Origin of the sequence: Salegentibacter sp. 24 (assembly GCF_004362395.1) — a bacterium.
Classification (GTDB): Bacteria; Bacteroidota; Bacteroidia; order Flavobacteriales; family Flavobacteriaceae; genus Salegentibacter.
In genome coordinates, this window is the sequence record NZ_SNWE01000025.1 from 1 (window position 1) to 57,671 (window position 57,671).

Genomic DNA, 57,671 nt, shown 5'->3' on the forward strand with positions numbered 1-57,671 from the left:
CAAACAATTTTACCAAATTACTGTATTAAGTATTCCTTTAATTCAGAGTAATCGGAAATTTCAATGGATTTTTTTTGTCTGTTCATAGCGTCTTTTATCGAAACCGGAATTTCTACCTTAGCTCCAATGACTCCTTCTACGGTTTCCAGGAATTTAACCGGGTGTGCGGTTTCCAGAAAGACACCATAGTACTCAGGATTCTCGGATAGAAATTCCTGAAGCCCCAGGTACCCAACTGCACCGTGGGGATCCATGACATAATTATGTTTGTCTTTAACCTCTTTGATGGCATTTCTTGTTTGGTTATCTGAATAACTAAAAGAAGAGAGTTGCTTTGATAAGGGCTTAAATTCATGATTAAAGAGTTCCAGAATACGTATAAAATTACTTGGGTTTCCAACATCCATAGCGTTAGATATGGTGGGAACACTGGGTTCAGGGTGATATTTCCGGGATTCCAAATAACGGGTAACTACATTGTTTTCATTATTGGAAGCAATAAAATGAGCTATAGGTAAACCCATCTTTTTTGCCAGCATACCCGCACAAATATTTCCAAAATTCCCGCTAGGCACGGAAAAAGCAAGCATATCTTTTTCAGCCAATTCTTTATAAGCAAAAAAATAATAGAACATTTGGGGTAACCACCGGGCTACGTTAATGGAATTTGCAGAAGTAAGTTGGCGTTTTTCACTAATTTCTGAATCAGAAAATGCTTTTTTGACCATGTCCTGGCAATCGTCAAAATTACCATTCACCTCCAGGGCCGTAATATTCTGGCCAAGGGTAGTAAGCTGTTTTTCCTGGATTTCACTTACTTTCCCTTTAGGATAAAGGATAACTACATCTATCCCTTCAACACCTAAAAATCCATTGGCTACCGCACCACCGGTATCTCCCGAGGTAGCTACCAGGACCGTGATTTTTCCAAGAGCGCCTTTTTTTACAAAATGTCCCAGGCAACCGGCCATAAATCCAGCACCAACATCTTTAAATGCCAACGTGGGCCCGTGAAATAGTTCCAAAGTTCCAATTTTATCAGAAATTGGAACTACAGGAAAATCAAAATCCAGGGTTTTTTTAAGGATTTGCTGGAGGCTGTCATCATCGATTTCATCATCAATAAATTGCTTTATAGCCTCGTAAGCGATTTCCTCCTTAGAAAGCTTATCCAGGTTTTGAAAAAATTCCTTCGGTAATGCCCCTATTTTTTCAGGAAAATATAATGCTTTTCCCGGAGCAAGGCCGCGAACAACGGCTTCTTCAAAGGAAACCTTGTGATTCTTATCGTTTAAACTAAAATATTTCATGTGTTTATATTTTGGCACAAATAGAGAAATGCAATACGAGAATTTAATTATTTCCGATATTATTCCTGTGTTTGTGTTCAGCCCTATGCTGGTTTTATTACGCTAATATTTTTATCCCTTCGGAATTGATTTTAGATAAATGCAGGTCAAAATCTATATTTTTATCCTGATAAAATTCCTGGAATTCCGCCTTCACCTTTTTCGCAACGATATCACCTTTACACATAGCAAAAACCGAGGGTCCAGATCCTGAGATCCCGAACCCCAGGGCTCCGCTTGTTAAAGCCAAGGCTTTAAGATCGTCAAAAAAAGGAATTAGGATAGAGCGCACGGGCTCTATGATTTCATCTTTTAAACTTCGACCCAAAAGCTCATAATCCTCCGTGTAAAGAGCACTTACCAAAGCGGCTAGATTCCCCCATTGGCTAATTGCTTTTTTCAATTCCACATTTTGCCTGATTACCGACCTTGAATCCCGTGTTTTGAGCTCAATTAACGGATGTAATACCAATATTCGCAGTTCCCCTAGGCTTGGTAAACTTATAATTTCAAGGGGCTCATAGCTTTTAACCAGGCTAAACCCACCTAGAAGGGCAGGTGCCACATTATCGGCGTGGGCATTGCCACTGGCAAGGCGCTCCCCTTCCATGGCAAACTTTATCAATTGACTAGCCGAAAATGGCTCCCCTAGTAATTTATTGATCCCAAAAACAGCTCCTGCAGCACTGGCCGCACTACTTCCAATACCGCTCCCGGCTTTGATATTCTTTTTTATTTCAATATCAAAACCCTGGTTCTCATCCAGAGCAGCTAACATGGCTTTTGCCGAAACCCCAGCTACATTTTCATCAACTTCCATAGGTAGGTCCTGCCCGGTAATTTTAGTAATGCGAAGTTCCTTCTCTGAATTTTTTGCAATAATCATCTCATCGCCTACCCCGTCTAAACAACAACCAAGCACGTCGAATCCGCAGGAAAGGTTCGCTACAGTTGCTGGTGCAAACAGTTTTATTCTTTCCATAGCCTATTTTTTACCTATTCTAATAACATCTGCAAAAATTCCCGAAGCGGTCACCTCGGCTCCAGCGCCGGCACCTTTTACAATTAAGGGTTGTTCAGGATAACGCTCGGTAAAGAACAACACGATATTATCGCTTCCACTAAGGTTATAAAAGGGATGTTGTGCATCCACAGCCTGAAGTCCGACAACCGCTTTTCCATTTTCCAACTGTGCAACGTATTTTAGCTGGGCACCTTTACTTTCTGCAGTTTTATAAATTTCCTGAAACTTCGGTTCATCTTTCTTTAGTATTTCAAAAAAGTCCTCGTTAGTGGTAGTGGCTAAACTTTCTTTAGATAAGAAATCTTCACTCTCAATATCTTCCAGTTCCATTTCGTAACCGCTTTCACGGGCAAGGATCAGTATTTTGCGTGCCACATCTACCCCACTTAAATCTATTTTAGGATCAGGCTCAGTATAGCCTTCTTCCATGGCCATTTCTACGGTTTTATAAAAAGGATCCTCTCCCTTATAGGTATTGAATACAAAATTCAGACTCCCGGAGAGCACTGCCTGGATTTTCTTGATTCTATCCCCCGAAGCAATTAGGTTTTTAAGAGTGTCAATTATTGGAAGACCTGCCCCCACATTGGTTTCATATAAAAAGGAAGCCCCATATTCGCGGGCGAGGTTTTGTAGTTCCCGGTAATTCTCGAAACTATCTGCACAGGCAATTTTATTACAGGTCACCACGGATACCGAATTGGCCAGATATTCCTTATACCAGGCAGAAATTTCGGCACTTGCGGTGTTATCTACAAAAATGCTGTTTCGAAGGTTAAATGCATCAACCTTTTCAAAGAATACAGCTTTATCAGCTTTTTCCCCTTTTTCCAAAGCTTCTTCCCAGTTTTGAAGATCAATACCATTTTCATCAAAAAGCATCTTTCTTGAATTGGAAAGTCCGTGAACGCGAACCTTCAGCCTTAGTTTTTCTAGTAAGAACCTTTCCTGTTTTTTTAATTGGTTTAATAATTTGCTTCCCACATTTCCTACCCCGGTAATAAACAAATTGAGTTCCTTTGAAGGCACTTCAAAGAATTGCTCATGCAGGGTATTGAGTGCTTTTTTTACATCTTTTTTTGCGATTACAGCAGAAATATTTCGCTCTGAAGAGCCCTGCGCTATCGCCCGAATATTGATATTATTATTCCCAAGGGCACTAAACATTTTTCCGCTTAAACCGTGATGGCTTTTCATCCGATCCCCCACCAGAGCCACAATAGCCACATTATCTTCTATTTCAACAGGCTTTATTTTCTTATACTGTATTTCCACCTCAAAAGCTTCATCTAAAGCTTCTTTTGCCAGCTGAGCCTCATCATCTTTTACCGCGATACAAATACTGTGTTCTGAAGAGGCCTGGGTAATTAATACCACATTGATATTCTCCTGGAAAAGCACCTCAAAAAAACGCTTGGAAAATCCTGGAATGCCAACCATTCCACTACCTTCTATATTTAGCAATTTAATAGAATCAATATGTGTAATCCCGGTGACCCATCTAAAGTTCTTTTCTGAAGATTTCGAAATAAGGGTTCCTTCTTCATCGGGTTTGAAAGTATTCTTAATAAGGATATTAATTTGTTTATCCAGCAAAGGTTGAAGGGTAGGCGGGTATAATACCTTAGCTCCAAAATGTGACAGTTCCATGGCCTCCTGATAGGAAATATCCTTGAGTGGATAAGCGTGCGGAACAATTTGAGGATTTGCCGTATACATTCCATTTACGTCTGTGTAAATAAGCACTTCTTTCACGTCTAAAGCAGCCCCATACAAAGCAGCTGTAAAATCCGAACCACCTCTACCCAGGGTGCTGGGAACCCCTTGTTCGTTTCGAGAAACAAAACCGGGAGCTATAAAAAGGGAAGCATCTTTTTGTGTAAAATACTTCTCGATGTTTTTATTGGTTAGCTGATAATTCACCTGAACCTTTTCGTTGGTATTTTTACAAACTATCAGTTCACGTGAATCAACATACTGAGAATTTACTCCGAGATTTTTAAAATATTCAGCGATAATTAGAGAAGATAAAACCTCTCCGAAACCAGCGACCACATGGCGGGTTTTGTTGGAAAGTTCGTTTAGCAGGTAAACGCCTTCATATAAAGTTTCCAGGCGGTTTAATTCGGTTTTCACCTTACTTAGAATACCGCTTTGAGAGTTTACCGGGATCAATTCCCGAACCGCTTCCAAATGCCTCTTTTCATTTCTTACCAGAATATCTTTATAGGTTAGATCTTCCCGGGAAGCAAGATCCGCCATTTCCAGCAAATCATTGGTAACGCCACCGAATGCAGAAAAAACCACCAGGGTTCTATCTTCCTTTAAATGTTTCTGAACTGTTTTTGCTACGAGTTTTATACGCTCTGGAGATGCCAAAGAGGTACCTCCGAATTTTAGGACTTTCATAAGTCGATTGATTAGAATTAGAATGATTTGTTTTTAAAAAAACAGGTGTATACGGAAGTGCTATGTAGAATTATACCCCAAAAGGGGTAATACGAATAATAGTCATGCCAGATATGCCCAAGCCAAAAATACTTGTTAAAATACGCAAATTAATATTTTTTGTAATCCTCATTTTTGACCATATTCTGGTGATAAAAGTATATAATTTTGGGGGTAATAAAAACAAAAATAGGCCTTTCGGGGAATAATTATGAATTTCTTTTTTTTATATAAAAAAAATACCCGATTAATAATTTAACCGGGTATTTTTTATTTTTATTTCAATAATTACTTAAAGATCACTAATATAACTACCATAGAGATCTTTAAATTGTACCCCTTTGGCAAAACGGTGTTTGCTAAGCTTCTTATATTCCACCAATGCCCAAAGCAAAAATTCCATTAAAAAATACCTGTCCTTTTCTGAGATTTTAGGCTGGTACTTTTTAATTAATTCGTTCAAAGGTTTTACAGCATCCAGTTTCTCCTTGTATTGGGTATTGGAAAGATCATCGGGTAATTCAAAACCACTTTCTTCGAAAAACCATTCCACTAAATCATCATAAGGAGTGGTTTCACTGGGTTTTTGTAACTTTTCTATTTTCGGAAAATACAGTGGAAATAAGGTTTTTACAGCGTCCCCAATTAATTGAAGTGCCACACTTGCAGCGCCTTCCTCTTCTCCTTCGTAAACAAGTTCTACTTTTCCGGTAATGGAGGGAATTACACCGAGAAAATCACCAAAGCGTAACAATGTTTGATCGTCACCAGATTTCAGCAAACGCCTTTCCGCGGTACTTAAGAGGTTTTCGTAAGCAGTAATACTTAACCTTGCACTGATCCCGCTTTTTTCATCTATAAATTCACTTTCCCGGGCTTCAAAACTAATCTGTTCCAGTAAATCTTTGGCTAGTTCAGGCACGTGCACTAATTCGCTTTGCCTTTTATCGAGTTTAGCTTCCTGAGCGGTAATTGTTTTTGCTATATCAATACTATCGGGATAATGCGTCAGGATCTGGGAACCAATTCTATCCTTTAAAGGGGTGACTATACTTCCCCTGTTGGTATAATCTTCAGGATTTGCTGTAAATACAAATTGTAAGTCCAGGGGTAATCTTAATTTAAAACCCCGGATCTGAATATCACCTTCCTGAAGAATATTGAATAAGGCTACCTGTATTCGTGCCTGCAAGTCCGGAAGTTCATTGATCACAAAAATACTACGGTTAGCACGAGGGATCATTCCAAAATGAATAACGCGGTCATCGGCATAGCTCAATTTCAAATTTGCAGCCTTAATAGGATCTACATCCCCGATCAAATCGGCTACCGTTACATCTGGGGTAGCCAGCTTCTCAAAAAACCGTTCCTCGCGGTGCACCCAGTTTATTGGGGTATTGTCTCCTTTTTCTTTTAAAAGCTCTCTGGCATACCTGGAAATTGGATGTAGGGGATCGTCGTTGATTTCTGAACCCTGAACTACCGGCATATATTCATCTAGCAAATTTACCATTAAGCGCGCCAGGCGGGTTTTTGCCTGACCTCTTAAACCAAGTAAATTAATATTATGTCTGGATAAAATCGCACGTTCCAGTTCCGGAATCACACTATCTTCATAGCCATGAATTCCCGGAAAGCTAGGTTCATTCTTCTTGATTTTTTCAATCAAATTTTCCCTGAGCTCCTCTTTAATTCCCCGACTTTTATATCCGGATTTTTTAAGCTCACCCAGGGTTTTTATATTTTCTATATTCATATGTGTTTTATTTTATATTTATTACCAATCCTGGACTAATGCCAAAACGAATTGCTTAATTGTTTTAATTGCCCCTAATTCTTTTCTTCCTATTGGTTTCGTAGTCTTCAAAAATCATTTCCCCCAGGCCTTTTAGGCCGGTGTAAAAAGCTTTGCCCTGATTTGCATAGGTAAACTCTCTGACAAACTGCATCAAATAGGGGTCTTGCGCAATCATAAACGTAGTAATGGGGATATGTAATTTACGTGCCTGACGGGCCATGGTGTAGCATTTTCCCAAAATATAAGGATCCAGCCCCATGCTGTTTTTATAATATGAGCCGTCACGCTCTTTTAAACAGCTAGGTTTCCCATCGGTTATCATAAAAATCTGACGATTGGTACTTCGCTTTCTTCGAAGGATATCCATAGCAAGTTTTAAACCAGCCACAGTGTTGGTGTGATAAGGCCCTACTTTAAGATAAGGTAAATCAGCTATAGAAACCGGCCAGGCATCGTCACCAAATACAATAATATCCAGGCTATCTTTGGGATATCTTGTCGTAATTAGTTCTGCCAGGGCCATAGCGACTTTCTTTGCAGGTGTAATACGGTCTTCGCCATATAAAATCATGCTATGGCTAAGGTCTATCATTAGTACGGTGCTCATTCGGGATTTGTAATGAGTCTCCTCTACAACCAGATCATCCTCTGTCATATTAAAATTCCCTATGCCGTGATTGATTTGAGCATTTCGCAGGCTTTCGGTAACCGAAATTTTATCGGGAGAATCGCCGAACTGAAATGCTCTAAAATCTCCTGTATGTTCGTCTCCCCTGCCTACGTGATTTGTTCTGTGGCTTCCAGAAGCACTTTTTTTCAATTTTCCGAAGATTTGGTCCAAAGCCTGCTTTCTAATAGCTCGTTCGGTTTTGGCTGTAATGGCCATCCCGCCACCTTCCTCCTGGGTTTCTTCCTTGATGTACCCTTTCTTTTTAAGGTCTTCTACAAAATCATCCAACGTATAATCTTCTGTAGATAATTTGTATTCCTCATCGAGTTGTTTGAGCCAGTCCAAAGCTTCGTCCAAATCACCTGAAGTATGCGTAATGAGTTCCTTAAAAACCTCGAAAAGCCTGTCAAATGGTGATTTTTCTGGTTCTTCAAATTTATCAAAGAGAAATCCGCGACCTTGTCTGTAATCTTTCTTCTTCATAATCTAAAATTACGGTATTTTAAATAGAATTGGAAAATCTTTCCCTACAACAGGGATTAAACTTATGTTAATCTGTAAATTTGTTAGTGCACGCATTGAGTATATATATTGTTATTCTTTTCTTAAAAACTTCAGCAATTACTATGGAGTTTAGAGATTTGAAGAATATTAAATTTATATCAGAACAGATGAAAAAAATATTGTTAAGCTTTTTTTGTTTCAGTCTTGTTGTTACAACCTACGCTCAGGATTCTCCTTATACTACCAAGGCTTGGGAAGACGCTGCTTATATTACTGGCGCTATCGGATTAAACATTTTAGGTTTTACTTTTATCCAGAATAAAGAGGCGCTAACCGAGGCGGAAGTAGCTGAATTAGATAAAAATGATATTGCAGGAATTAATCGATGGGCTGCAGGAAACTATTCTGAAAAAGCGGATGCCGCCAGTTATATTCCCTTTTATGCGGCCCTGGGTATGCCCCTGGCCTTTTTACCGAGCCAGGCGGAAAGAAATAATTTTGGACAGATAAGCGTTCTTTTTGTGGAAACCATGGCTACTACAGGAGTATTTTACACGATGAGTGCGGGTCTAGTAGACAAAAGCAGGCCCTTGGTATACAACAAGGAGCTTCCCATATCGGAACGTACCGAAGCCGGGGCACAACGTTCTTTTATTGCAGGTCACACAGCAGTAGCTGCGGCCGGGAGTTTTTTTGCTGCTAAAATTTTCAATGATTTTCATCCCAATTCGAAAGCCGTGCCGTATGTATGGGGAGGTGCTGCAGGTTTTTCGGTATTGATGGGTTATTTAAGAACAAAAGCGGGTAAACACTTTTTAACCGATAATATAGCGGGAATGCTAGTAGGTGCTGCCAGTGGTATTTTAATACCTGAACTGCACAAAAAAGGAAATGAAAATATTGATGTTTACCCTACTGCTAATTTTAATATTAACGGTACAGGGATAAACACCAAAGGATTAGGGTTTTCCTATAAGTTTTAAGCCAATTCTCAATGGAGATTTTAGACATCATAATGCTTGTAGTCTGTGGGCTGTTTTTAATTCCAAGCCTTGCTTCCGCCACACGTTTTGACCAGTGGTGGATTCGTGGGTTCGATTTTCCACGTCTACAAATTTCCCTGTTTATTACTGTGGTAATTGTACTGGCAATCCTGGTTTTTGATTTTTCCAAATCAATTCATTTTTTTGCAGTAGGCTTACTTTTATTAAGCCTAATTTATCAGCTTCAAAAAATTTACCCCTATACCATACTGGCTAAAAAAGAGGTTATGAAATTTGAGGATGGTGATCCAACTGATAATATTTCTATTCTTGTTAGTAATGTGCTGACTACCAATAACAAGTATCATAAACTTCTTGAAATTATAAATAAAAGGCAGCCGGACCTTTTATTGACCCTGGAATCTGATAAGAAATGGGAAGAGGCATTAAAAGATATAGAAAAAGAATATAAGTATACCGTACAAGTTCCTCAGAATAATCTCTATGGAATGCATTTATATTCTAAACTGAAATTAGAAGAAACCGAGGTCAGGTATTTGGTAAGAAACGATATTCCTTCTATTCACGGTTTTGTAAGATTAGATGATAATACTAAAATAAGAATTCATTGCATGCATCCAAGACCTCCAAGCCCTTCTGAAGCAGATACTTCAACAAATCGTGATGCGGAGCTACTGATGCTGGGAAGAGATGTAAGAGAACAGGATGAAAGCGTTTTGGTTTTTGGCGATTTAAATGACGTAGCCTGGTCCAGAACTACAAGGTTATTCCAACAGATGAGTGGCTTGCTGGACCCAAGGATTGGGAGAGGTTTTTTTAATACTTTCCACGCAGATTATCGGTTTTTTAGGTGGCCGTTGGATCATGTTTTTCACAGCAATGATTTTACTTTAATAGAGATTGCCCGGGAAAAACACATAGGTTCTGATCACTTCCCGATGTATATTAAATTGAATTTTGAACGCAAAGCCGAAGAAGAACAAGAGAAACCAGAAGCGGAAGAAGAAGAAAAAGAATGGGCACAGGAAAAAATTGACGATGCCAGGCCCAGAGAAAAAGGGGTTTAGACACGCTCGAAAAAATGGCTTATTTCCGAGATTTCTTTAATTTTCTCACAATCCTGGGCTGAGATAGGTTTTTCAATAAAGTACCGTACGGTGCTATATTTTTTTGCTTTTTCCTTGTCTTTCCGGTCTATTGAAGAGGTTACCATAATCACATGGTAATTTGATTTTTTTTCGTGACTCTCGAGGCAATCTAGAAAATCCCATCCATCCATATGAGGCATATTGATATCTAAAAGAATAAGGTAATCTTTTTCTAGGTCAGATTGTCGGTCCTTGATAATATGCTCTAATGCTGCCTGGGCCAGATTAAAACTAATAGGGTGTGAAGCGATCTCGAAATTGGTTATCATTTTCTTCTGAATAAAAACCACAATTTGATCGTCATCTACGATTATTACTTCAAGCATTTTTAAAGATTTAGGTAGGGCACAAAAGCTTAAAATTCTTCTTCAGTTTTATTCGCAATTTTTCTGATTACCTTATCAAGCTCCTCAGACGAATTTAAGATATTATCTATAATTTCCTCAATATTATCGAGGTTATTTCTCTGATTTTTCAATAATTCAATCAAACCCATGATTCTTGCTAAAGGAGCCCTGACTACATGGTATTGGGTCCAGGCTATCTCCCTAAGCCTTTCGTTACTGCGTTCAATAGCGTTAATATACTTTCTTCGTTCAGTAATATCCTGCATAGAACCGATTATACGGGAAGGTTGATCATTGGCATCAGTAATTACATAACTACGGTCAAGGATGTATTTATAGTTTCCGTTGGCGCATTTGAACCGGTATTCTATATTCAGTAGTTTCTGGCCCCTTTCGTGAATACCTCTTGAGGCTTCTATTACCCGTTCCTTATCATCCGGATGAATTTTGTCCTGCCACCATTGTTTCGATGTTTCTATTTTATCTTTTGTATAGCCAAAAGTGTCATATATTGCATTGCTATATTGAAAAACATCATTCTTTATATTATAATCCGAAATTAAATCACTGGTGGCTTTGGCAACTATATCATAACGCTCCAGGCTTTCTCTTAATTGTTTTTCCTGAACCTTGAACTTGGTAATATCCCTGGAATTTGCCACCAATCCATTGACCGCGGGATCATCTCTTAAATCACTAATTATGGTTTCTAACCAGCGCCATCCTCCGTTACCGTCTCTATATCTATAAGAGGGTAATTGATATGCTTTTTTCTTTCCTAAATACTGAATTTTATTCTCAATTCTTTCGCGGTCTTCCCTATGTATAAAATCAAATACATTTCTACCCTCAATTCTTTCCGGGTTGACCCCTAAAATATTTTTAGCACTAGGACTTACATAGATATAATTAAAGTTTTCATCAAGGATACTAATAAGGTCACTTCCATCCTGGACTAGGGCCTTAAAACGCTGCTGACTATGCTTTAACCTTTCCTCGGCCTTTAATCTTTCCGTTATGTTGTGGGCTAAGGTAACCCTGGCCTGGCGTCCGCCAAATTGAATGGGATTACTTTGAACATCGATGTAAATACCTTGACCACTTTTGGTATGATGTTTTACTTTGACAGTAAAAAAATCGTGAAAATTTTCTTCTACTGTTTTTTCAATTCTATCTGGATCCTCGGCCCAAAGATCTCGGACGGTCATTTCCATAAACTCTTCCCGAGAATATCCATACAACTCTATTGCGGCCTGATTTACACTAAGGAATTCCAGACTATGCCTGTCTAAAACCCACATAGGGAGTGGACTAAAGTCAAAAAGAGTACGATATTTTTCTTCAGATTCATAAAGCTGCCGCTGTACTTTCTTTCGTTCCATACTATAATGGATACTTTTTGAAAGATTGGAAGCGCTGATTTCATCTTTAAGCAAATAATCGGATACCCCCCAGGATAGGGTTTTAACCCCGTATTCTTTATTGGTATAACCAGTAAGAACTATAACTGGTGCTCCATAAGATAAGGCCAGGATTTCCTTGACAAGAATTTCGGTATCGTTAATATCCGGAAGGGATAAATCGAGTAATATAGTATCAAAATTCGAAGGAACCTTCAGTAGACTTTTCGCCGATTTAAATGTTTCGGCGCGTTGTAATTCCAATGCATTATGTTCCTCGGAAAGATAATCTTCAATAAGAATAAAATCGCCCGGGTTATCTTCGATAACTAAAACCTTTAATTCCCCAGACCTTTTCTTCATTAAAAAAAATTTAAAGTAATTATCTCGAATTCTATAAGCTGAACAAATTACCTTTATAAAAGTTATAATATTTTAGCTTCAGCACCACCGAGAACTCGCCTTGTGAGTAAATATACTAAATTTGTTTTGGGATTGTAAAATAAAAGCTACTCCCTTTACCATAGACGGAATCCACCCATATTTTCCCGCCAAAACCTTCTACAATTTTTTTGCAGATGGCCAAACCTATCCCTGTTCCTTCATATTGATCCCGTTGATGCAGACGCTGAAAAATAATAAAAATCTTTTCTTTGAATTCTTCTTCAATACCTATCCCGTTATCTCTTATTTCAAACTCCCAGACATTTTCCTTTTCAAGAGCTGAAATGCGAATTTTTGGTAATCGCTCTTTTGAATAATACTTCAAAGCATTCCCGATTAAATTCGAAAATAATTGCTTTAAAAGTGGTTCTTCAATTTTCAATTTTGGAAGCCTATCAACCTGGATTTCTGCTTTCTTTTCTTCAATGCATCTTTTCTGAAGCGTTATCACTTCAGCAACCAGACTATCTAGCTCTACAGCAGTAAGTTTGTGTTCCACTCTACCCACTCTGGAATAATCCAGTAGATCTAAGATTATTTGCCGCATTCGTGTGGCACCATCGTGTGCAAAATAAATATACTGTTGGGCCTTATCGTCCAGTTTATGGTTATACTTTTTTTTAAGTTGGCTTAAAAAACTGGTCACCATTCTAAGAGGCTCCTGGAGATCATGGGAAGCGATATATGCAAATTGCTCCAGTTCTTTATTAGACAAAGCAAGTTCATCGGCATGCTTTTTCAATTCCCTGTTTAATTCTTCTAAAGCTTTCTCCTTTTGCTTAATTTCCGTTATATTCCTTGATATCCCTACCAGGCCTTTTTTATTATCCCCAAATTTAAACGGGACCTTGGTTAAGAGTGTATATTCTAAATCCCCATTAAAGTTTTTTACAATGTCTCCTCGATTGATTACGGGAATTCCCTGATTCATAACCTTGGTATTATCCTTCATAATTTCTGAGGCTTCTTCTTTTGGAAAAAAATCGGATGCAATTAATCCCAAACTTTTCTGTTCATTATCAACTCCCAGGTAATGCTTATAAAAACTATAATTAGTCAAAATGGTTTCGTGCTTTTCATTTACCACAAAAATATGGTCGGGAATATAATCTATGATGGCCCTAAACATATTACGTTCAGCCAGTAATTTTTGCTCAATATGTACTTGTTTGGTAATATCCTTTGCAATCCCGTATACCCCTGTTATTTCATTATTCACGTAAATTGGAAAATTAGTAACATCGAGAACCGTTTTTGTTCCTTTCAGACCTACGAAATTAGTCTTGTAACGTTGTACTTCGCCAGATACAGCTTTGAGCGAATGAGTGATAACCCGTTCCCTGTCTTCAGAAGGAATTAAAGGTAAAAAATTAATTTCCTGCGCACTTTCTCTCGAGCCTTCAACAAGCTTCAAAGCACCTTCATTAAGATCTATGAAATTTCCTTTCAAATCAAAAGAATAAACAGCATCAGGATTATAATCAAATAAAGATTGAAAAGCCTGCATGTTGTTTTCGGCAATTAACTCCTGTCTTTTTCTTTCTGAAATATCGACTATGGCAGTACTGGTTCGTTTCTCACCCTTGTGGTTAGTATAAATAACAGAATGAACTTCACAGGGAAAAGTTTCACCATTCTTTTTTATACCAGTCAATTCTCGTCTTATCTCCCCGACTTCATTCCTTTGTTGTACCGCCTTCTCTAATTCAATGTTCTTTTCAATTATATCTTCCCTACTTAATTTCCTTAACTCTTCAAAGGTATACCCAAACAACTCGCATGCGGACTTATTGACATCTATAATCGGTCCCTTTGGATCCGATAAAAAAATTGCCAAGGAAGAATTATCAAGCATATTTTTAACTTGAACAATATGTTCTGGATATGCAGGTTCTATTCTATTAGTTAATTTCAGAGATATAGAAAAGGATTCAATATTTCCATCAATATCCACACAGGGACTACCAAATATATCTAGATCTTCTGCATCTGTAAAAGAAATGTTACTATGAAAAATTCCATTATTCTTTTTAAAATCACTTTTAATTTTTTTTGCAATCTTTCCTGGAAAAACACTAGATAAGCATAAATCTACTTTTAGTGAATTATTAAAATAATTCTTTACAAAATTTTCAGAAGCTGGGTTCCAGGAGATAACTTCAGCATTTTCATTTATTTTTAAAACAGGTGTATATATTTGCTTCATCGGGGCGAAGTTTGCTAGAATGATGCTTTACAAAATTGATTTTGAAATAGAGAGTCCTGCACCAAAATTAGGACCATCAATTTCGCTAAAATCAGCTCCCAGTTGAAGATTTAAGTTTACTACATTTTGCAAAAGATTTAGATCAAAATAAGTGGAGATTATGTGGTAACCATCTACATTTCCGCTTCCCTTTCCGCCGTAATTTTGTCTAAAACTTCCCAGAAATCGATACGGAACTTTCTTAAAAGCCATTCCCGTTAAACCTATATGGTGTGCAATTAATTTGTTGTTGGCAATTCTGAAACGATCAGGGCCCAGTGTGATGAATGGTAGCCCGATCACACGGTTTTCATAAGTCCAGCCAGAGCGGTATAAATTGTTATTAAAGTAATTATCAGTTCCATCGGTAGTTGGTGTATTTTTACTCTGATTTTTTGTATAATAGAATTCGTACATCACTGCCTTAAACCAGGAATCTTTTGCAGCTTTAGGGTCTTCTATAAAAACACCATAGCGACCGTCTGGTGTATTTCTAAGTAGGCTTCCCGAGCCGTCTTCAAATAGATGGTTATAAATAATCTCTACATTATACCCGGCCAAAATTGTTTTAATAGTTATCTCGTAACTTCCCAGATGGTTCCCTAGTCCGTTAATTTCTTCTGTTGAGAGCTCATCCATGGCATCCTCGCCTACACCTTTTCCGGTTACTACCCTGGTATAAGCTTCAAAATCTGAAGGTAAATCCCCGAAAACGGGATGTGTCCCCCCCCACTGGACAAAGTGTCTTAAACCTGCAGAAATCTGGAACTTCGGAGATGATTTATAGATTAAATGAAAACTTTTATGATGAAGTCTTGTATTTTCCACAAACCGCTCATCATCCATTAGATATTCTTCATAGGAAGCTTCAAACCCAAGTCCACGATTGTTTTTAAAAAATATAGGCCTTCTGGTAAAAAATCTTACCCCAGGTAGTGGCCTGGCATTGAGCGACCATAATATATTCTGATTTGTAGCACTCAAACCACGGTACAATTCCTGGCGCTGTTTTCGTCCAGCAACTATTCCGAGCCAGGAATTACTGAAAGCCACATAAGCCTGGTCCAACTGTAATTTATCAGAATATCCATCCTGGTAAAGCGCTCCAAGCCCAACTTCTAAATTTGAATTTCCGGAAAGATTATATATTCCTGAGACACTGATCAATCCGGAAAAATTGGTTGTTTCATCTATTCTTCCTCTTTGGTTGGTATGTAACCAAAACGGAGAATTATCCTCTGAATATATTAAACCGGTCCCGCTCACCTGGCTTTTAAAATCCAATTTCTGGGCATGGAGTGAAAAAAATAACGAGAAAAATAAAAGGGAAAGTAAACTTTGTTTCATAAGTAGGCGTTAAGGCTATTCAAATATGTCTAATTCGAATTAAAAATATGTAATTTTATGCATCTAAAACTTAGAAATGCTATCCATTTTTCAGAAAAAAATATTTTTAGTTGATTTACTGGAAGGGTTCACAGATTTCCATAATCATTTATTGCCCGGTATAGATGATGGTGCAAGCAATACAGAAGATGCTATTGCGATGATTGAGAAGTTCAATCAATTCGGTATAACTGACTTTGTTGCAAGTCCTCACATTATGGGAGAATTCTACCCCAATACTCCAGAAACTATTTATCCTGCTTTAGAGAAGCTAAAAAAAGCACTTCCAAAAGGTAATTCATTAAAGGCTGCCGGGGAATATATGATGGACCACTTCTTAATAGAGCAGATGGAAAAGGAGAATGTGTTAAATGTGGTAGAAAACCATGTTTTAGTGGAAATGTCTTATTTCCAGGCCCCGATTAATTTAGCCGAAATTCTTTTTAAAATTCAGAACAGAAATCTAAAACCTATATTAGCTCATCCCGAACGCTATGCCTTTTTCCATGGAAGTAATCTTAATAAGTATGAAGATCTAAAGGCACGGGGCTGCAGTTTTCAAATGAATATGTTATCTCTTACACCGCATTATGGTATTGCAATGCAGAAAACCGCACATCAACTTCTGGAAAAAGGTATGATAGATTTTATAAGTAGCGATGCCCACCGCTTAGCCCACCTGGAAAAGATAGAAAAGATAAAACTCAAGAAAAATCAACTTCCCCTGATCGAACCCATAATTGAAAAATCCAAAACTTTGTTTAGGTAAATAAAGCTTTGGATTTCTAAAACTCACTCTATATCTAGTAGAAATAATTATGATTTTTTTCCCTTCATTCTGTTTATTATTCGTTTCCAACGGGATTCCTTGTCAACTCCGTATCCATAGCCATACCCATAAGAATAGCCATATTTAGCTCCATAAGAAAACTTAGAATAATCCACATCATTCAAAATGATAGCAGGACTTTTGATCTTGCCTTGTTGTTTAAGTTCTTTTGGGAAATCAAGCATTTTCTTATCGGTTAAATCGGCACGAACCACGTAAAGCGTGGTGTCGGCCAAAGGACTAATGAGTAAGGTATCTGTCACTATCATGGTAGGAGCCGTATCCACCAGTACATAATCATACACTTTGGAAGTATATTGTAAAAGCTGCTCCATCCGATCGTTCATAAGCAGTTCTGCCGGGTTTGGGGGAATCGGGCCGGAAAGCACCATATCCATCTTAATACTACCACTTTGATCTTTAGAAATTATTTGTTCTTCTCTAACCTCAAAATCATAAAGGTAGTCTGAAAGTCCTTTTTCACCCATACTGACATCTGCATAGCGATGTAGTTTTGGGTTCCTGATATCAGCTCCAATTAAGAGAACTTTTTTTCCAGTACTCGCCAGGGTTCGGGCCATATTATAAGAAACAAAAGTCTTACCTTCTCCTTTAATTGTAGAAGTAATATATATAATTTCTCCCCTTTCCTTTTTTTTGTTTTGAATCAGGTATGCCAAATTGGTTCTTAAAATCCTAAAAGACTCTGCTAATGGTGAACGGTCATTGAGTTCGATTTGTTCGCTTTGGTCACTGGTTATTCTTGGAACCTCACCAATAAACGGTACATGTTTCGTTAAACCTTGTAATTCTCCTTTATGATGGACTTTTGTATCCAGCATATTTTTAAGAAAAATAATTAGAATTGGGATAATTAATCCAATTAAAAATCCACCAACTAAAATTAACCAGGGCTCAGGATCTACCGGGGAATCAATAGTAAAAGCATCATCAATTACGCGTGCTACTGAAGCTGTTGCTGCAAAAGAAATAGCGGCTTCCTCCCTTCTCTGTAACAAAAATAAATAAAGCTGTTCTTTAATTGTTTGTTGCCTCTGAATACTTCGCATTCCTTTTTCCAAACCTGGAAACGTACTAAAGGCTCCCTGGGCAATATTTTCACGTTCACCAAGCTCTCTTAACCTTAAATTCAGTGAATTACGGGTGCTTTTAATACTTTCAAAGAGATTTTCCCTTAAACTATCGAGTTGCTCGGTTATGGTCTTTACAATAGGATTTCGTTCTGTACCACCTTCCAGGTACAGGTTACGCTCCATAATTAAAGTATTATAGGAATTTACAAGACCGGAAATCCCACCCTCACTTATTCCTACCTCAGGTAAAAGTTCATAATTCCCCTGATTTCTTAATAATTCTTCAATTGATTTTAAAAGTTCTAACTGAGTCTCCAGGTTAAAAATTTCCTGCTCCGCAGCAGAAAATTTCGTTTGGAACTGGGAAGCACCGCTACCCACATCCATTATTTGGTTCTCCCTTTTAAATTCTGCAATATTTCCTTCCACAGAATCTAATTCAGAGGTGATCATCTCCAGACGGTCCTGAATAAAAGCGGTAGTATTTTCTGCTACCTCCTGTTTATCTTTAATACCCTCCTCATTAAAACGGTGCATTAACTTATTGAGAAAATCTTCAGATTCTTCCGGAGTCGTCTGTACAATGCTTAAAACCAGGATGTCCTGGGCCTGACCTTTTTGCGAAATTTGCATTTTAGAAATATATTCGGCGGCTACATCACTTAGCGGACGAATTCTTATATGAACTGGGCTTGTTCTTCTAAAAGTTCCCTCAACCTTTCCGGATTTTGGTAAAATGGTAAACTTTATATCCCCCAGTGTAATGATTTCTCCTATTTTATGGGTCTCTGAATATTTGCTCGTTTCCTCTTCCAGAATAAAAGAGGTGTCAGAGATCGGGGTTACAAATAAGTTTTTAGAAATAGAATGAATAATAGCTTCCGGGGTAAGAAATTCTATTAAAACCGGGCTTGATTCGTATGCCTCAACAGTAATAACATTTCCCTCAATAAAATAACTGATATTATGATCCAGTTCATCAACTACACTTTCTACCAGTTGCTTAGATTTTAATTTCTCAATATGATTTTGAATTCCATCATCCCCCAGGGAAAAAATAGCACCTCCGGCGGACGGGGAGGCATTCATTGCGTTATTTCCCTGATCATCCACGATCATCATCGTGGCTTCGGTTCTATATTTAGGAATGGTATACCTATTGTATAAATAAGCTAGTAAGCCACCTATTAGAAAACCCAAAAGAATCCATTTCCAATAGGTAAGATATTTAAAAAGCTCTGCTTTTAAATCGAAGGTGGATTCTTCTTTTTCTTCTGTGAAGTCGTTTAATTCTTCCATCTATCTGGTGAAAATTAAAATTAAACTCAGTACTGAGCTAACTAGGCCTAATATACTGCTTGGACTACCAAAAAAACCGGCGGATTTCATTCTTCCATATGTCGGTTCCACATAAACAATATCATTCTGTTTAAGATAATAATAGGGACTATCAAAAAGATCAACTTCAGTCATATCTAAATAACCTACTGATTTCACTCCGTCTACCTCACGGATCACCATTATATTCTCCCTTTGTCCTGAATAAGTAATATCACCGCTCATAGCTAGTAACTCAGGCATCGAAACCCGTCCATCGGTAATTTGAATACGGCCGGGAGCACCTACTTCTCCTAAAACAGTCACGCCGAAATTAACAATTCTGACATCAACTACCGGATTCCTTACATATTCAGAAATTTGCTTCTGTAATTTATTTTGTATCTCTGTACGGCTCATGCCTTCAACGTCTACGGTACCAAGTACCGGGAAATTTATAGTGCCCTCAGGACTTACCAGGTAGCCAGTTAAAGAAAGATTTTGGCCTCCGCCACCTTCAGCTTGTCCTCCTCCTTGTTGATTCATCTGGAAAGGAGCTACAATTTCTTCATTAACTGATGAGGAGGAAACATTAATTCTTAATACATCGTTAGCTTCTATTTTTGGCTCATATTCCAACAGATTTTTTTTACCCTCAAGGCTTTCTGCGTTGTTAAAATAGACCACATCATCTTTTGTGGCACAACTTGATAGGAGTATACTTAAAATAAGAAACATTCCTAGTTTCTTAACTGATATTAACATGCAGTTTATTTTATTTACTTATTACTTCTTCTTTACTATCTAGACTCTCGAAAGTAGAGTTATTACTTTTAAATTCCGGAATGAGGATTTTTAATTTTTTAACCATCTTATCAGCTTTTAAAGAATTGGCCGATTTTATTATGCTTTCTATTTTCTCACTGATGTGTTCATAATCCCTAACCACTTCCTGACCTATCATAATTTTTTTATGATGTGTTGGCAATGTTTTACACTCATCATTCAATAATTCCTCGTATAGTTTCTCTCCTGGCCGTAATCCGGTAATTTTCACCTTAATATTCTTATTAGGGTCATAACCGGCAAGTTTAATCATTTTTATGGCCAAATCCATAATTTTAACCGGTTCTCCCATATCAAAAATAAAGATTTCCCCTCCTTTTCCCATAGCTCCGGCTTCTAGAACCAGTTGACAAGCCTCTGGAATTGTCATAAAATATCTAATGATATCTGGATGGGTAATGGTTACAGGGCCTCCTTTTTCTATTTGTTTTTTAAATAGTGGAACTACAGATCCATTTGAACCTAAAACATTTCCAAAACGGGTAGTGATAAACTTAGTTGTATTTATATCATGAATTGTTCGTGAATGGTAAAGTGATTGCACATACATTTCTGCCGCCCTTTTGGAGGCTCCCATGACATTACTTGGGTTTACCGCTTTGTCGGTTGAAACCATAACAAAATGAGTAACCTTATATTTCAAAGAAAGATCAGCAAGGTTTTTGGTGCCCTGAATATTTACAAAAACGGCTTCATGCGGATTTTCCTCCATTAAGGGAACATGTTTATATGCAGCAGCGTGATAAACCACATCAATCGATTGATTTTGGAACATCAGTTCCAAGCGCTTTAGATTTCCGACATCGCAAATAATAAATTTACAATTCAACTCTGGATACTTGGCTTGTACCTCAAGACTTAGACTGTGTAAAGGAGTTTCAGCCTGATCCAGAATTATTAGCTTTTTTGGATTATATTGGGCAACCTGTCTCACAATTTCGCTCCCGATGGAACCCGCACCCCCGGTTACCAAAATTGTCTTTCCAGTTAATTGTGCAATCTTATTTTCCGGATTAAGTTTAATCGGCTCCCGCTCTAAAAGGTCTTCAATTTGAAGCGATTTAACCTTCTTGGCAATAGGTTGTGTATCTTCTCCCCAGGTAGAGATAATGGGAGCATTAAAAACTTTTACATTATTTTCAAGACAGTCCTCTACAAATGAAAATTTCTCTTCTGCTGAAAAATTATTCTCAGAAAGAATAATAGCTTGCGCATTAACCGATTCAACGGCCTTATGAATTTCTGCGGAATAATTAATTACCGGCTTATCCAGCAAACGGATACTTTTATTATGTCTTTCATTGGTTAAAAATCCGACGATTTTAAACCTTCTGGGAATTTCAATATCAAGCGCACCAGCTATAGAAATTGCATTTTCATCTGCTCCCAGGATAACCGCGTTTAAAATATCCTCATCCCTGCTAACCAATTTAAAATACTCATAGATCTGTTTTACTCCCAATCTAAATAGAAATAGTAAAGAAAACGAAATACACAAATTGATTAATAACCCACCTACCAAAAAGAGCTTTTCACCTATGACGAAATAAGTAATATAGTTGATGAACAATAAAGTTATAAAAGAACTAATGGTAGCAAGCAAAAGCTTTAATGCATCTATATTGGAAGAATACCTAATAATTCCCGCGTAGGTTTTAAAAATATAGAAATAAAATGTATGCACTGCTATTATAATAAATGCTTTATCGTAAAAACTCAGTACCGTATAGTAATTTGGAGTAAGGTCGACAACAATTAAAACAGTAAATAAGGTGGAAATAGCTACCAGGGCAAGGTCTATTAAATAAACTGCCCATCTGGGAAGATATTTGATATTTCTTAAATCCAATGCATTGTCAGTACCCGACAGAATATTTCTTAATGCATTATTTACTTTATTCCCCATAATCCAACACTTCTACTTTCTAAAACAGGATAAAACTCCGGTTTTAATACGAGCTTTTTCCTCCTGGGTCAAATTAGAACCCGAAGGTAAACAGAGCCCATTCTCAAATAACTGCCCAGCAACCCCCTCTCCGTAAAAAGGAGCATTTTTAAACACGGGTTGCATATGCATAGGTTTCCACAAGGGCCGACTTTCAATATTTAATTTTTCAAGATGTAAACGCAATTTTTCACGACTTATTCCACCGGTCCTATTTTTATCAAGGCTAACTACACTTAACCAATGGTTACAAAAATAATCATCGTTTGGGGCACTAAAAACTTTGACCCCTTCTATTTCAGAAAACAAATTTACATAAAAATCGTGCATTTGCCTTCTTGCCTCCACCCGGTCATCTATCACTTCCATTTGGCCTCGCCCTATACCTGCAGAAATATTACTTAGCCTGTAATTATAACCAATTTCACTATGTTGATAATGCGGCGCGGCATCTCTTGCCTGGGTAGCTAAAAAAACTGCCTTATCTTTTGCAATTTGAGACCTGGTTACCAAAGCTCCGCCTCCAGAGGTAGTGATAATTTTGTTTCCGTTAAAAGAAAGTATCGCATATTCTGCAAAAGTCCCGCACTTTTCCCCTTTATAAGTACTACCTAAAGCTTCAGCAGCATCTTCCACTACCGGGATTTCATACTTCCGGGCAACTTTATGGACTTCATCTACCTGGTAAGGCATTCCGTATAAATGTACGGCAATTATTGCTTTTGGTTTTTTTCCTTTTGAAATTCTGTCCTCAATTGCTACCCTTAAGGCTTTAGGACAGAGATTTAAGGTTTTCTCCTCGCTATCAATAAAAACCGGGCTAGCACCTAAATAAGCAATAGGATTTGCGGAAGCCGCAAAGGTCATACTTTGACAAACCACTTCATCCCCTGCTTTGACCCCTAGCATTATCAATGCAAGATGCAGGGCGGCTGTCCCAGAACTTAAAGCAGCTACGGCTCCTTCCCCAGAGGAATTTGTAAAAAGATATTTTTTTATATCCTCTTCAAACCCATTAACATTGGGTCCCAAAGGGGCTACCCAATTTTGCTTAAAAGCTTCATTGACGAATTTTTGCTCATTTCCGCCCATGTGGGGAGATGATAACCAGATTTTATCTTTATTCATTTAAATATTTTATTACTTTTCCAGGATTTCCGACCACTACAGCAAAATCCGGCACATCTTCAATTATAACAGCACCAGCACCTATGGAAGCCCATTTTCCTATTCTTACTCCGGGTATAACCGAAGTCCCTGTACCGACCTGCGTACCCTCGCCAACATTTACATTGCCCGTAATTACGGTGTTTGGAGCTATGTGCACAAAATCTTCCAGAAATACATCGTGTTCAACAACTGCACCAGAATTTATAATACAATGTTTTCCAATTTTTGTACCCGAATTAACAATAGCTCCCGGCATAATAACGGTTCCTTTATCACACTCAATATTTGGCGAAATAATTGCCGAGGCATGACTAAGTGCCTCAGAGAATAAGCCCGTAAACCTGCGGGCAACTTGCTTTCTAATTACATTATTGCCTATTGCAAAGACCGTGGGAGTTTTTAAAAGTTCTTCATTAGGCTTATGAATAACTTTAAACCCCATAAATTCTTCAATTTCAGTGTTGTCGTCAAAAATAGACACCAGTTGAATATTTCTGCTTCTCAGTATATCATAAACAACTTTTCCGTGACCGCTTGCTCCGTATATATTCATATTAGTTTTTTCCGTTAAAAGCTTCTGTGGTAGCCATATTAGCGGTATTAATTCCCTCTGAAATCATTACTTTTTTAACTGTTTTAAATATGATACTTAGATCCAGCAAGAAAGACAGGTTTTCCACATACCAAACATCATATTCAAACTTCTTGGTCCAACTAATAGCATTTCTTCCATTAACCTGGGCCCAACCGGTAATCCCCGGTTTGACCTTGTGCCGTTTTTTTTGCCTTTCAGAATATAAAGACAAATACTGGGGCAATAAGGGTCTGGGACCTACCAAACTCATATCCCCTTTTAAAACATTTATTAATTGGGGAATTTCATCAATAGAAGTTTTTCTAACAAATCTTCCAATCGCTGTTAATCTTTTATCATCAGGAAGCAAATTTCCATTTTCATCCTTCTGATCGGTCATTGTTTTAAACTTTATAATTTTGAAAATTCGCTCATCTTTCCCCGGTCTTCTCTGAAAAAAAAAGGGTTTTCCATTATTGGCCAAAACTAATAAAAGTAAGATTGGAATTAATAACGGACTTAGCACTAATAATGCCATAAAAGCAATAAAAAAATCAAGGAAATTTTTAAAAAAATGCCTGTACATAGAAGAACTAGGGGATTTGTGGTAACCAATTTTGGCACTACAAAACTAAGATTTTAAATATTGTTTTTCGAGGCTTTTGTATTCCTTTAACAGAATTTGCCAAAATTCATGCCGTTCATAATACTTGCAGATTTCCTTTCGAGCATTTGCTGACAATCTCTGGGTATAAGTCTTATTTTCAATAAATAATTCCATCGCGGTAACCAGTGCAGAAACATCTTTAACAGGAATAATAACACCATTAATACCTTCTACTACAATTTCATTACAGCCATTAATATCACTCACTATGGCTGGTAAATTCATTGCTCCGGCTTGCATCACCACATTAGGAAAACCTTCCCGATAACTCGGAAATGCCAGGGCGTTTGAAATAGCGAAATAAGGTCGTACATCTTCCTGGTAACCAGAAGTGAAAATTTTTTGGTTATCGCGTATAGTTTTAAAAGTCTCATCTTTTAAAGGATCCAGTTTCTTTTCAAAAGGACCAACGAGCAGTAAAGAAACATTCTTCTTTTTTATCTTTTTAAAAGCTTCAACAAGTTCATTTATACCTTTTTCTCCAACCAATCTTCCAACAAAAATAAATACAAAATCATCCTGTGGAATTCCAAGTGCCTGTCGCTTATTTTTCTTTTGAGTTTCATCGAATTGGTTTGGATCAAAGTATTTAGTATCAATCCCATTGGAACTACCTTTCCCTAGTACTTTTAATTTACCCTTTTCTGTAAAACCTTCCACAAAGATAATATCTCTTAAACCCCGGGAATTAGGATAGACCTTTGTTGCTAATTTATAGGTGAATTTTTCCACAAGATTTAAGAGCCTTCGCTTAATTCCTGTTGTCTCTAATAAAGGTAAACCAGCTACGGTATGCAGCCTTACTGGTACCCCGGCCATCTTAGCTGCCAGCATACCGACAATACCCGCTTTTGGAGTATGTGTATGGACAATTTCAGGTTTCTCCCTTTTGAAGAAATTGTAAAGTTTCCATACCGCTTTTAAATCCTGTAAAGGGGTAATCGATCTGGTCATTTCCACCCAGAAGGTCTTCACTCCATTTCTATTACTGTATTTCCTCAAACGCTCCTTTTCCGCAGCCACCGCAATTACTTCATAATAGCGGTTCATATAAGTCAGTTGACCCTCCAGGAGCTTTTCGAGCGAAAGTGGTATGGTTGTGATGCGAATGAGTTTTTTCATTAGTGCTTCTGTATAAAATATTCTAATTATTTTAGGTTTCCCATTGCAGTAACAATCCTTTCAGTATATTTCTTCCACGTAAAATTGCTTTCTAGCGAAGTAATTAAATGCTGCTTGTAGCTCAACTTACTTCTTAAATCAGGATCTGTAATCAAACGAAATAAATGAGATTTCAATTCTGTCTTATCTTGAGAAGTCAACAACAAATCCTCCCCGTCTAAAAACATTTTCTCAACTGAAGGAATACGAGGTGCAATAACCGGGAGTCCAACAGAAAGATATTCAAAAATTTTCAAGGGATTCATATAAGTATTAGCATAGTGATGAACAGCCAGATCGAAACAATTAAGGTTTATATTTATATTTTCATGCCTGGTCCATCCCCTGAATATAACTTTCCCCTCTAGCCTCAATTTTTTCACTTTATCTTTTAGCTTTGCCATTGCCGGGCCATCACCAATAATCACCAGGGCTAAATAAGAAAACTCCTTATGCAAGTCAAAAAAGGCCTCGATGAGGATCTCAAGTTTTTTATGATGGTCCAGAGTTCCAATGTAACCAATTATAAAAGAGTCTAGAGGATAATTCAGTGTTTTACGTAAACTCCGCTTATTATTTAAAGGAAAGAATTTATCTGTATCTGTTCCATTATGAATAACAAAATCCCTGGTCTGATCTAGATAATCCCCCATTATAGCTTTCCGGGAAAACTCTGATATAAAAATGTTTAAATCGGCCTGCTGATAGGCCTTCCTTTGTAATTTTCGAAATTTATTTTTGAAAGCTATGTTTCTAAATGGCTCATCAAAAGGAGAACCGTTAACCTGGGTGCAAATCTTCAACTCTGGAAATTCCTTTTTAAGCTGGTGGATCTGCAGAAAATTGGAATCAATTTGCATAAACAGAACATCAGGCTTGAACTGTAGAATCTTTTCCTTTAAGGCCTTCATATAAAAACTACTCCTGCGATAAAAAAAAACAACTTGCAGCAAAGGAATTGCTTTAAGCTTATTTTTAATTCCCGAATTTTCACTATTACCACTGCTAAATTCTCTTTTTACTTTTAAAGGAAAAATAGTTTTCTCTTCAATTACCGCCATGTTATCCAATTGCTTAAAAAATTCTTTAGACTGGATACTTCCCCCGTGATTGGCGTAAAAAGATGTGGAATAATAAAGTAGCCTCATATTATTTTTATAATCGAATCAATGTATTTAAGGTTTCGTCCATTTTTATGCAATTGCAGGAAGTCAGGTTCAATTGCTTTTTAAACACTTCAAATTCAAGATCGGGGTTATGGATACCCTGTCTTTTCAAATGTTCATTATTTTTAGACAGATCTGTCAATTCTTTCCGATATCCCTGTGCATAAGGTGTTTTAAAAAATGTAAAACCTGTTATATAAATTTCTTTACAATCACTCATCAGCACTCCTATTACAGCAGAAAACCCAACCGTTGGAACATAACCTTGAAGTTTCTCTTCAATAGATTTGGAAATCTTCGGGGCTAAAATATAGGTCCTTTTTATTTTTAAGTGCCGTTTATAAAAATTAAGGTGTGTTCTTAGCCCTTTCCGGGAATAGTTTGGGTTTATTAATTTTTCGATCCCCATATTTTCAAATTTTCTAAAATCAATCTCCCCTCCACCGCTAAAGTCATTTTCGTAAAAACTATGAAATAGGTAAGTGAATTTCGTTCCTAAATAAACCGATTTTTTCTTCTCCCACACCTGTGCAGCTTTATTGATTCTAATCACAATATCATATGAATCAATGAGTCCCCCGTTTTGTTCTTCAAAAATGGAATTAGCTGCTCCAACTATGGCAACCCGCTTGTTTTTTAAATTCCTTTTAATGTTAAATATCCTTAGGGATAATAACATTAAAATTAGTGCGTAAATTGTCCTGATAACTTTCAAAAAAATGAACTTATATATTTTTTCCCTTCCTTATTTAAATTTTCGTTATTGAAACCATAAAAAACTAAATTATTGGATGCTGCTGCTTCCATGTCATTTTTAGAATCCCCAATTAAACAGAGCTTTGTTGGATCATAACTAAATTCACGAATCAAATTACTAACAAGTTCTATTTTTGGGGTTGGAGAACCCCAAATCGTCTTAAAATATTGAGAGATGTTCAATTGTTCACATAGATACCTCAATTCCTTTCCATCCGAACCAGAGACAATATGCATTGTATACTTTTTATAATTTTGTTCTATAAAACTAATTGTTTCGGCAATAAGGTTCTCCCTGGAACAAAGTTTATTTCTCATTATACTTGAATAGCGGTCTGTAAAGGTTTTCAATTTTTCATCACTTAGAGCCTCTGCTCTGATTGCTTCGAAAAAATACCGAAACTTAACATAGCGGGACAATCCTCCATTTTCCCTATGAAATGCTAAAAGTTGTTCTATTTGTTCTTCTGGATATTTTTCGAGAACTTGCTTAAAACCGTATTCCCTCACTGGCATGGAGTTCAAAATAACCCCGTCAAAATCCCATAATATCACTGCTTTATCTGTAAAACCTATCATAAACTGCTTCTGCTATTTTAAAATCTTCTTCGTAATCTATATCCAGGGAAACAATCTTATTCTGGGTGTGTAAAATTGGTTTGGTGCCTGTTCTATTTCCCATCTTATAATTTTCTCTCGCAGTTAAAAATATAGCGTTATTTATTTCAAAACAATCAGATAAATCCTGGGTCCTGGGCCAGGACAATTCTGTATTATTATTTACAAATTTACCAGATTTTTTATCCAGGAGGAATTCTTTATAATCCCTTCCAGAAATCAAGGAATCATAGTTCTTCTTCAATCCCGTATCATAAAATTCAATAGCCTTAATATATTCCAGCGCATCGCAAAATGGAGAAGTTACATGAGTCCATAAAACTGAATCTCCGGAACATACCATTCCAGCATGCTCTATTAATTCACGGAGGGGCGTAGTTGATTTTCCCAGTTCACCAGGCCTTTCAATTACTTTAAGGTTCTTTATCTTATCTTTAAAAGAACTAGCAATCTTAAGACTGTCCTCATCATCTGTGGAGACTACAATTTCATAGTTCTCCTTTATACTTTCTAACTGCCTAAGTTTTAGGTTTAGCAAACCGCCTTTAATCCCGGCAAAATCACGAGTATTCTTTTTAAGTACCCGTTCACTCCCTTTTCTTACCGGTATAAAAATGGAATATTTCATTTAAAAAAGGAATAAATTGAAGTTTTTCTAATAGTATATTCAGTAGGGGTTACCGACATTATCCGGAGGTTTTCCTGCTGGTAATGCCTGAAAACCATCTCATTCTCTATAAATAATTCTTGCTGAGCTTTATTAAATATATTTCCGTAGCCATCATACCCGATTAGATAAACTTCCTTAGCTTTAAATGCTTTTGCCGTTTTTAAACAATATTCCGTAACTGAATCTGGAAAATAGTATTCTTCTTCAGGTAATAATTTATAAAATACTAGATTATTTAAATCTTCAGAATGTTGATGTTCCGGAGGAATTACCAGGAATCGAGCTTCTAATTCTTCTGGAGATAAATAATTTTTAAGCCTCTGCAATTCCTTCCCGGGGATTAAATGAATTTGAGGATTTTCTAATCCCTTAAAAATATTAGTGTTTTTTGAGCTGGCAAATATTATTGGAATTTTAGGATTATCTTTCAAAAATTCCTGTATGGCAATTTTATGCTGTTCCGCCGAGCTACCCCCTCCTATAATAAATACTTTAGAGCTTTTTTCCAAAGGACTGAAAACATTGATATTTAGGACCTTACTCAATTTTTCACCTTTTCCGGTAACATTGTGGATAATATTATCCAAGGAAAAATATCTTTTATTGACCTGCTCTTTTACTTTATTCTGAGGCAGGGAAAAACTGCCTGAAACCATATAAGGAAGATTGGTTCCCCAATTGTATTTAGGTTTAAGTTCCAGAAAAGCTTCCAAAACTTCCAGCAAAACATCAAATTTAACCTCAAGTTTATTACGCTGATATAAGATACTTAATAATAATTCCGTTTTTAGGTTTCCAGCTCCTCTTCCCATACCATCAATGGTAGCGTCAATAATATCAGCACCGTTTTGAATAGCTGCCAACGAATTAGCCAGGGCCATTTCAAGGTTATTGTGTCCATGAAAACCCAGACCAATTGTTAGCTCTGATTTCAAATAAGTGAAAATCCTTTCAACATCTTCTGGAAAAAGTCCGCCGTAAGAATCAACCACGTAGAAATAATCACAAGCTATATTAAGGGCTTTTACTTGAGAAATTGTGGGAAATTGAACCTCCCATTTACTGGCATACATTAAATTAAAAGCTACCTGAAAGCCAAGCTCTTTGACTGCGGCCGACAATTCTATGCCCCGGTCAAAATTTTCGGGGGCTACAGCTAGCCTGACCATTTTAATTTGTCCTATACAGGGTTTTAATAATGGCTTAACTTTGTCTGTCCTAACATCCTTTTCGTTCAATATTATCGCCAGGTCTTTATTTGTTTGAGCCTTTATTTTTTCAATCACAAAAGCGGGTAAATAAAAATGTCTCCCAGAATAATTTCCTTTTGGAGGGGACCTATAGCCTATCTCTATAACATCAATGGGCAATTTGTTCAACGCGGAAAAATAAGTTGTCACCAAATCTTCATTAAAATCCCAATTGGTATAATACCCTCCATCACGTAAGGTGCAATCTAGTATTAACGGAAAGTTATTTGAATTCATTAAATAGAATTTGGAACTTTATTTATTTAAAGGAATATTTAAGATATAATTATCATTAAAAAAATCAATTAAAGCTTTTTTATGATAGTAAATAAATTTTTTGCCATATTTAAAACCATATCTGAATGACCACAGGGATTTTATTACAATTTTGAAAATATTGTAAGCCAATGCAAAAAAGTATCTATTCTCTTTTAAAATGAATAGAAGGTTACGCGAGCTAAAATATTGTCGCCTCAAATCTCCAGCTCTTGTACCTGACTTTTTTACATAACGATAACTATCATCTCCATTTTTATCAAGTTGTCTTTTTTTATACCAGGATTTTGCATCCACAAAAATTCCAGCCCCCTGTTTTTTAAATTTTAAACATATATCGAGATCTTCAAAAGCAAAAAAAAGTTTTTCTTCAGGATAAGTTTTTTCATTCAAATAATGAGTATTGATTAGCATACCGTGTCCTCCGGGTACCATATCCACTTCAATAATATCTTTTGCCTTTAACTGTTTATTGGAAAGTGAGCGAATCGTACCGGTCCATTTATTAAACATTCCACCCTTACCTCCAATAATTCCAGCAACAATCCCCTGTCTTTCCAATTTTTCTTTACAAATAAAAAGCTCCGAGCACACTTGATTATCTCTGGGTGGATTATCATCATCACCCCAAAAAATCCATTGATAATTTAATGCTTGAAGTTTTTTTAAACCCAGTTTTGAACCTCCTGCTGGTCCTGCATTATATCCGGTTTTAAAATAGTTGACTTCAGCATACTTTTTATCCAAATTTAATTTGTCAATAGAATCATCAAGGCTATTGTCTATAATAAGAATATATTCAGGAGGTTCAGATTGCGATCTAAGAACATCTATATATTTAATTAAAGCCAAAGGCCTTTCAAAACAAATTATAAAAGCAGCATATCTCAAATTTAAATAGTTAAGCTATTCTTATCTTAAAGGCCCAGTAAATCAGTTGTATAATTTTGGCCTTTAACCTTTGGGTAAATTTATAAAAGAAAACCCGTTTTCCTTTTAAGAAAATACCTTTACCTTTTCTATCCTCAAAGTAATATTTCGCTTTTACCCCTCCGTCTAAATAATAATATCCAAATTTCAGTATATCTTGAGATGCTTTTGAAGATAGCCTGGCACTGAGCAAATCTTTAATGTCAAGCTTACTATCAGGTACATACACAAAGTCCTGGTAAAAATAATAACATTTCCCCAGCAAAATAACGGGTTTACCAATAAGTGATGCTTCCATCCCGGTTGTTGAACCAAACACTACCACTTTTGAAGCTATCTTCATCAAAGCATAGGTATGTATACTACTTGTGGGGCCGATAACATGTACATTAGGGTAAATTTGATCAAGCTTTTTAATATAGGATACATAATCAAAATTAACATACTGTAAATTTGGATGCATCCTTATGATCAGGTTGGCTTGTTTAAAGTCCTTCCCGACCAATTCCGCTAAGTAGGAAAGCCCTTCATTTTGATCTTTGAAAAAAGGGTTTTTAAAATGATCCCCTAGAGCGGCATACTCATCGTCTGAACTCGTAAAAACAACTATATTCTCACTCTTTTCATCAATAAAAGACGGTAATTCTCCTTCCGTTTGTGTTGCTACATATGACGGCATATTTACCCCTTCCCCTATTCTCTTTCTATCAAAAAACTCCCGACCTAATTCTTCTTTCTCATTTACAGTCAGCGGAGAATCTTTCCAATTTTTTTCCACATTTTGCCATCTCGCCTTTATATCTTGAGGCAGGGTATTTTTAAAGAATTCAATGTTTCCTCCAAGACTAGGTCTTTCCAGGTTCCAACAATCTATACCTTGTGCTAAACTTGCTTTTAAAACCGCCCTTACATATTCCTGTCTGCCGTTAAAATTATATACTATATTAAAATTATACTTCGCGATATAATCTCTGATTCCCAAGTAGAGACAAAGGGCATTCTCAACCAGTTCCCTTACCGGAAATTCGTCCATCTTGGTTAAATACCTATCCCGGGTTATCGAAATATAAGTGCTTAGGCTAGCCTCCCCTACTTCAAAATTATCATATACCAGATCAAAATAATTTCCTTGATATTCTTTAAAAAGCCTATTCGCAAGTAACCTATGCTCTTTTTTAATTATATCATCAATCTTTATATGCTGATAGTTCCCTTCAATAAGCTGTAAAGAATTCTTAACCCCGGTCTTACATCTATAACAAATATCAGGTTGTTTTTCCTTATTAAAATAACAAAGATCAAAGCTATTTGAACAGGTTAAATAGTGTATATCAGCTTCAGGGAATTCATCGATTTGAGTTTGTAGCCAGTCTGGCATGATACCTCGGGAGTAGCTATTAATTCCATAAATTGCCGCTATAAGTATCTTCATAGTTCCTGTAAGCTTAGCATGCGTCGAAAACTTGCCGAAGAGTCTATCAATTCTGAGTATTTTCCGGTAGCTTCTATTTTACCATTTTGCAACATTATAATTCTGTCAGCTCCTTTAATAGTGGAAATCCTGTGAGCGATAATCAACATGGTATAAGCCCCTTTCAATTTATCAAGCTTCATGTGTATTTCTGCTTCGGTTTCACTATCTAAAGAAGATGTCGCCTCATCAAGTAACAAGAGATCAACATCTTTATAAAGCTCTCTGGCGATAGATAATCGTTGTTTCTGTCCGCCACTAACATTAATCCCATTATTCCCTAAGATACTATTTTCCTTTCCGGGTAAAGAGTCCACGAAATCCAATATAGCTGCCTTTTCAATTGCAGTGTAAAAGCGTTTTAGATTATAATCGCTTTTTTCGGCCCAAAAAGTTACATTATTAAAAATGCTGTCACTAAAAATTACCGGATCCTGGACGATGTACCCGATTTTTTTTCGATAGGAATTCGGTTTGAAGTCAGAGATGTTATACCCGTCAATCAAAATCTCACCGGAAGTTGGTTTTAATATTCCGGTAAGTAAATTGATTAAGGTTGATTTTCCAGATCCACTAGGACCAACTATGGCAAGGGTTTCATTTTTTTTAATGGCTAACTGAAAATGTTTTAATACCAGGTTTTTTTCTTCATATGTAAAGCTCAAATTCCTAAATACTATGTTTTCTTTAAGTCCCGGAAATTCTAAATTACCGGCTACCTCTTTATTTCTGGAAAGATCCTGGGTAAACTCCTGTATATTCTCAATACTTCCAGAAACGCCTAAAAACATATTCCATTGTTCCTGTGCTGCCATAAAAAAAGTTATTGCACGGTAAAGTAACAGCAAACTTAAGAGTATACCTCCCACTACTTCATCAAATAACTGGACATAGAAAAATATTGCCCCGAAAATAACAAGAATACTTATAGGTTCGCGAATACTTCCAAGAGCCGCATCTACCATCCCTAGTTTTCTCTGAACAAACTCCATCTCATTAATATTATTCTTTAATTTGGAACTATAAGTAGACAAAAGACCGGTCGCTTTGAGATATTTATACAAACTAACCTTTTGCATTAAAAGTTTGTGAAAAATGTGACTTTTAGCAACAAGTTGTCTTGAAAAATATTTGGTCCTAGCATAAAGAAATTTAAACGCCTGATTAACGATTAGTCCTCCTGATATAACAAGAATTGTAAACTTCCAGTCCGATCCCAAGGCGAGAGCGAAATATACCAGAATAAGCACGAAAAATTGTATGGCCTTAAAATAAAACCGATTAGCCATATTTAATTTATTCACTTCACTGCTTAAGGTATTCTGAATTTTACCGGCATCAGCTTTCACAAATTGATCATAAGAATAATTATTTAGAAGTTCTAAAGTTTCAAACCTAATTTTCCGCATAAAAATTTGCATTAGAATGGTCCTGGTATAAGATTCAAAAAATTTCATAATCCCTTTAAGACTAAAAAATAAGAAAATCAAAAAAAAGATATTTAATAAAGTAGGATTGATTTCCAGGGTGTTTAAAATAAAATTACTTACGGCATCGCTATCCTCTGCAAGAGCTTCTCCGTCCTTTCTCACCACCAATTGAATTAAGGGAATGAATAATGCCAAGCCAAGACCATCCAGGACTCCAACGCCCAAACTGAGCCCTAATGCCGCAACAATTCGCCAACCCAGATACTTGTAAAAGAACTGAAAATGTTTAAAATTATTTTTTAAACTGAATTTCAAAGGCTTTGATTTAATTACACAAATTATAAAAATATAAGACTTTGTTTATAAACCCGAATAGGTTTCTTTATACCATTTTTGAAAACAGAAAAAGGCCCAAACTCTAAAAGTATTATCCTGTTTTCCTGAGATATGATTTTCAACCAGGTTTTGTACAAACTCCTTTTTGAATAAATTCTGTTGTTCTAAAAAATTATTATCCATATAGGATTCCAGTTCCGGCTTCAGGTAGCCTCTTAACCAGTCGCCCACCGGAATACCAAAACCTTTTTTCGATTTATTCAAAAAATCTTTTGGAAAATATTCCTTAAAAGCTTCCTTTAAAATGTATTTCTTATCCCAACCTTTCATTAAATAATTTTCGGGAAGCTGACTCGTGAAATCCCAAAGCTTTTTATTCAGAAACGGTGCTCTTGATTCCAGGGAGGTCAGCATACTGGTGCGGTCAACTTTGACCAGCATATCACCTTCAAGACTTAAGATCTTATCAATATTCCGGAAATCTGTCAGGTTTTTTGCTTTATTCCCCAGTTTACTTTTATAAGGCTTAAATACTTCCGACTTCACCCATTTTTCTTTTAATAAAAGAGAAACCTCCTCGCTCTGAAATGCAAGGGAGATAATATTATAATAAAAATCGCCCTCATAATTGATCGCATTCATCAACTTTCTGAGCCTAAAACGGTTTCCACGTTTATCGTCCTGGGTACTTAAAAGTTTATTTGCTGCATCCCTCAATTTACCATGAAAATTCTCCGGTACCACAGCGGAATATTTGTGGTTCATTTTTCCGATATAATACTTGTTATACCCTCCGAAAATTTCATCTCCGCCATCGCCCGTGAGCGCGACCTTAACATGCTGTCTTGTTTTATTTGCTACAAGGTACGTAGGAAGAGATGAAGAATCTGCAAAAGGCTCGTCAAAATTCAACAATATTTCATCTAAATTGCCCTTCAGATCATCTACAGACACTATAAATTCATGGTGATTACTGTTAATAATATTCGCTACCGTTCTTGACTTATCTGATTCATCGAAAGATTTTTTTTCAAAGCCTACAGAGAACGTATCAATATTAGTATCAAGCTGTTTCGATAATGCAAGCGAGACTACAGAAGAATCTACACCCCCGGAGAGAAAAGTACCCAAGGGCACATCAGCCACAGACCTGCTTTTCACACTCTCCAGCACTAACTCGTGTGTTAATGATTTAGCTTCTTGAAAAGATATATCAGGATCAATCTCAATATTCCTTTCTGTTTTAATGGGCAAGATTTCCAATTCAAGGCTATCTGTTGAAATCTCCATATAATGATTAGCCTCTAACTTATATACCTCTTCGTAAATAGAATAAGGTGCCGGGATATAGGTTAACCTAAAAAAAAGATTAAAACCTTCTTTTGAAATCTGAGGCTTTCCATTTAAGTTTTTCACTAAAGATTTCAATTCAGAACCCCATATTATTTGATTTTCGGTTCTTGAATAGTAAAGAGGTTTTTCACCAAAAAAATCCCTGGTAATAAATATTTTGTTTTTAGTTCTATCATAAATGCTAAAGGCAAACATGCCATCCAACATTCCAAAACTGTCTGTACCCCATTCCTCGTAAGCCTTTAAAATCGCCTCAGTATCTGAGGTAGTTTTAAATTCATGTCCCTTTTTCAGAAGAATTTCTTTTAGTTCTCGGTAATTATATATTTCACCATTAAAAAAAATGAGCATTTCCTCAGATTTATTAAATATTGGCTGCGCCCCTGTCCCCAGATCGATAATGGAAAGTCTGCGCATCGCCATTCCAATCGAAGATGAAACATTAGATTCGGTAAAAAAACCATCCTGATCTGGACCCCGATGAATAATTTTATTATTCATCTCTTCAAGCTGGTGTCTTAAATCTTCCTGGCTTATTTGCCCTTTCTTAATAAAACCGTTAATTCCGCACATATATTATTTCTAAAGCCTGCAAATATATAAGTATAAAGCCAAATTTTATTTTTAAAGCCCGAACAGCTTTCCAGTTTCACACATATTTAACGATATATAGCCATATTTTTGTCGTAAAGTGTCAAAATGCATTAGTAGTTCTTCCAAATCCTTTAAATTCTCCTGTGGATGATCCCCAAAGTTGTGTGGATGCCACCATAGATGATAAAATTCCTTAGCTTTGGCAGCTTTGGTCATTTCATTTTTAATCCTTTTTAATTTCAAGGTATTCAACCTTTTATTGGGGTAATAAGGCCTTAGTAATCTACTAGCCTTTTGAGAAAATGGATGATTACCTGCAACAATATTTTCAGAAAGTTTATAAGATTTATTATTTGGACCAATATAGGCATCTCCTGTTCTAAAGACTTTATTTATTAAAGATTCACTTTTAGTATCCTTCCAATACCAATTGCTAGGATTTGACCGGACATTTTGAATTCCCTGCTTTTTACATACTTCCAAATATTTCTCATTAAACTGATTTCGGGGAAAAACTAATGATTTTAACTCCACTCCCAGCTTCTTAGCCATCTTGATAGATAGTCGAAGATCTGTTTCAAAACTCTCGATGGTCTGTCCCTTCTCAAGGCAATAATAATGTGAATAGGTATGAGTGGCAACCTCCTGTAATGGAGTATTTTTAATTTGATTTATAAGGCCGGGAGCAAAACACAATGCTTCGGTTTCATTTGATTGAATTGCCATCCCATATTTGTAGGCTGAGAGAGCTGCATTGGAATATTCTGGATAGTTATCTGGTTTATTAGTATTCCATTCTTCCCAATTCTCATTGAACAGCATTCCTACAGTAGCCCAGGTACAGGAAATATTATATTTGTCAAAAAGTTGGAGAATTTGCGGAATAAGTTCCCGGGTATTTTTAAAGTACTCTTTTTTTTCCCTCCAATCAACCTTATCAAAAACGCCCCACAGTAATTCAAAATCCAGTGAAATAACTAAAGCCCCATTTTTCATATCTTATAATTATATTCGAAACTAACAACAAATTGTAATGAACATTTGTGAATGTCTAAAAATAAATACATTACAATATAATCCTCTACTTAACCAAAATTAATAACCCCAATACGCCCTCCATATGAAACCCATCAAAGAGTGTGCTATGGAAAAGCTGTTTCTTTTAATTTTCAAATTTCTTTGGACCACTTGATGGAATTCAAAGACCAAACAGCCTCAAATGACCATTGAAATTAACTAATTCCTCAAACAGTTGCCAATTCACTCTTCCTATTTCTTTCCCTAAGCCGTTTAAGTTTTAACAACTTATCATATTTTTTCTTAGCCAGATAGTAATAAATGACAAAGAATATATAGTACATAACCATAGATTTTTGTCGCATAATTATTCCCAGGTTAGACATAACGAAGGTCATGGCAAAAGAAGTACTTATAAATATTACAAAACTCATCTTCACCACTGCAGGAGATTTCTTTATAAATTTTATAAAATCTTTTTTCAAAATTTTAAAAAATAACAACAAATAGATCAGATTCTCGGCGGAAACTATTAAACCGAGCATGTTAGGTGCATCAATAAACAAAGGCCTAAACCAAAAGGTAAATAATTTAAAGGGCAAAGGATAAGAAGACATATCTACTCCAGATCCGGCTGAACTAAGATCTTCCGCCCGCTCTTCAGACTGTTCTTGGAAGTCAGCTATAATATTTTCGGAATTCTGCAAGTTCATTACCGCCAAAATCTGATCCTGCAATAAAACAAGGGCCCCACCAAGGGTTAAAAAAACAAGGGCCTTTTGCCAAAACGGAATTTTTTCTTTTCCGCTCATATATCCTAAGACTGTTCCTATAGCAACGAACATAAACATATGAGGTCTTATATAATAAATAATAATCGACCCCAGGATCAATAAATTAATACGCTTCTTAGGTTTTATAATTGCATAAGAAAACATCATTAAACCTAAAAAAATAGCAGATCCTTTTCCCAGAGAAGCAGTCCAGAAATGCATATTAGGAAAGAATAAAATAAGCGTTAACAGGTCAAAATTTTTAAATACTTTAATCTTAATAGGTATTTTTTCTCTTATAAATAAATATGCATATAAAAAACCCAGGTATCCGAACCAAGCGAAGGTTACCATGAGCATATCGTAAGAAAACCCGATAGAATAAAAGGGATAACCAAAAAAATGTATAAAGGCCGTATCGGTGCCAAATAATTCCAACCAACCACCTTGATGACCGGATATTTCTCTAAAGTAATTCTTAGAATCGGAAGGATTATTATAGGCATACCAGGTATAGACCCCGTAAAATACCAAATGATATAAATACAGTAAGTTGAGTTTCTTTTTATCAAAAAATGCATGTCGCTTAGAATAAGCTCCAAAAATCACCTGATTGAGGATGAAAAATAATATTATTAAAAAGAAAACTCCTAACATATTAAAACAACTCTAAGTCTCCTAAACTATTATTCCAGTTATTGATTTTTAAAAAATATGCCTGATCTTGATTCTTTAAACTTAACGCATTAAAAGTAAGTATTGGCCCTAGATTACCTTTTTTGCCACTCATAGAAATTAAATTGGGTGAAAAGCTAATAATATGGCAATTAAACCTAGAGACTAACTTATTGATGATTTTTTTAAGTTCCTTTATCCGGATTATATTCTCATCATATAGGCATTCAGCAATCCTAAATTCTCTAAACTTACCTCTCTTTTTTATATATATTGCTAGATAATATCCTGCTCCGGCGTCAATTTCATAAGATTGTAACGGATTTTTCTCATAACGCCACATCAAAATTTCAGCAGATTTAGGTGTAAATAATCCGGTTTTAGTGGCTAAATTCTTATTCCAGTTCTGGCATAATTCTTCTATCTGATTCTGAGAAATATTCTTGTTCAGTTTATAAACCGTTTCCTTATTTGTAAGATTCAAAAATGACAAAGAAGGTTTTAAACCTATATTAATTTTTCCAACCTTCCGCCAACCCATTTTCAGATATCCTGGCCTGCTTTTTTCATTCGGGGTATTAAAAATGAAATTATCATGATCCGCTTTTGCATAGTCAACAGCTTTTAATGTCAACTTTTTAAAAATACCTTTCCCCTGATGGTTAGGATGCGTCGCAGTATCTACCGCCCTTAGGGCAGAAAATTGTTTTGAGCCATGTTGCCATTTCCAACGCATAAATGCACGTACCCCAATTATTTTATTATCCTCTATAGCTAGGAAAACTATTGATTTCCCAAAGGGATTGTCAATATGCTTAAATCTCCACACTTTTTCTGAAAGCTCTAATTGACCCTCTCCAAGACTCGCTTTTAAAACATCAACAATATCAGGGATATCATTTTCATTAGCTACCCGAATCTCCATATTTATAAATTTATTTTTTATTTATATTATCTATTAAATTACAGATTAACGAGGTAATAATAACACCATAGTGTCCAGAAAGAGTTGTCCTAGCACTATCAATTGATCAAACACACAACTAATCAATTGGTTATAAGAAGATCATGATATAAACAGAAGTTCTTGGAGTGGTAACCCTATCCTATACATAAATCCACTGTATCTTCATTCAATTTCACTATACTTCTAAATATTGGTATTGTAAAAGAAAAAGGAATTTGGCAATCCTTTACTTCAACTAAACCATAACCAATTAAAATATTAATGATTCCACTACTTTATAATATTAAAATTTTATTAATCAACCATCAGCTCAAAATAACATTTCTCTAACTCTTCCACCATCGTGGACAGACTAAATGAAACTACCACCCGAATTCTTGCTGCCTCCTGTAATTCCTTCAGTCGTTCTGGTTTTTTTAATAATACCATGCAATTGGCTGCAAGTGCCGGGGCATCTCCAACTTCATTTAACAACCCGTCCCTATCACTTCTCACAGCTTCTACAACCCCCCCTGCTTTTGTCGAAACAATAGCGCAACCACATCCCATCGCCTCAAGTAAGGCTATAGGTAAACCTTCAAACTGAGAACTCATCATAAAAATATCCATAGCAGATAAATATGCTACGGTATTGGTTTGCAGTCCAGGAAGAAAAATCCTATTTTCCAAGCCGTATTCCCTAATAAGTCTTTTTATTTCCTGCTCTTTTGGCCCTGCACCCACTATCATACCGAACACCTCCGGAAATGATTCGTTAATTATTTTAAAAGCTTTCACCCAGGTCACAAGATCCTTTTGTTCCCTAAAAACCGCTAGATTTCCAATTATTAAAGCCTCGTCGGGAATATTCATTTCTTTCCTTAATTCTTCGGCTGCATTTTTATCTCTGCTAAACTTCTGGGTATTGACCCCATTTAACAAAGTTTGCACAGGAATTTTCGGGTTTATATTATTCTTTACTGACTTAGTTACATCAGCCGAAACTCCTAAAACTTTACTTTGCCAGTTAAAAGACAGTGCATTTAGTTTCCTGGTAACAATATGATAACGTTCCTGTATATTATGCTCGGTATAAATTACCGGGATTTCTATATTCTTAAAGACAAGCCTGGAAAGAAAACCAGACCAAGGTAAGTGGGAATGAATAATATCAATTTTATTCCTTTTGCAATAAACTGAGACCTCCTTATATTTTGAAAGCAATTTTATATTGTTTCCAGCTTCCATACAATTTACAATTCCTCCAGCTTCTTTAATTTCTGTTACCATCTGATTCTTCCACGGAAGAAAATAGATATAATGAAATTCAAATTTCTCTTTATTGTGCACTCTTAAGGTTTCCGGAAGTAGCATTTCTGCACCACCTCTTCCCAGAGATTTTATTATATGAAGTATCTTAAGTTTGGACATAGAGCAAATAAAGCTGTAAAGTTAAGCCATTAAACTCCTTTACCAAGAAATTTAAAATTAATTAAGATTTCAAAGTTCTATACCTCCTTAGATTCAAGGTAATTTAAAGTCATAGGTTAGAACCAGTTTTCTATTTACCAATAACCCTCTTATAAAACACCAAAAATTCTACTGCAAGCTTACTATTTATAAACTTTTCAGTGACCATTTCATAGGCTTTTTCTATTTGAGAACTATTAATTTTCTTTAAATTATCCAATATAGCATTAGTAAACTCCTTTTCATTCCCTTTTTCAACCAATGTACCGGTTTCAATATTAATAATTTCATTAATTCCCCCAACATCGTAAGCAACTACAGGAGTCTTACAATACATAGCTTCGAGTAACACTCCTGGCAGACCTTCGATATTACTTGGTAAAATTAAAAGCTGACTGGCTTTAATGTAATCTAATGGATTATTTACGAAACCATAAAATGTAACATATTCTTCAATACCAAACTCGCGTACTAAACCTTCAGTTTCAATTCTTAATGGACCATCACCAATCAAATGAAGCTGAGTTCTTGACTCTTTTTCAACTACTTTTTTAAAAATTCTTAATAGTCCTTCGTGATTTTTTTCAAAGGTAAAACCTCCTACATGTACAATATTATAATCGGCCTCATCAGAAAACTCTACAGGCTTAATATTTAATTCCCCCTCAAGGCCAATAGGAATTACTTTAGTTTTCAATTTCAAAAAAGGAAAATGCTCTATAAGGTCTTTTCTAGATTTTTCTGAGACGGAAGCAACCGCAGCTATGTTACGATAAAGAAAAGTATTAAACTTTTTTTGAAAATACTGATTCAAGTATTGTCCTACTTCACTGGCATTTCTAAAAATTATTGGAGTTTTCCAACCAAATATTCTTTTGGAAATAACAGAATACTTTAAGGTATCCCCAGAATTAGCTTGTACGATATCCGGTTGAAAATCCTTTATCTCCTTAGCTAATCTTTTCCATGCTTTCCAATCAAAAAATTGATCCTCTTGCCCATTTAAATTCCCTATGGGGCCTATCCACGGTAATTTTGATTTCCCATTATAAACAGTGACAATCTTAATATCATGTTTTAATCTCTTTTGGTGACTGGCTAACTGGCAAGCAAAGGTTTCAGCCCCTCTGTTCTGTGGTTTATGAATTAAATGAAGTATTTTCACGTTATTTCTTAATTTTTCCCTGGGCATCAATTACCGTAAATCCCTCTTCGAAATTTAAAGTATGAGCGGCTAGTAAGTCCTTATCCCATTTTGGTAATATATCACTAAGCTTTTCCTCAATGAATTCAGTAGTAGATAATTGTTTAATTTCATTAATCTGTATCCCATATCCGTATTTGGGAGCACCGATTTGTGTTGGTCTTAATAACCTACCGTTTTCCTTGAAAATTTTCCCGGCCGGTCGCGCACCCCTAACATCCAAACTCAAGGGATTCAAGGGATGAGAAACCCAATTTTCTGAATCCAATTCTTTAGAATAGTACAGGTGTAAATATTGATCTCTATTTCCTCCTTCAGATAATTTTTCAGTTCCGAAAAGATACCAGTAGCCTTCATGAAAATATAGGCTGGCATCATAAATTTGCTTGTTACTAAAAATTTTTTGGTATTTTTTCCATCTTTCAGGAAACTCTTCACTCTTATATAACCAAAGTTCATTGGCATCAGCTGACTCAGGTAGCATATAATAATTTGAATCCTCCTTAAAAATAAATGGATAGGACAAATGATATTCTTCATTTAGTACTTCTACCGGTCTCTCATTTAATAAGGTTCCTTTTTCATCGAATTGAAAGAGACTAATGTGACCATTTCCAGTACCTATTTTTATTTCTTCAAAAAATAAATAGAACCTTTGGTTTTCTTTAATTATAAATGGATCGGCCCAGTCATATCCCTTAGGAGGATATAGAGTCTTATACCTGAAAATGTTCTTTTCTAAAAAAGAGTCTTTTTTAAATTTATATAGAATATACCATTGGGGAAAGGAAAATTTTTCTTTAGCTACTTCTAAAATCCTTCTACTCCAGAAAAGTAGTAATATTTTTACTGAAGTACTATTGTCTGGATCTTTATAAAGTGGATGGCAGTAAAATTGAAATGAACTTTTTTCTACTTCATATTTCAATATGCCACGGCTTAATTCATCTAGGGCCAAATTAAACAATTCTATCCCTGCCCAAAATGCTTCGTTTTTATTTCGGTAAAAAGATGTGGTATTGGTTTTTATAAAAGACCGTTTTATAACTTTTCCGCCATCTAGCTCCTCAGATAACTTTTGAAGCGTTATGCCTGTAACATCTTCCCTGTTAGCTACTTCCCAAAAAGCAGGCGGGCCACCTCGGTTTATACGATTATCACCGTGGTGAAGTGACCATACACCATTTTTTGCTGCATCTAAAATTCCTCCCCTCAAAATACCAAAACCAAACCGGATCATAATATCTAAATCCAGATCCTTAATCCTTTCTATGTCTTTTATTGCAACCCTATAACTAAATCGTTTTTCTTCTCCTTCTATATAATAAATAGGTAAATCCTTTTCGTTTTTTTCAAGTGAAATCTCTTTAAATACATCTTTCTTTACAGGAAAAATTTTTCGATCTAATACCTGTGAAGCACGATAGAAAAATGAACCAGGAACTACGTATTTAGGTTTATTAGCATTTATTATAAAAGTAGTGAGTTCCAGATTCGGATGGGATTTTATGTAATTTATAATTTCATTTTGCCACCTCTTTATTTTTAGATTATCCAATAAAAGTCCTATTCTAACCATTATTTGCTCTTGTTATAGTTAATTAGAACCTCATCATATAAATCTTCATGTTCCTGGGCTATTAGCTCTATATCAAATCTTTTTTCAGCCTCACTCCGTGCATTTTTTGCATATCTCAGCATTTTACTCGGGTTCTCGATAGCCCAACTTATTGTGTTACTTAAATCACTTATATCCCGGTATTTAAAAAGTTTAGCCGAAAAATTATCTTTTACTGACTCCATTAAAACTGGGATACCTGTGGCAATTATTGGCTTTTCCATTAGCATAGCTTCTACCAATGCTCCCCCCTGACCTTCATAATGTGAGGGGAAAAGGAATATATCGGAAGCTTTTAATAAAGAAGGCACATCGCTTCGGTTTCCTAATAAAAAGACCCGATTTTTTAAATTAAGTTCCTCAATCAAAGATTCAATAATTCTCTGGTCAGGACCCCAACCTGCAATAATATAAGTAGTATCCGGATACTTTTCATTTACTTTTTTAAATGCTTTAATCGCTTCCAGGTAGCCTTTTCTTACAAGTAGCCTGGAAACTGTTAAAATAATTGGTCCGGGGCCATATTCAGACTTTATAAAACTGACTTTTTCATCATCAACATTTTGCCATAATTTTTGAAAATTTCTTCCTCTATGTATCACCTTTACATTTTTTGGCTCTATAGCCAGTGCCTTGGAATTGTTTTCTATTATTGCTTTGGTGAGGGACATAAATTTCGTAACCTTTGGTGCCATCAATCTGTCGATAAGCTGATATACCGAAAGACTGATTCTTTGTTTTAAAGGCAGTAGCTCTTTTCTTTCAGGGGAATAACTATCGTTTACGAAAGAATTGATAACCGGGATATTATTTTTTTTTCCCAGGTATCTTGCAAATTGATCAGCCATAAAAAGATTAGAATGTATCAAATCTGGTTTTTCTTTATCCAGAATTTCCTGAATCCCTTTCTTAGTAGGGATTAAGGAAAGCTGGGATTCTATATCAAGACTGTACACCCTGATTCCTCTTTTTTCAAAATCCTCACGTAATTCGGTACCTTGATATATACTAACTACAATGGCTTCCCATTTATTAAGCCTACTTGCAATCTCTAGCGTACTGGTTTCTGCACCACCTCTTTTTAAGGCATCAAATAGATAAAGTACTTTTGGCATTATAAAGAAGATATTTTTCGGTGAAACTTGGAAGCTTTATCTAAAGACAAAAATTCATATAACATTTTTGTGGTTAAAGCTTTAAGTTTACCAGGATTTATTTTTCCCGGTATTTTGTTGTAATATTTTCTGGCTTCTGTCTTATTTTCTAGGTGGTAATTCAGCCACATCATTTTATAATAATATTTTAATTTAAGAAAATCGTCACTATCAATGTTCTTAAAATGCTGAGGAAGAAAAATATTATATGCTTTTGCTATGTTACCAAAAGATTTGGACATCCTGTCTTCTCCAGTTTTTACCACGTTCACTAGTATATAATTGCTATTAACGTAATCATATTCTTGGGTAAATCGAAGAAAAAAATCGGTGTCCTCTGCTGCTGGTAAATTTTGGTTAAACCCTCCACACTCTATAAAGGCCAATCTTTTTATAGATATTCCAGATCCAGAGCCAATCTGTAAGTTATGTAATAAACTAAAATAAGCATTCTTCTTTCGAATAGGAGTCCATGAATGTTCATGCACACCCTCGTTGGTGAAATACCTAACCCCAGTCCACATAAACCCTATATTAGATGCGGTTTTTGAAAGTTTTTGATAACTTTCTTCCAAAAAATCTTTTTCATAATAATCATCGCTGTCTAAAAAAGAGATAAACTCTCCTCGAGCTATATTAGCACCATAATTTCTGGCTGTAGCTGCTCCTGAATTCTTTTCTAATTGATAAACATTTAATTTTTCATCTTTTATCTTATTCAATTCTATTAAAGAATCATCAGTAGATTTATCATCCACTACTATTAATTCAAAATCCTTAAAAGATTGATTTAAAACACTTCTTACAGCAGTCCTTACAGAAGACGATCTGTTATAGTTGGGTATTATTACACTAAATTGGGGGTTAATCAAAGGTTAATAGTTTTGAATTGTTTGATTTATAATATTTTGAAGTCCTTCTTTTTCCTTCTGCAGGCAAAAATAATTCTTTATCCTTGCTCTTGAATTTTTACTGAGACGATCTCTCAAATCCTTATTTCTATAAAGATCTAAAAATGTTTTGGCATGAGTATCTATATTCCCAGGCTCTATTAAATACCCTGTTTCTCCATTAACAACGCTATCTGATACGCCACCAGACCTTCCCGTAACCACCGGCAGTCCATATGACATAGCTTCAATTATAGTCACCCCAAAAGCTTCAACCTGATTGGTATACGAATCAATTTTATTATGAGCGGTAAATATATCACATTTATTATAAAGGCTTTGGGCCTGGGCCTTATCCACCCAGCCTAACATTTGAATATTTGATCTATATTTAGATTTTTCAATTTTCTCTTTACATTTGTCTTCTAATTCTCCTCCCCCAGCAATAATAAGCTCTCCTTTTAATCCCAAATCACAAGATTTTTCAAAAGCATCAATAGTTTCAAGAGGACCTTTAAAATCTACTAATCTTCCCAAATATAAAATCCTAAATATGTTATCTGTAGGATTTTTACTTTTTTCTTTAAGCTCAATCCCAAAGTGATTTATAAAAATTTTAGATTTTTCAATTCCCATTTTTAATAATTGATTCCGTGTAAAATTTGAGTTGGCTATAAAGAATGCATGCTTAGCAAGTTCTTTTACATCCCGAAAATAGGCATCAGAATGATAATCCTCTCCTGATTCGATCTTTTTTAAATCCCACATAATATCTTTACCATGACAATGAATAAGTGTGGGACTAGTTGAATTAAAAATAAAATTCTTAAAATTAACTGCGAAACTTAAAAAATGAACATAATTTATAGTAGTGTTAAAGTTTTGTTCTAAACCATTTAAAATAGCTGTATATATGTATTTTTGATTTAAACCCTCATCTATCCTTCTAATAATTTTAGAATATAATGGATTAAGGTTTTGCTGTGGTAAATCTATTCTTTCTAAATTAATTTCATTAGTAGCAACATAAGCTATATCTTCCTTGAGGTTGTTAATTAAAGTAAAAAGCCATTCAGACCTAATCTGTAAGGAAGGACAAATCATTAAAATTCTCATATTACATTTAAAGTTTTAAAAAATATTTTGAGATTATACGGGAAATTATCAAAATCCCGTTTTGCAATCTGGTTAAGAAGATAGTAAAAATTAGATTTCACAAGATATTTGCTTATCTTTCTGGACTGTACATTTTCATCTTTTAAAATTTTTAATACATAATACCTTGCTAATATTTGATTTTTTACATATAATGAATATTTTCGATTATCTGCCATTTGGTTTTCGTGACTTCTAACAAGAACCAAGATGTCGTCGATTAGCGAAACTTTTACGTTTCGCGCCAGCATTTTTATGATCATCAAATATTCTTGTGAATTCCTTAAATTTTCATGGTATGGTTTTTCTTGTAAAATACTTTTGCGCCATAGACCATCGTTATTAGAGAATCGAGATTTTCCCATAACAAAATCTTCAAGCAATGTAGATCCATTGGCGATCCCATCGTGCCATAATTTTCCTTGTAAAATCTCACCTGTAATAGGATCGTTTTTAAACCATCTACTCCTGCCAAATACAACGTCCGTTTCATCTTGCTCTATAATATAAAGCTGTTTCTCTAAGCAGTCGGGGAGTAATACATCATCAGAATCCAACCATTTAATATACTTCCCTCTGGATATTTCATATCCATAATTTCTTGCCGCATTACCTCCACCTCTTTTTTCCTTAGGTCTTGTTGTATAAACAATGCACTTATTTTTTAAAAAAGGCTTTATTATCTCGGCTGTATCATCTGTAGACCCATCATCTACAATTATTATTTCCACGTGCTCATAGGTTTGATTTAAAACCGATTCTAAAGTAGAAAGCAAAAGATTTGCCCTGTTATAAGTTGGTATAATTATACTAATAAGTATTTCCAATGAATAAGTTTTTATTTTGACCGCAAGTTCATACCTATATAAAACGATTTAATAAGGAGTGAAAGGTTAGTTACTAAATATTTAAACTTTCCTTTTTTTAAAGGGGCTATAAAATTTAACAACATATTTTTATGGAGATATTCAAAAGCCGAATAAGATAATTTATTGTTAGCACTAAGGTGGGAAATTGCATAAAAACGGGCTAAAATCTGGTGTTTATAATGTAAAGCTAATACTTTATTATAATGCATTTGCTCCCCATGCAACCTGCTATACACCAAAACCTCTTCATCTATAAGATATTTAGGTTCTTTGGATAATTGTTGAATCAGCATAAGCCATTCCTGGGAATTCCTAAGATTTTCTTTAAATGGAACATCATCAATAAAATTTCTCTTCCACAGTGCATCTGCGGTACTAAACCTGATTTTTCCAAAAAGATAATTCTTAAACGGTTCACTTAATGGAAAAGATCTGGACCAGTATTTATCCCAAGTGAAATCCCCATTTTTATCTTTAGTCGAAAAAAACCTGGAACGTGAAAATACCACATCATAATTACCTTGCTCCATAAGTTTCATTTGTTTTTCAAGACAATGGGCCGCCAAAAGATCATCAGAATCTAACCACTTGACATAGCTACCCTTAGCTATTTCAAAACCATAATTTCGCGCGGCATTACCACCGCGAAGCCTATCTTTTGGCCTTTCTACATAAATTATACGAGGATCTATTAAGAAATGTTCTATTACTTCCGCAGTGTTATCAAAAGAACCATCATCAACCAATATTAATTCCCAATTCTCAAATAATTGGTTTTTTATACTTTCTATTGTTTCCCAAATAATATGAGCCCGATTGTAAGTGGGAATAATAATTGAAACTAAAGGAATGTTAGACATTTTACGAATTTATTATTAATTTCTCATACATATTCAAAACGCTATCTTCATTAAATTTACTCATTATTAAAGCATAATTCCTTTGTTTAAATTCCAAAGATAAGGGAGATAAATCTCCATTAAAATCATCTTCAAAACTGAATATTTTAATCCCTAAATTATTATAATATGCCAATAAATTATTATCATTTCTAAGGTAAATTTTTGTGCCAGCAGCTATAAGAAAGGTTAAATTACCTCCGGCCTCCTGTCTCCTATGTCCAAAAAAAGCAATATCAATTTCTCTCAGCATTGTAAAATATTGCTCTTTAGTCAAAAAATTCAAAATAGGAGAATATTCTTTTTTAAAATTCATTCTACAAAATTCATCTGTCATTTTAATAATTTTATCATTACCATAATTAAGAGGAACTATTAGTCTATTAATTAAATTCTTAATTTGATCTTCATTCAGCTTTTTTAGTAAAGTTAGATGGTTGCCGCTTAGTGACCCAGAATGATTAACTAAACAGTTTACCTTTTTAGAACCTTTTAAGCTTGATATTCCTCGTGGATATTCCAATTCATCGATTGAAAAAGAATCGTAAATGAACTCTTTGAATTCTGCGTTTGTTTCATAATGCTCCTTCACTATTTCAAAATCATAGATATTCCAGAAACAAAAGAAATCCAAATCATTTATAAAAATTTTTATAGCTAATTCCTCTTTCCAGTAATTGAAATAATAATAGCTTTTCCTAAGTTTCCGTTTTAATTTTAAATAAAATGGAGAAATATTTTTATTATAATCATATAATTCATATCTACCTTTGAGATATAACCTATTATATATATCAGCACCATAAAATATCCAATAAGAATTAAAGGTTAGAGTATTTTTAATTTGATTAACCAAGCTAGCTTTTCTATAATTTAAAAAATGAGTAAAAATGTTCACTACCTTTTTGTCATTAGAACTTTTTATAATTAAATCAAGTATTATTTCATGGTTATTAAATTTAAAAAATCTAATCTTATCTGATTGGCCTAAATGTTTCAGTGATTTTTCGTCGCCATCTACAAGAAACAAGTTCTTCTTCGGAAACTTCTGCTCAAAGATTTTTATTGAATGTGCGATGAATTTCTCATCATCCATTAAATGAATATTTATCATATCTAAAACTCTAAATTCAATTTCTATTTCTTTTTTGAAACCATATGAATGATATCGTCTAAACTAGAATATTTTAATAAAAATGCAATGCTTAAATAACTCAAAATTCCGAAAAAAGCACCAAAACATAGTCTTACCACATCTATTTGACCATACAAAAGATAATAATCTAATAAAAAAACTATTGATCCCGTAAGAGCAGCCAATAAGATAGCTGGTAACACATCCAAAACTTGCTCCCAAGCTGAATATTTAATAAACTTCCCCGAGTAATATGTGTTTACAATAAAAGCAATAATTGAAGTAAAAACCTCACCATAAAGTAAAGCAATAATTCCATAATTTATTGTAAATAAGATAGTGATCACAATTATAACTTTCTTTACAACCTCTAACTTTAAAAAAAGATCACTACGTCCTTTTACATTTAAAATATTAAGGTTATAAGCATGAATAGGATAGAGAATACCGGTAACACAGAGAATCTGAAAATAAGGAACTGCCGGAAGCCATTTTTCGGTAAATAAAAATCTGAAAAGCGGCTCGGCTAAAACAGCGAGATAAACAAGCGTTGGTGCTATTACAAAAATCACCATTTTCATCAGTTGTTTGTAGACTCTCTTAAGTCGCACATCATCATCTTTAATGCTTGCAAAAAGCGGATAGGTGACTTTATTAAGGGCATTGGATATATTGGTAACCGGCAACTGTTTCATGGTTTGGGCTCGGGTATATAAACCCACCTGGCCCGCAGAAAAAAACCTTCCTATCACAATAATATATATATTCTGAAATACAGAATTTAAAAGTTCAGACAAGGTTAATTTATAACCAAAATTAAAATGATGTTTAAATTTTACCATGCTAAATGTAAGACTTGGGCTCCATTTAGAATAAATCCAAAGCTGTATGGAATTAATAAATGCACTTGAGAGGCCACTCCATACCAGACTCCATACTCCAAATCCATAATATGCCATTCCTATTCCAACAATTCCTCCAATTATATTAGAGGGAATGGAGATTATTGCCAAAGTCTTAAAATCCATTATTTTTGTGAGACGAGCTCCTTGAACAGCAGTAAAACCAGAAATGATAAATGTAAGACAGTAAACTCTTATCAGATTAATAAGGATTTGCTGTCCATAAAAATCAGCAATAAAAGGTGCAGAAAAATAAATTAGCCCATAAATTAATAGGCTTGCCGCAAAATTAAAATAAAATACGGTTGAAAAATCATCTTGATCGAGATCTGAACTTCTAATTAGCGATTGGGTTAATCCGGAGTTTAAAAGAGTCTTTCCTATTGCTACAAACACTGCGATCATTCCAATTAGACCGAATTCTTCTGGCATAAGTATCCTGGCTAGAATCAGTGACACTATAAATCCAATAAATTGATTGCCAAATTGTTGAGCGAAAGTCCAAACTATACCAGAAGTGGCCTGTTTTCTTAAAGACATGCTATATATATTGTCCTAAAAAGGAATTGTTTTACAATAAATCTCAATTACTTTTAATTAGGAACCATTTCTAATTTTTATAATTTTAGCAGGCACCCCTACTGCTACACAGTTATCGGGCAAACTCTTGGTAACTACCGTCCCTGCACCTACCGTTACATTTTTGCCTATTTTAATTCCTGGAAGCACGGTAGCGTTGGCACCGATAGACGTGAAAGCTCCTACTTTTACATTTCCAAGTAGAATAACACCAGGGGAAAGCTCAACAAAATCTTCAATAATACAGTCGTGTGTAATATTAACGTTGTAATATACAAGACAACCTTTACCTAATTTTACTGAATTAGAAATAACCGCATTGGCTAAGACGGTACAGCCATCTCCTATGGAGACGTTATAGTTACCAATAATAGCCTTATTAGAAATAGATGACATAAGTTGTCCTCCAATTTTGGAAAATTTTTCTTGTAATTTTAATCTTAAATTTGGGATTCCTAAGCCAAGGAAAAAACGGTGATCTGAACTTTCTAAATAATCCTTTGCTGCTTCTAAATTTCTTAAAATTGGAAATCTTTGATATACCAAATTAGGAGAATTTAAATTTACATCATCATAAAAGACCAAATTTTGTTTTTCCTCTGAACTAAAATTTTGTAACAATTCAGTTGCGAATCCACCAGCGCCTAATATTAACATATAGTTTCCAGTATAATTTTCGAAATTAATTGGATTTTCTCTTGGCTCAATCTATAATAAAGTGGAAGACACATTATTCTTTTAGAAATATCCTCGGAAATTGGAGCGGGTTGATAATTCACAATTTCCGTATAGGAATTTACAGAAGGATAAAAATACCTTCGAGGGAAAATTTCCTGTCTATTCAGATTCCTCTCAACTTTCAACAACTGCTCTTCAGAACTAAAAATTACTGGGAAATATGAATAATTTGTTTCATTTTCTTTAATTTTTTGGAATTTCAAGAATTTTGATTTTCCTAATAGCTTTTTATAAAGCAAATATTTAGTTTTTCTATCGTCCAAAACCTTGTCAAAATATTTTAAATTCGCGATACCCAGCGAGGCATGAATTTCCGTCATTTTTCCATTAAATCCATCTTCAACAATTTCTTTATCTCGATTGTGTCCAAAAAATCTAATTCTTTCCAATTTTTCTTGCAGATCCGCAGAATTTGTAATACAAGCTCCTCCTTCTCCAGTATTAAATAATTTTGTAGCATGTAAGCTAGTAGCAGAAATATCTCCATACTGTAGCAAACTCTTTCCTTTATATAAACTACCTATAGCGTGAGCAGCATCATAAATGACCTTTAAACCGTGTTTTTTAGCCAATGATTCAATTTTCTCCACATTACAAGCAGTTCCAAAAACATGGACTGGCATAATAGCTACAGTATCTTTAGTAATAAGATTTTCAATCTTGTCCTCATCAATGTTTAAAGTTTCAGGATTTATATCACAAAAAACCGGCTTACATCCTTCCCAGTTGATGGCACTTATTGTAGCTACCCAGGTAAAAGGAGTAGTTATAATTTCTCCCTTTAATCCTAATGCTTTAATAGACATTTGCAAGGCAACAGTTCCATTTAAGACTAAAGTAAAATTAGAAACCTCTAACTTTTCTTTCATTCTTTCTTCCAATAATTGAACTTTAGGTCCATTATGAGTAAGAATTCCTGAATCCCAGACTTCCTTTAATAACTCCGAATATTCTACTAGAGGAGCAATTGTTGGTTGAGTCACAAAAATTGGTGTACTTATCTTATTCATTAGATTTAATTTTAATTTCATTTAAAAGTCTGGATTGGTTAATATTATCCAAATATTCCTGGTTCTTATCTCTAATTCCTGTTATAAGATCATAAAAATAGAGTAACATATTTCTAAAGTGGTTGTCTTCTTTTAATTGTATCTCTCGTAATCCATCTTGATTTGTTTCTAAATTTACTACCGGTTGAAATCCACTCTTTGCTGTGAAAATTCTATTTGAATATAATTTACCTTTGGATCCAATTACCTCAAGATTACATTGATAGTAATTATCAAAGCCAAATGCAATTTGAGAAAAAAGATTCCCATTATTCTGTTGTAAAAAGGCACCGCCCCAAATATCTACATCAAACCCTTCTTTTTTATTTAATACAGCCGAAGAAACATAAATATTATTACCCATTAATATTTGGGATAATTTTAATGGATACGCCCCTGCATCCAGTAAGGCTCCTCCACCTAACGAATTATTGTAACGAATATTTTCCTTGTCTGGAAAGGGAGGAAAACAAAATGTGCTTCTTATTATTCGAAGATCTCCGATAGTACCTTTATCTAATATTTTTAATATGGCGTTTAATTGAGAGTGAAATCTAAATTGAAAGTTTTCAACTAATACTAGATTTGAATTTCTTGCAATTTTATTTAGTTCTATAACTTCTTGCTCATTACAAGCCAGGGATTTTTCTACTAATACGTGCAAACCTTTTTGAAGAGATTTTTTAACCCATTCAAAATGGAGAGCATTAGGCAAAGGGATATAAATTGCGTCTAATACACTTTTATCCAGAATGCTTTCATATCCCTTAAATACTTTCCCTTCAAAACTTACCTGTTCAGGATTTCTTCTGCTTGCAATTCCAACAAAATCGAAATTATTATTTAGAATTTTTAATTCAGGAACAAAAGATCTCAAGGCTATATTTGCTGCTCCCAGTACACCTATTTTTATTTTTTTATTTTCCTTCATAAATTATAAGATAAAGCAGCCATGAGACTTCTGGCTTGAATGTTAATATAATTGTTATGTTTTATGAAGGTTTGTAACTGATTATAGGTCATCCAAATAAAATTTTCTGACGTTTCTTCCGGAAAATCATCATTAGCTAAAATGATCATATTCCTATTTTGCTCCTGATAAAATCTGCCTCCTTCTTCTGATTGAAAGGTGTCGAATATAATTTCATCTTTTTTTACATTTATAACGTAATCTAGATACGGTAGGTTTTTAATGGAATAATCATTTTTATAATTCCCTGTAAGAGACTGAACAGTAGGTGCAAATTCTATTATATCAAAATTACCACATTCCAATTTAGCCTGAACCAGGAAATGCAATACTCCATCTATATTTTTGCAGACAAATGCACAGATTCCTTCTTGTACTGGTTTTACCATCGGCTGTGTCCAGCTTACAACTTCTCTATTGCCTATTTTTATATCTGTCGCAATAATTTCAAAATATTTATTTTCTATATGCCGGATCTTCGATTCTTCAATTATCCAGTCATTCAAAGAAAATAAAGGTATTTGAGTAATTTGTAAATCAAACTTACATTTTTGATGAGTAATAAATAAGATTATATCATTGATAGAATTGACACCTTCGATATCAAAAGAGCTAGACTTTAGAAGACCATTAGCAAACTTACTTATGGGTAAGCCTGAAAAACCTCTAATTAAATTTAAACTTTCGAAATTAAAACCTCCAATTGGAATGCCAGAGAGTACCGTTCGAGTATCCATATTAACGATATTATCTAATTGCATTAATTCCTTTATTTGAGCTAATGTTAACCAAATAAAATTTTCTAAGACCTCAATATCTTCCTCGATTGTGATTATAATATTCCTGTTTCTTTTTTTTAAAAATCGCCCACCTTGCTCAGATTGAAGCTGATCTAACAAAATATTATTTTTATTTGCTTTTTGAAAATATTCCAAATATGGTGGTGGATTTCCTTTATGTACTCGAAGATAATTACTTTTTGTGGCCTGAAGGGTAGGTGATAATTGTACAAAATTTATATTACCGGGCTCGACTTTTGCCTGCATCAAAAAATGCAACACACCGTTAAATTCTTTGGTTATTAACCCTAGATAACCTATTTCAGGTTGATTAATAATAGGTTGATTCCATGTATTGACAGCACCATAATTCGTGGTAATTTCTAGACCATCGATAGAAAAGAAATGCCCAGACTCATGCTTAAGTGAGTTATTATCAAAATCCCAATTTTTTAATTTAGAAAACGGGATTTGATCAATCTCAACTTCTATAACTTCATTTTGTCTTCTGATCCAGTTCAGAGCGAAATCTGTTGATACAAGGGATTTATCTTTCTCTAAGAGACTTTTCAAAAACTTTTGATTAAAACCTATTTTCATTACAATTTTTTCTTATAATATAATACCTAATCGTATATTCTAATTTACTCTAATATGGTTTCACCCATCTCCCTTAAGTATTGTCCATATTTAGACTTACCATATTGTTTGTGCAATTTTGCTAACTGTTGTTTGTTAATAAATTTACTTAGAAATGCTACTTCTTCTATACATCCGATCATAGTACTTTGACGGTTTTGTAAGACCCTAATAAATTCGGTCGCATCATCAAGTGATTCAACTGTACCTGTATCAAACCAACTCATACCGCGATTCATAACTCCTACTTCCAGATTATTATTTTGTAAGTAAATTTCATTAATTGCAGTAATCTCTTTTTCTCCTCGCGCCGAAGGTTTTACTTCTTTAGCATACTCCACTACATTATTATCATAAAAATACAAACCGGGTATAGCATATTTGGATTTAGGGATTTTAGGTTTCTCTTCTATACTTTTTACTTTTTGATTTTCATCAAACTCTACCACCCCATAGCGTTGGGGATCTTTAACTGGATAAGCAAAGATAGACGCTCCATTAATATTTAATTTACTTCTTAATAAATTGACAAGACCATTTCCATGGAAAATATTATCGCCTAAAGCTAAAGCCACTTTCTCATTGCCAATAAATTTTTCGCCAATTAAAAAAGCTTCTGCAAGTCCATTTGGTTCTTCCTGTATTGCATATTGGAAATCACAACCAACCTGGGAACCATCTCCTAATAATTTCTGGAAAGCTTCCTGGTCATGAGGTGTTGTGATGAACAAGATTTCTCTAATTCCTGATAACATCAAAACAGATAATGGATAATAGATCATTGGTTTATCATATACAGGAAGAAGTTGTTTACTTACCGCAATAGTAATTGGATATAAACGTGTTCCACTACCTCCAGCTAGAATTATTCCTTTCATATTTATTTTTATTTACATTGTTCTTTATCATGATTTTGGTATCCTCATCTGGCAATATTTTCTAACCAATCTTAATTTTCCAAATAGCAATCAATTGTTTTCTCCAGTCCTTCTTAAAAAATTATTGTTGACATCCAATCTAATTATATTTAATTATTAATGTATCTATGGCATAACTTTAATTATAACCCGGTCTATCCTTTAAATAAGAAATCAAAATAACTGAATAACCCTCATCCATAATTTATTATCTCTCAGCTTATCTATTAAATGAATAAATACTATATTCTGCCATTCATTAAAGTCTCCAATATACAGGTTTCTTTAATTTCATTCTTAATAAAAAGAAGATCAATTGTCTCAACATGATCTTTATCAAACAATAAGTCCCTGGTATACTAAATACCGAATAAGTTAAATTAATTTTTCGATCCTATAACTTTCAAATTTTCGAGATTCCCTACATAAATAAAGTATCGATACTAAAATTTCGTCTTGAGGATATTTAATTACAAATAATCTCACAAACTGGAAACCTATAAATTTTTCACCACCTAATTAAAATTTTCATATTTTCACTTTTTATTTACGAATCGCTTAATAATTAAATCCAATTGTTTCTTTTGTTTCTCTTCAAAAAAAATCATCTTCAATCCAACTAAAAAACCAGTTTTAGCATTTCATCCTAAACCATGAGCAACTCCAAATTTTAAAAGCTAATACCGTTTTTCCTATACCAAACTAACCACAATGGAATCTTTCCTACCTTGATTTAGGAACTACTTTGAAATAAAGTTTTGATAATATTTTAAGTCATCTTCGTTAAAAACTTTTTTCCAACTATCTTTAGATCCTTTATTGGGTAATAATCCTAAAGGTTTTTCTATAATTTTTATATCTGTATTGTTAAATTTTTTATAATATTGCATTGGAAAACAATGTAACAATATTTTTTTATAAACTTTTCCAGGATTCTCTAATAGTTCTTCGTAAGAAATTAAAACAATATTTCCTTTAAGTCGACTCCACTCCTCAACGTGTTTACTCCAGTGTTCAAAAATGGTTAATCCTTCTCCTATTTTATTTCCAGGGCTACCTTTCCAGTCTAATGG

At 34.8% G+C, this 57,671-nt stretch carries 47 protein-coding genes (1 of these 47 running past the window's edge); 3 read left to right on the forward strand and 44 right to left on the reverse strand.

The window, feature by feature from the left end:
• Positions 1-17 precede the first annotated feature (17 nt).
• The 5 genes from thrC to DET49_RS15395 form a co-directional block, all read right to left on the reverse strand.
• The gene (thrC, locus tag DET49_RS15375; RefSeq protein WP_133549277.1) at positions 18-1,310 is read right to left on the reverse strand and encodes a threonine synthase; all 1,293 of its coding nucleotides are present in this window, start codon (positions 1,308-1,310) and stop codon (positions 18-20) included.
• Between the two features lie 97 nt (positions 1,311-1,407).
• On the reverse strand, positions 1,408-2,331 hold the full coding sequence (locus tag DET49_RS15380; protein ID WP_133549279.1) for a homoserine kinase: 924 nt from the start codon (positions 2,329-2,331) through the stop codon (positions 1,408-1,410).
• 3 nt (positions 2,332-2,334) lie between these two features.
• A complete protein-coding gene (thrA, locus tag DET49_RS15385; protein ID WP_133549281.1) occupies positions 2,335-4,782 on the reverse strand; it encodes a bifunctional aspartate kinase/homoserine dehydrogenase I in 2,448 nt (815 codons plus the stop codon).
• 331 nt (positions 4,783-5,113) lie between these two features.
• Positions 5,114-6,577: a magnesium chelatase gene (locus DET49_RS15390; protein WP_133549283.1), complete on the reverse strand. Its 1,464-nt coding sequence runs from the start codon at positions 6,575-6,577 to the stop codon at positions 5,114-5,116.
• Positions 6,578-6,641: 64 nt separating this feature from the next.
• Positions 6,642-7,772, reverse strand: coding sequence for a vWA domain-containing protein (locus DET49_RS15395; protein WP_133549285.1), 1,131 nt, complete (start codon positions 7,770-7,772; stop codon positions 6,642-6,644).
• 188 nt (positions 7,773-7,960) lie between these two features.
• On the opposite strand from DET49_RS15395, the gene DET49_RS15400 reads away from it, so the two are divergent.
• Both DET49_RS15400 and DET49_RS15405 read left to right on the forward strand, forming a co-directional pair.
• On the forward strand, positions 7,961-8,776 hold the full coding sequence (locus DET49_RS15400; protein ID WP_133549287.1) for a phosphatase PAP2 family protein: 816 nt from the start codon (positions 7,961-7,963) through the stop codon (positions 8,774-8,776).
• Between the two features lie 11 nt (positions 8,777-8,787).
• Positions 8,788-9,864, forward strand: coding sequence for an endonuclease/exonuclease/phosphatase family protein (locus DET49_RS15405; protein WP_133549289.1), 1,077 nt, complete (start codon positions 8,788-8,790; stop codon positions 9,862-9,864).
• Here the strand turns inward: DET49_RS15405 and DET49_RS15410 are convergent.
• From DET49_RS15410 to DET49_RS15425, 4 genes are all read right to left on the reverse strand, one after another.
• On the reverse strand, positions 9,861-10,271 hold the full coding sequence (locus tag DET49_RS15410) for a two-component system response regulator (protein ID WP_133549291.1): 411 nt from the start codon (positions 10,269-10,271) through the stop codon (positions 9,861-9,863). The genes DET49_RS15405 and DET49_RS15410 overlap by 4 nt on opposite strands.
• Before the next feature lie 29 nt (positions 10,272-10,300).
• Positions 10,301-12,055: a PAS domain S-box protein gene (locus DET49_RS15415; RefSeq protein ID WP_133549293.1), complete on the reverse strand. Its 1,755-nt coding sequence runs from the start codon at positions 12,053-12,055 to the stop codon at positions 10,301-10,303.
• A 115-nt stretch (positions 12,056-12,170) separates the two neighbouring features.
• On the reverse strand, positions 12,171-14,342 hold the full coding sequence (locus DET49_RS15420; protein WP_133549295.1) for a PAS domain S-box protein: 2,172 nt from the start codon (positions 14,340-14,342) through the stop codon (positions 12,171-12,173).
• Positions 14,343-14,369: 27 nt separating this feature from the next.
• Positions 14,370-15,728: a capsule assembly Wzi family protein gene (locus tag DET49_RS15425; protein ID WP_133549297.1), complete on the reverse strand. Its 1,359-nt coding sequence runs from the start codon at positions 15,726-15,728 to the stop codon at positions 14,370-14,372.
• Between the two features lie 76 nt (positions 15,729-15,804).
• Between DET49_RS15425 and DET49_RS15430 the strand changes: the two genes are divergently transcribed.
• On the forward strand, positions 15,805-16,536 hold the full coding sequence (locus tag DET49_RS15430) for a tyrosine-protein phosphatase (RefSeq protein WP_133549299.1): 732 nt from the start codon (positions 15,805-15,807) through the stop codon (positions 16,534-16,536).
• A 47-nt stretch (positions 16,537-16,583) separates the two neighbouring features.
• Here the strand turns inward: DET49_RS15430 and DET49_RS15435 are convergent, their stop codons facing one another.
• The 35 genes from DET49_RS15435 to DET49_RS15605 form a co-directional block, all read right to left on the reverse strand.
• The gene (locus DET49_RS15435) at positions 16,584-18,989 is read right to left on the reverse strand and encodes a GumC family protein (protein ID WP_133549301.1); all 2,406 of its coding nucleotides are present in this window, start codon (positions 18,987-18,989) and stop codon (positions 16,584-16,586) included.
• Entirely contained in the window at positions 18,990-19,772 is a 783-nt protein-coding gene (locus DET49_RS15440; RefSeq protein ID WP_133549303.1) for a polysaccharide biosynthesis/export family protein, read from the reverse strand. It lies immediately after the preceding gene.
• Between the two features lie 10 nt (positions 19,773-19,782).
• Positions 19,783-21,759 (reverse strand): polysaccharide biosynthesis protein, encoded by a 1,977-nt coding sequence (locus DET49_RS15445; protein WP_133549305.1) that lies wholly within the window; start codon positions 21,757-21,759, stop codon positions 19,783-19,785.
• 12 nt (positions 21,760-21,771) lie between these two features.
• A complete protein-coding gene (locus DET49_RS15450; RefSeq protein ID WP_133549307.1) occupies positions 21,772-22,926 on the reverse strand; it encodes an aminotransferase class I/II-fold pyridoxal phosphate-dependent enzyme in 1,155 nt (384 codons plus the stop codon).
• Positions 22,919-23,521, reverse strand: a complete 603-nt coding sequence (locus tag DET49_RS15455; RefSeq protein WP_133549309.1) for an acetyltransferase — start codon at positions 23,519-23,521, stop codon at positions 22,919-22,921. The genes DET49_RS15450 and DET49_RS15455 overlap by 8 nt, the downstream gene beginning before the upstream one ends.
• 1 nt (position 23,522) lies before the next feature.
• A complete protein-coding gene (locus tag DET49_RS15460; protein WP_133549311.1) occupies positions 23,523-24,128 on the reverse strand; it encodes a sugar transferase in 606 nt (201 codons plus the stop codon).
• Between the two features lie 45 nt (positions 24,129-24,173).
• Positions 24,174-25,331: a glycosyltransferase family 4 protein gene (locus DET49_RS15465; protein WP_133549313.1), complete on the reverse strand. Its 1,158-nt coding sequence runs from the start codon at positions 25,329-25,331 to the stop codon at positions 24,174-24,176.
• 26 nt (positions 25,332-25,357) lie between these two features.
• Positions 25,358-26,518, reverse strand: a complete 1,161-nt coding sequence (locus DET49_RS15470) for a glycosyltransferase family 4 protein (protein ID WP_133549315.1) — start codon at positions 26,516-26,518, stop codon at positions 25,358-25,360.
• A 7-nt stretch (positions 26,519-26,525) separates the two neighbouring features.
• Positions 26,526-27,215 (reverse strand): glycosyltransferase family 29 protein, encoded by a 690-nt coding sequence (locus DET49_RS15475; RefSeq protein ID WP_133549317.1) that lies wholly within the window; start codon positions 27,213-27,215, stop codon positions 26,526-26,528.
• A 32-nt stretch (positions 27,216-27,247) separates the two neighbouring features.
• Positions 27,248-27,871 carry an HAD family hydrolase gene (locus DET49_RS15480; RefSeq protein WP_133549319.1) on the reverse strand — a complete coding sequence of 208 codons (624 nt, stop codon included), beginning with the start codon at positions 27,869-27,871 and terminating at the stop codon, positions 27,248-27,250.
• Complete coding sequence (locus DET49_RS15485; RefSeq protein WP_133549321.1) at positions 27,852-28,538, reverse strand: cytidylyltransferase domain-containing protein; 687 nt, start codon at positions 28,536-28,538, stop codon at positions 27,852-27,854. Before DET49_RS15485 ends, DET49_RS15480 begins: the two co-directional genes overlap by 20 nt.
• Positions 28,535-30,067, reverse strand: a complete 1,533-nt coding sequence (locus DET49_RS15490) for an aldolase catalytic domain-containing protein (protein ID WP_133549323.1) — start codon at positions 30,065-30,067, stop codon at positions 28,535-28,537. The genes DET49_RS15485 and DET49_RS15490 overlap by 4 nt, the downstream gene beginning before the upstream one ends.
• Before the next feature lie 18 nt (positions 30,068-30,085).
• Positions 30,086-30,997 (reverse strand): glycosyltransferase, encoded by a 912-nt coding sequence (locus DET49_RS15495; protein ID WP_133549325.1) that lies wholly within the window; start codon positions 30,995-30,997, stop codon positions 30,086-30,088.
• Positions 30,998-31,007: 10 nt separating this feature from the next.
• Entirely contained in the window at positions 31,008-32,468 is a 1,461-nt protein-coding gene (locus DET49_RS15500; RefSeq protein WP_133549327.1) for a hypothetical protein, read from the reverse strand.
• Positions 32,465-34,252, reverse strand: coding sequence for an ABC transporter ATP-binding protein (locus DET49_RS15505; RefSeq protein ID WP_133549329.1), 1,788 nt, complete (start codon positions 34,250-34,252; stop codon positions 32,465-32,467). Before DET49_RS15505 ends, DET49_RS15500 begins: the two co-directional genes overlap by 4 nt.
• Positions 34,253-34,297: 45 nt before the next feature.
• Entirely contained in the window at positions 34,298-36,199 is a 1,902-nt protein-coding gene (gene asnB, locus DET49_RS15510; RefSeq protein WP_133549331.1) for an asparagine synthase (glutamine-hydrolyzing), read from the reverse strand.
• A 51-nt stretch (positions 36,200-36,250) separates the two neighbouring features.
• The gene (locus DET49_RS15515) at positions 36,251-37,216 is read right to left on the reverse strand and encodes a polysaccharide deacetylase family protein (protein ID WP_133549333.1); all 966 of its coding nucleotides are present in this window, start codon (positions 37,214-37,216) and stop codon (positions 36,251-36,253) included.
• 248 nt (positions 37,217-37,464) lie between these two features.
• On the reverse strand, positions 37,465-38,667 hold the full coding sequence (locus DET49_RS15520) for a hypothetical protein (RefSeq protein ID WP_133549335.1): 1,203 nt from the start codon (positions 38,665-38,667) through the stop codon (positions 37,465-37,467).
• A 1-nt stretch (position 38,668) separates the two neighbouring features.
• Positions 38,669-39,610 carry a GNAT family N-acetyltransferase gene (locus DET49_RS15525; protein WP_133549337.1) on the reverse strand — a complete coding sequence of 314 codons (942 nt, stop codon included), beginning with the start codon at positions 39,608-39,610 and terminating at the stop codon, positions 38,669-38,671.
• A gap of 336 nt (positions 39,611-39,946) precedes the next feature.
• Complete coding sequence (locus DET49_RS15530; protein ID WP_133549339.1) at positions 39,947-41,062, reverse strand: glycosyltransferase; 1,116 nt, start codon at positions 41,060-41,062, stop codon at positions 39,947-39,949.
• Positions 41,063-41,192: 130 nt separating this feature from the next.
• Entirely contained in the window at positions 41,193-42,266 is a 1,074-nt protein-coding gene (locus DET49_RS15535; protein WP_166636591.1) for a glycosyltransferase, read from the reverse strand.
• A gap of 1 nt (position 42,267) precedes the next feature.
• Positions 42,268-43,884, reverse strand: a complete 1,617-nt coding sequence (locus tag DET49_RS15540) for a hypothetical protein (RefSeq protein ID WP_133549343.1) — start codon at positions 43,882-43,884, stop codon at positions 42,268-42,270.
• Positions 43,884-45,038 carry a glycosyltransferase family 4 protein gene (locus DET49_RS15545; RefSeq protein WP_133549345.1) on the reverse strand — a complete coding sequence of 385 codons (1,155 nt, stop codon included), beginning with the start codon at positions 45,036-45,038 and terminating at the stop codon, positions 43,884-43,886. Before DET49_RS15545 ends, DET49_RS15540 begins: the two co-directional genes overlap by 1 nt.
• A complete protein-coding gene (locus DET49_RS15550; RefSeq protein ID WP_133549347.1) occupies positions 45,038-45,949 on the reverse strand; it encodes a glycosyltransferase family 2 protein in 912 nt (303 codons plus the stop codon). Before DET49_RS15550 ends, DET49_RS15545 begins: the two co-directional genes overlap by 1 nt.
• A gap of 3 nt (positions 45,950-45,952) precedes the next feature.
• A complete protein-coding gene (locus tag DET49_RS15555; RefSeq protein ID WP_133549349.1) occupies positions 45,953-47,083 on the reverse strand; it encodes a glycosyltransferase family 4 protein in 1,131 nt (376 codons plus the stop codon).
• A complete protein-coding gene (locus DET49_RS15560) occupies positions 47,080-47,949 on the reverse strand; it encodes a glycosyltransferase family 2 protein (RefSeq protein ID WP_166636592.1) in 870 nt (289 codons plus the stop codon). The genes DET49_RS15555 and DET49_RS15560 overlap by 4 nt, the downstream gene beginning before the upstream one ends.
• An 11-nt stretch (positions 47,950-47,960) precedes the next feature.
• A complete protein-coding gene (locus tag DET49_RS15565) occupies positions 47,961-48,851 on the reverse strand; it encodes a glycosyltransferase family 2 protein (RefSeq protein WP_133549353.1) in 891 nt (296 codons plus the stop codon).
• 1 nt (position 48,852) lies between these two features.
• The gene (locus DET49_RS15570; RefSeq protein WP_166636593.1) at positions 48,853-49,986 is read right to left on the reverse strand and encodes a TDP-N-acetylfucosamine:lipid II N-acetylfucosaminyltransferase; all 1,134 of its coding nucleotides are present in this window, start codon (positions 49,984-49,986) and stop codon (positions 48,853-48,855) included.
• 41 nt (positions 49,987-50,027) lie between these two features.
• A complete protein-coding gene (locus DET49_RS15575) occupies positions 50,028-51,467 on the reverse strand; it encodes a lipopolysaccharide biosynthesis protein (protein WP_133549357.1) in 1,440 nt (479 codons plus the stop codon).
• A gap of 57 nt (positions 51,468-51,524) precedes the next feature.
• Positions 51,525-52,163 (reverse strand): NeuD/PglB/VioB family sugar acetyltransferase, encoded by a 639-nt coding sequence (locus DET49_RS15580; RefSeq protein WP_133549359.1) that lies wholly within the window; start codon positions 52,161-52,163, stop codon positions 51,525-51,527.
• Positions 52,157-53,254 (reverse strand): DegT/DnrJ/EryC1/StrS family aminotransferase, encoded by a 1,098-nt coding sequence (locus DET49_RS15585; protein WP_133549361.1) that lies wholly within the window; start codon positions 53,252-53,254, stop codon positions 52,157-52,159. Before DET49_RS15585 ends, DET49_RS15580 begins: the two co-directional genes overlap by 7 nt.
• The gene (locus DET49_RS15590; RefSeq protein ID WP_133549363.1) at positions 53,247-54,224 is read right to left on the reverse strand and encodes a Gfo/Idh/MocA family protein; all 978 of its coding nucleotides are present in this window, start codon (positions 54,222-54,224) and stop codon (positions 53,247-53,249) included. Before DET49_RS15590 ends, DET49_RS15585 begins: the two co-directional genes overlap by 8 nt.
• Positions 54,221-55,642 carry an NDP-hexose 2,3-dehydratase family protein gene (locus tag DET49_RS15595; protein ID WP_133549365.1) on the reverse strand — a complete coding sequence of 474 codons (1,422 nt, stop codon included), beginning with the start codon at positions 55,640-55,642 and terminating at the stop codon, positions 54,221-54,223. Before DET49_RS15595 ends, DET49_RS15590 begins: the two co-directional genes overlap by 4 nt.
• A gap of 44 nt (positions 55,643-55,686) precedes the next feature.
• Positions 55,687-56,559: a glucose-1-phosphate thymidylyltransferase RfbA gene (gene rfbA, locus DET49_RS15600; protein ID WP_133549367.1), complete on the reverse strand. Its 873-nt coding sequence runs from the start codon at positions 56,557-56,559 to the stop codon at positions 55,687-55,689.
• A gap of 779 nt (positions 56,560-57,338) precedes the next feature.
• On the reverse strand, positions 57,339-57,671 hold the 3' portion of the coding sequence (locus DET49_RS15605) for a sulfotransferase domain-containing protein (protein ID WP_133549369.1). The gene runs 321 nt beyond the window's last position; 333 of the gene's 654 nt are visible here — the last part of the coding sequence; its start codon lies beyond the right edge, outside the window — the gene reads right to left on this strand; the stop codon is at positions 57,339-57,341.

What these genes read in the sequence shown, in the direction of transcription:
- thrC (WP_133549277.1), bottom strand. Translation starts at nt 1,310, where the DNA reads ATGAAATATTTTAGTTTAAACGATAAGAATCACAAGGTTTCCTTTGAA.
- DET49_RS15380 (WP_133549279.1), bottom strand. Translation starts at nt 2,331, where the DNA reads ATGGAAAGAATAAAACTGTTTGCACCAGCAACTGTAGCGAACCTTTCC.
- thrA (WP_133549281.1), bottom strand. Translation starts at nt 4,782, where the DNA reads ATGAAAGTCCTAAAATTCGGAGGTACCTCTTTGGCATCTCCAGAGCGT.
- DET49_RS15390 (WP_133549283.1), bottom strand. Translation starts at nt 6,577, where the DNA reads ATGAATATAGAAAATATAAAAACCCTGGGTGAGCTTAAAAAATCCGGA.
- DET49_RS15395 (WP_133549285.1), bottom strand. Translation starts at nt 7,772, where the DNA reads ATGAAGAAGAAAGATTACAGACAAGGTCGCGGATTTCTCTTTGATAAA.
- DET49_RS15400 (WP_133549287.1), top strand. Translation starts at nt 7,961, where the DNA reads ATGAAAAAAATATTGTTAAGCTTTTTTTGTTTCAGTCTTGTTGTTACA.
- DET49_RS15405 (WP_133549289.1), top strand. Translation starts at nt 8,788, where the DNA reads ATGGAGATTTTAGACATCATAATGCTTGTAGTCTGTGGGCTGTTTTTA.
- DET49_RS15410 (WP_133549291.1), bottom strand. Translation starts at nt 10,271, where the DNA reads ATGCTTGAAGTAATAATCGTAGATGACGATCAAATTGTGGTTTTTATT.
- DET49_RS15415 (WP_133549293.1), bottom strand. Translation starts at nt 12,055, where the DNA reads ATGAAGAAAAGGTCTGGGGAATTAAAGGTTTTAGTTATCGAAGATAAC.
- DET49_RS15420 (WP_133549295.1), bottom strand. Translation starts at nt 14,342, where the DNA reads ATGAAGCAAATATATACACCTGTTTTAAAAATAAATGAAAATGCTGAA.
- DET49_RS15425 (WP_133549297.1), bottom strand. Translation starts at nt 15,728, where the DNA reads ATGAAACAAAGTTTACTTTCCCTTTTATTTTTCTCGTTATTTTTTTCA.
- DET49_RS15430 (WP_133549299.1), top strand. Translation starts at nt 15,805, where the DNA reads ATGCTATCCATTTTTCAGAAAAAAATATTTTTAGTTGATTTACTGGAA.
- DET49_RS15435 (WP_133549301.1), bottom strand. Translation starts at nt 18,989, where the DNA reads ATGGAAGAATTAAACGACTTCACAGAAGAAAAAGAAGAATCCACCTTC.
- DET49_RS15440 (WP_133549303.1), bottom strand. Translation starts at nt 19,772, where the DNA reads ATGTTAATATCAGTTAAGAAACTAGGAATGTTTCTTATTTTAAGTATA.
- DET49_RS15445 (WP_133549305.1), bottom strand. Translation starts at nt 21,759, where the DNA reads ATGGGGAATAAAGTAAATAATGCATTAAGAAATATTCTGTCGGGTACT.
- DET49_RS15450 (WP_133549307.1), bottom strand. Translation starts at nt 22,926, where the DNA reads ATGAATAAAGATAAAATCTGGTTATCATCTCCCCACATGGGCGGAAAT.
- DET49_RS15455 (WP_133549309.1), bottom strand. Translation starts at nt 23,521, where the DNA reads ATGAATATATACGGAGCAAGCGGTCACGGAAAAGTTGTTTATGATATA.
- DET49_RS15460 (WP_133549311.1), bottom strand. Translation starts at nt 24,128, where the DNA reads ATGTACAGGCATTTTTTTAAAAATTTCCTTGATTTTTTTATTGCTTTT.
- DET49_RS15465 (WP_133549313.1), bottom strand. Translation starts at nt 25,331, where the DNA reads ATGAAAAAACTCATTCGCATCACAACCATACCACTTTCGCTCGAAAAG.
- DET49_RS15470 (WP_133549315.1), bottom strand. Translation starts at nt 26,518, where the DNA reads ATGAGGCTACTTTATTATTCCACATCTTTTTACGCCAATCACGGGGGA.
- DET49_RS15475 (WP_133549317.1), bottom strand. Translation starts at nt 27,215, where the DNA reads ATGTTATTATCCCTAAGGATATTTAACATTAAAAGGAATTTAAAAAAC.
- DET49_RS15480 (WP_133549319.1), bottom strand. Translation starts at nt 27,871, where the DNA reads ATGATAGGTTTTACAGATAAAGCAGTGATATTATGGGATTTTGACGGG.
- DET49_RS15485 (WP_133549321.1), bottom strand. Translation starts at nt 28,538, where the DNA reads ATGAAATATTCCATTTTTATACCGGTAAGAAAAGGGAGTGAACGGGTA.
- DET49_RS15490 (WP_133549323.1), bottom strand. Translation starts at nt 30,067, where the DNA reads ATGAATTCAAATAACTTTCCGTTAATACTAGATTGCACCTTACGTGAT.
- DET49_RS15500 (WP_133549327.1), bottom strand. Translation starts at nt 32,468, where the DNA reads ATGAAGATACTTATAGCGGCAATTTATGGAATTAATAGCTACTCCCGA.
- asnB (WP_133549331.1), bottom strand. Translation starts at nt 36,199, where the DNA reads ATGTGCGGAATTAACGGTTTTATTAAGAAAGGGCAAATAAGCCAGGAA.
- DET49_RS15515 (WP_133549333.1), bottom strand. Translation starts at nt 37,216, where the DNA reads ATGAAAAATGGGGCTTTAGTTATTTCACTGGATTTTGAATTACTGTGG.
- DET49_RS15520 (WP_133549335.1), bottom strand. Translation starts at nt 38,667, where the DNA reads ATGTTAGGAGTTTTCTTTTTAATAATATTATTTTTCATCCTCAATCAG.
- DET49_RS15525 (WP_133549337.1), bottom strand. Translation starts at nt 39,610, where the DNA reads ATGGAGATTCGGGTAGCTAATGAAAATGATATCCCTGATATTGTTGAT.
- DET49_RS15530 (WP_133549339.1), bottom strand. Translation starts at nt 41,062, where the DNA reads ATGTCCAAACTTAAGATACTTCATATAATAAAATCTCTGGGAAGAGGT.
- DET49_RS15540 (WP_133549343.1), bottom strand. Translation starts at nt 43,884, where the DNA reads ATGGTTAGAATAGGACTTTTATTGGATAATCTAAAAATAAAGAGGTGG.
- DET49_RS15545 (WP_133549345.1), bottom strand. Translation starts at nt 45,038, where the DNA reads ATGCCAAAAGTACTTTATCTATTTGATGCCTTAAAAAGAGGTGGTGCA.
- DET49_RS15555 (WP_133549349.1), bottom strand. Translation starts at nt 47,083, where the DNA reads ATGAGAATTTTAATGATTTGTCCTTCCTTACAGATTAGGTCTGAATGG.
- DET49_RS15565 (WP_133549353.1), bottom strand. Translation starts at nt 48,851, where the DNA reads ATGTCTAACATTCCTTTAGTTTCAATTATTATTCCCACTTACAATCGG.
- DET49_RS15570 (WP_166636593.1), bottom strand. Translation starts at nt 49,986, where the DNA reads ATGGATGATGAGAAATTCATCGCACATTCAATAAAAATCTTTGAGCAG.
- DET49_RS15575 (WP_133549357.1), bottom strand. Translation starts at nt 51,467, where the DNA reads ATGTCTTTAAGAAAACAGGCCACTTCTGGTATAGTTTGGACTTTCGCT.
- DET49_RS15580 (WP_133549359.1), bottom strand. Translation starts at nt 52,163, where the DNA reads ATGTTAATATTAGGCGCTGGTGGATTCGCAACTGAATTGTTACAAAAT.
- DET49_RS15585 (WP_133549361.1), bottom strand. Translation starts at nt 53,254, where the DNA reads ATGAATAAGATAAGTACACCAATTTTTGTGACTCAACCAACAATTGCT.
- DET49_RS15590 (WP_133549363.1), bottom strand. Translation starts at nt 54,224, where the DNA reads ATGAAGGAAAATAAAAAAATAAAAATAGGTGTACTGGGAGCAGCAAAT.
- DET49_RS15595 (WP_133549365.1), bottom strand. Translation starts at nt 55,642, where the DNA reads ATGAAAATAGGTTTTAATCAAAAGTTTTTGAAAAGTCTCTTAGAGAAA.
- rfbA (WP_133549367.1), bottom strand. Translation starts at nt 56,559, where the DNA reads ATGAAAGGAATAATTCTAGCTGGAGGTAGTGGAACACGTTTATATCCA.